General features: G+C 59.3%; 42 protein-coding genes, 1 tRNA gene and 1 pseudogene. 27 read left to right on the top strand and 17 right to left on the bottom strand.

Annotated features, from left to right (window positions below):
* The 11 genes and pseudogenes from tuf to ACTHND_RS05710 all read left to right on the top strand — a co-directional run.
* Positions 1–325: pseudogene (tuf, locus tag ACTHND_RS05760) on the top strand (elongation factor Tu); the annotation flags it as partial.
* A 209-nt stretch (positions 326–534) separates the two neighbouring features.
* Positions 535–885, top strand: coding sequence for a YbaN family protein (locus ACTHND_RS05755; protein ID WP_440176651.1), 351 nt, complete (start codon positions 535–537; stop codon positions 883–885).
* Positions 882–1,124, top strand: coding sequence for a putative signal transducing protein (locus ACTHND_RS05750; protein ID WP_440176649.1), 243 nt, complete (start codon positions 882–884; stop codon positions 1,122–1,124). Before ACTHND_RS05755 ends, ACTHND_RS05750 begins: the two co-directional genes overlap by 4 nt.
* A gap of 135 nt (positions 1,125–1,259) precedes the next feature.
* Positions 1,260–3,461, top strand: a complete 2,202-nt coding sequence (locus ACTHND_RS05745) for a DPP IV N-terminal domain-containing protein (protein WP_440176653.1) — start codon at positions 1,260–1,262, stop codon at positions 3,459–3,461.
* Between the two features lie 132 nt (positions 3,462–3,593).
* Entirely contained in the window at positions 3,594–4,424 is an 831-nt protein-coding gene (locus tag ACTHND_RS05740; protein WP_440176647.1) for a GIN domain-containing protein, read from the top strand.
* Between the two features lie 123 nt (positions 4,425–4,547).
* Positions 4,548–6,617 carry a DUF3857 domain-containing protein gene (locus tag ACTHND_RS05735; protein WP_440176645.1) on the top strand — a complete coding sequence of 690 codons (2,070 nt, stop codon included), beginning with the start codon at positions 4,548–4,550 and terminating at the stop codon, positions 6,615–6,617.
* Positions 6,618–6,727: 110 nt separating this feature from the next.
* The gene (locus tag ACTHND_RS05730) at positions 6,728–7,900 is read left to right on the top strand and encodes an endo-1,4-beta-xylanase (RefSeq protein ID WP_440176643.1); all 1,173 of its coding nucleotides are present in this window, start codon (positions 6,728–6,730) and stop codon (positions 7,898–7,900) included.
* 119 nt (positions 7,901–8,019) lie between these two features.
* Positions 8,020–8,095, top strand: a tRNA-Trp gene (locus ACTHND_RS05725).
* A gap of 100 nt (positions 8,096–8,195) precedes the next feature.
* A complete protein-coding gene (gene secE, locus ACTHND_RS05720) occupies positions 8,196–8,513 on the top strand; it encodes a preprotein translocase subunit SecE (protein WP_440176641.1) in 318 nt (105 codons plus the stop codon).
* 6 nt (positions 8,514–8,519) lie between these two features.
* Positions 8,520–9,095, top strand: coding sequence for a transcription termination/antitermination protein NusG (gene nusG / locus ACTHND_RS05715; RefSeq protein ID WP_090642685.1), 576 nt, complete (start codon positions 8,520–8,522; stop codon positions 9,093–9,095).
* A 107-nt stretch (positions 9,096–9,202) separates the two neighbouring features.
* Positions 9,203–11,212 carry a TonB-dependent receptor plug domain-containing protein gene (locus ACTHND_RS05710; RefSeq protein ID WP_440176638.1) on the top strand — a complete coding sequence of 670 codons (2,010 nt, stop codon included), beginning with the start codon at positions 9,203–9,205 and terminating at the stop codon, positions 11,210–11,212.
* On the opposite strand, the gene ACTHND_RS05705 is transcribed toward ACTHND_RS05710, so the two are convergent.
* The gene (locus ACTHND_RS05705; protein ID WP_440176636.1) at positions 11,209–13,428 is read right to left on the bottom strand and encodes a copper-transporting P-type ATPase; all 2,220 of its coding nucleotides are present in this window, start codon (positions 13,426–13,428) and stop codon (positions 11,209–11,211) included. The two genes, ACTHND_RS05710 and ACTHND_RS05705, sit on opposite strands and share 4 nt — an antisense overlap.
* A gap of 9 nt (positions 13,429–13,437) precedes the next feature.
* The gene (locus tag ACTHND_RS05700) at positions 13,438–13,710 is read right to left on the bottom strand and encodes a metal-sensitive transcriptional regulator (RefSeq protein WP_440176634.1); all 273 of its coding nucleotides are present in this window, start codon (positions 13,708–13,710) and stop codon (positions 13,438–13,440) included.
* A 223-nt stretch (positions 13,711–13,933) separates the two neighbouring features.
* Between ACTHND_RS05700 and rplK the strand changes: the two genes are divergently transcribed.
* Together rplK and rplA are read left to right on the top strand one after the other, a co-directional pair.
* Positions 13,934–14,362 (top strand): 50S ribosomal protein L11, encoded by a 429-nt coding sequence (gene rplK / locus ACTHND_RS05695; protein WP_090642689.1) that lies wholly within the window; start codon positions 13,934–13,936, stop codon positions 14,360–14,362.
* 1 nt (position 14,363) lies between these two features.
* Complete coding sequence (gene rplA, locus ACTHND_RS05690; RefSeq protein ID WP_440176632.1) at positions 14,364–15,050, top strand: 50S ribosomal protein L1; 687 nt, start codon at positions 14,364–14,366, stop codon at positions 15,048–15,050.
* Positions 15,051–15,215: 165 nt separating this feature from the next.
* Here the strand turns inward: rplA and ACTHND_RS05685 are convergent, their stop codons facing one another.
* Positions 15,216–15,815: a tRNA-(ms[2]io[6]A)-hydroxylase gene (locus tag ACTHND_RS05685; RefSeq protein WP_440176630.1), complete on the bottom strand. Its 600-nt coding sequence runs from the start codon at positions 15,813–15,815 to the stop codon at positions 15,216–15,218.
* Here ACTHND_RS05685 and ACTHND_RS05680 point away from each other — a divergent pair.
* Positions 15,720–15,950 (top strand): hypothetical protein, encoded by a 231-nt coding sequence (locus tag ACTHND_RS05680; RefSeq protein WP_440176628.1) that lies wholly within the window; start codon positions 15,720–15,722, stop codon positions 15,948–15,950. The genes ACTHND_RS05685 and ACTHND_RS05680 overlap by 96 nt on opposite strands.
* Before the next feature lie 246 nt (positions 15,951–16,196).
* Here ACTHND_RS05680 and ACTHND_RS05675 read toward each other — a convergent pair whose 3' ends face one another.
* Together ACTHND_RS05675 and ftrA are read right to left on the bottom strand one after the other, a co-directional pair.
* Positions 16,197–17,117: a hypothetical protein gene (locus ACTHND_RS05675; protein ID WP_440176626.1), complete on the bottom strand. Its 921-nt coding sequence runs from the start codon at positions 17,115–17,117 to the stop codon at positions 16,197–16,199.
* A gap of 92 nt (positions 17,118–17,209) precedes the next feature.
* Positions 17,210–18,184 (bottom strand): transcriptional regulator FtrA, encoded by a 975-nt coding sequence (gene ftrA / locus ACTHND_RS05670; protein ID WP_440176624.1) that lies wholly within the window; start codon positions 18,182–18,184, stop codon positions 17,210–17,212.
* Between the two features lie 400 nt (positions 18,185–18,584).
* On the opposite strand from ftrA, the gene rplJ reads away from it, so the two are divergent.
* From rplJ to rpoC, 4 genes are all read left to right on the top strand, one after another.
* Positions 18,585–19,097 carry a 50S ribosomal protein L10 gene (gene rplJ / locus ACTHND_RS05665; RefSeq protein ID WP_090642699.1) on the top strand — a complete coding sequence of 171 codons (513 nt, stop codon included), beginning with the start codon at positions 18,585–18,587 and terminating at the stop codon, positions 19,095–19,097.
* A gap of 51 nt (positions 19,098–19,148) precedes the next feature.
* The gene (gene rplL, locus ACTHND_RS05660) at positions 19,149–19,538 is read left to right on the top strand and encodes a 50S ribosomal protein L7/L12 (protein ID WP_440176621.1); all 390 of its coding nucleotides are present in this window, start codon (positions 19,149–19,151) and stop codon (positions 19,536–19,538) included.
* Between the two features lie 423 nt (positions 19,539–19,961).
* A complete protein-coding gene (gene rpoB, locus ACTHND_RS05655) occupies positions 19,962–24,035 on the top strand; it encodes a DNA-directed RNA polymerase subunit beta (RefSeq protein WP_440176619.1) in 4,074 nt (1,357 codons plus the stop codon).
* A 106-nt stretch (positions 24,036–24,141) separates the two neighbouring features.
* Positions 24,142–28,332, top strand: a complete 4,191-nt coding sequence (gene rpoC, locus ACTHND_RS05650; protein ID WP_440176617.1) for a DNA-directed RNA polymerase subunit beta' — start codon at positions 24,142–24,144, stop codon at positions 28,330–28,332.
* A 93-nt stretch (positions 28,333–28,425) separates the two neighbouring features.
* Here the strand turns inward: rpoC and ACTHND_RS05645 are convergent, their stop codons facing one another.
* Both ACTHND_RS05645 and ACTHND_RS05640 read right to left on the bottom strand, forming a co-directional pair.
* Positions 28,426–28,881, bottom strand: coding sequence for a hypothetical protein (locus ACTHND_RS05645; RefSeq protein ID WP_440176615.1), 456 nt, complete (start codon positions 28,879–28,881; stop codon positions 28,426–28,428).
* 137 nt (positions 28,882–29,018) lie between these two features.
* Complete coding sequence (locus tag ACTHND_RS05640; RefSeq protein ID WP_440176613.1) at positions 29,019–30,209, bottom strand: NAD(P)/FAD-dependent oxidoreductase; 1,191 nt, start codon at positions 30,207–30,209, stop codon at positions 29,019–29,021.
* A 92-nt stretch (positions 30,210–30,301) separates the two neighbouring features.
* On the opposite strand from ACTHND_RS05640, the gene ACTHND_RS05635 reads away from it, so the two are divergent.
* On the top strand, positions 30,302–30,610 hold the full coding sequence (locus ACTHND_RS05635; RefSeq protein ID WP_090642721.1) for an SCP2 sterol-binding domain-containing protein: 309 nt from the start codon (positions 30,302–30,304) through the stop codon (positions 30,608–30,610).
* Between the two features lie 48 nt (positions 30,611–30,658).
* On the opposite strand, the gene ACTHND_RS05630 is transcribed toward ACTHND_RS05635, so the two are convergent.
* The gene (locus tag ACTHND_RS05630) at positions 30,659–31,348 is read right to left on the bottom strand and encodes an MBL fold metallo-hydrolase (RefSeq protein WP_440176610.1); all 690 of its coding nucleotides are present in this window, start codon (positions 31,346–31,348) and stop codon (positions 30,659–30,661) included.
* A 155-nt stretch (positions 31,349–31,503) separates the two neighbouring features.
* Between ACTHND_RS05630 and ACTHND_RS05625 the strand changes: the two genes are divergently transcribed.
* From ACTHND_RS05625 to ACTHND_RS05615, 3 genes are all read left to right on the top strand, one after another.
* On the top strand, positions 31,504–33,087 hold the full coding sequence (locus ACTHND_RS05625; RefSeq protein ID WP_440176609.1) for an amino acid permease: 1,584 nt from the start codon (positions 31,504–31,506) through the stop codon (positions 33,085–33,087).
* Between the two features lie 63 nt (positions 33,088–33,150).
* Positions 33,151–35,613: an ATP-dependent helicase HrpB gene (gene hrpB, locus ACTHND_RS05620; RefSeq protein ID WP_440176608.1), complete on the top strand. Its 2,463-nt coding sequence runs from the start codon at positions 33,151–33,153 to the stop codon at positions 35,611–35,613.
* Positions 35,614–35,655: 42 nt separating this feature from the next.
* Positions 35,656–36,315, top strand: coding sequence for a glutathione S-transferase family protein (locus tag ACTHND_RS05615; protein WP_440176606.1), 660 nt, complete (start codon positions 35,656–35,658; stop codon positions 36,313–36,315).
* A gap of 327 nt (positions 36,316–36,642) precedes the next feature.
* Here ACTHND_RS05615 and ACTHND_RS05610 read toward each other — a convergent pair whose 3' ends face one another.
* The 5 genes from ACTHND_RS05610 to ACTHND_RS05590 form a co-directional block, all read right to left on the bottom strand.
* The gene (locus ACTHND_RS05610) at positions 36,643–36,807 is read right to left on the bottom strand and encodes a hypothetical protein (protein WP_440176604.1); all 165 of its coding nucleotides are present in this window, start codon (positions 36,805–36,807) and stop codon (positions 36,643–36,645) included.
* A 99-nt stretch (positions 36,808–36,906) separates the two neighbouring features.
* Positions 36,907–37,914, bottom strand: coding sequence for a bile acid:sodium symporter family protein (locus ACTHND_RS05605; protein ID WP_440176602.1), 1,008 nt, complete (start codon positions 37,912–37,914; stop codon positions 36,907–36,909).
* The gene (locus tag ACTHND_RS05600; protein WP_440176600.1) at positions 37,911–38,702 is read right to left on the bottom strand and encodes a TrmH family RNA methyltransferase; all 792 of its coding nucleotides are present in this window, start codon (positions 38,700–38,702) and stop codon (positions 37,911–37,913) included. Before ACTHND_RS05600 ends, ACTHND_RS05605 begins: the two co-directional genes overlap by 4 nt.
* The gene (locus tag ACTHND_RS05595) at positions 38,695–39,615 is read right to left on the bottom strand and encodes a class I SAM-dependent methyltransferase (RefSeq protein WP_440176598.1); all 921 of its coding nucleotides are present in this window, start codon (positions 39,613–39,615) and stop codon (positions 38,695–38,697) included. The genes ACTHND_RS05600 and ACTHND_RS05595 overlap by 8 nt, the downstream gene beginning before the upstream one ends.
* Entirely contained in the window at positions 39,566–41,176 is a 1,611-nt protein-coding gene (locus ACTHND_RS05590; protein WP_440176596.1) for a glycosyltransferase family 2 protein, read from the bottom strand. The genes ACTHND_RS05595 and ACTHND_RS05590 overlap by 50 nt, the downstream gene beginning before the upstream one ends.
* A 168-nt stretch (positions 41,177–41,344) precedes the next feature.
* On the opposite strand from ACTHND_RS05590, the gene ACTHND_RS05585 reads away from it, so the two are divergent.
* The 3 genes from ACTHND_RS05585 (at position 41,345) to ACTHND_RS05575 (ending at position 43,967) form a co-directional block, all read left to right on the top strand.
* Entirely contained in the window at positions 41,345–42,145 is an 801-nt protein-coding gene (locus ACTHND_RS05585) for an ABC transporter substrate-binding protein (RefSeq protein WP_440176594.1), read from the top strand.
* A complete protein-coding gene (locus ACTHND_RS05580) occupies positions 42,142–43,137 on the top strand; it encodes a FecCD family ABC transporter permease (protein ID WP_440176592.1) in 996 nt (331 codons plus the stop codon). The genes ACTHND_RS05585 and ACTHND_RS05580 overlap by 4 nt, the downstream gene beginning before the upstream one ends.
* A gap of 68 nt (positions 43,138–43,205) precedes the next feature.
* Entirely contained in the window at positions 43,206–43,967 is a 762-nt protein-coding gene (locus tag ACTHND_RS05575; RefSeq protein WP_440176590.1) for an ABC transporter ATP-binding protein, read from the top strand.
* Here ACTHND_RS05575 and ACTHND_RS05570 read toward each other — a convergent pair.
* Positions 43,964–46,384, bottom strand: a complete 2,421-nt coding sequence (locus ACTHND_RS05570) for a lytic transglycosylase domain-containing protein (RefSeq protein ID WP_440176588.1) — start codon at positions 46,382–46,384, stop codon at positions 43,964–43,966. The genes ACTHND_RS05575 and ACTHND_RS05570 overlap by 4 nt on opposite strands.
* Before the next feature lie 176 nt (positions 46,385–46,560).
* Between ACTHND_RS05570 and dapA the strand changes: the two genes are divergently transcribed.
* Both dapA and smpB read left to right on the top strand, forming a co-directional pair.
* Positions 46,561–47,469 (top strand): 4-hydroxy-tetrahydrodipicolinate synthase, encoded by a 909-nt coding sequence (dapA, locus tag ACTHND_RS05565; protein ID WP_440176586.1) that lies wholly within the window; start codon positions 46,561–46,563, stop codon positions 47,467–47,469.
* The gene (gene smpB / locus ACTHND_RS05560; RefSeq protein ID WP_440176584.1) at positions 47,469–47,939 is read left to right on the top strand and encodes an SsrA-binding protein SmpB; all 471 of its coding nucleotides are present in this window, start codon (positions 47,469–47,471) and stop codon (positions 47,937–47,939) included. The genes dapA and smpB overlap by 1 nt, the downstream gene beginning before the upstream one ends.
* Before the next feature lie 14 nt (positions 47,940–47,953).
* Here the strand turns inward: smpB and ACTHND_RS05555 are convergent, their stop codons facing one another.
* From ACTHND_RS05555 to ACTHND_RS05545, 3 genes are read right to left on the bottom strand one after another with little or no spacing between them, the layout of a single operon-like run.
* Entirely contained in the window at positions 47,954–48,220 is a 267-nt protein-coding gene (locus ACTHND_RS05555; RefSeq protein WP_440176582.1) for a hypothetical protein, read from the bottom strand.
* The gene (locus ACTHND_RS05550; protein WP_440176580.1) at positions 48,220–48,999 is read right to left on the bottom strand and encodes an SDR family oxidoreductase; all 780 of its coding nucleotides are present in this window, start codon (positions 48,997–48,999) and stop codon (positions 48,220–48,222) included. Before ACTHND_RS05550 ends, ACTHND_RS05555 begins: the two co-directional genes overlap by 1 nt.
* Positions 49,000–49,002: 3 nt before the next feature.
* On the bottom strand, positions 49,003–49,431 hold the full coding sequence (locus ACTHND_RS05545) for a VOC family protein (RefSeq protein ID WP_440176578.1): 429 nt from the start codon (positions 49,429–49,431) through the stop codon (positions 49,003–49,005).
* Positions 49,432–49,566 lie beyond the last annotated feature (135 nt).

Raw genomic sequence — 49,566 nt, 5'->3', positions numbered from 1 at the left:
TGAACGCGGTCAGGTTCTGTGCAAGCCGGGTTCGATCACCCCGCACACCAAGTTCGTTGCCGAAGCCTACATCCTGACGAAGGAAGAAGGCGGCCGTCACACCCCGTTCTTCACCAACTACCGTCCGCAGTTCTACTTCCGTACGACCGACGTGACCGGCATCGTGAAGCTGAAGGAAGGCGTGGAAATGATCATGCCGGGCGATAACGCCGAACTGGACGTCGAGCTGATCACTCCGATCGCCATGGAAGAGAAGCTGCGCTTCGCTATCCGTGAAGGCGGCCGTACCGTCGGCGCCGGCGTCGTGTCGAAGATCGTCGAGTAACCAGGGACTCGTCCCTGGACCCGGAAACGCTACGGTGGAGGTGGAAACATCTCCATCAAGCGGAAACGGTACGACAAAATACTGAACCCCGTCGGTGCAAACCGGCGGGGTTTTTAGTTTTGTGGGATGTCATTTAACTGCGGTCATGTTTCGGGATCAAAGGGGCCGTGCCCCTTTGCCTTTCCAAACTTTCACGCTATGCTCTGCACATGAGAATAGTTTTCATGCTGGCGGGATTGTTTTTTGTGGGTCTCGGAATTGTCGGGGCCTTCCTGCCGGTCATGCCGAGCACGGTATTCTTTATCGTCGCTGCCGTTTTCTTTGCCCGGTCCAATCCGGTCTGGGAAGCCAGGATCATGAATCATCCGAAGATCGGCCCGCCGATCCGTGCCTTTCGTGAGCGGGGCGCCATCGCCAGAAGCGCCAAGATCGCCGCGGTAACGGCCATGGCGATCAGTTCCGTCATTTCCGCTTTCCTGTTACATGGATGGTGGCGCTTTGCGCCGGCGGGCGTCTGCGTCCTGTGCGCCATATTTATTCTGACGAGACCGAGTGAATGAAAGAACTGATCCGCGCCAATAATCCGGCCCTGATTTCCTTTGTGGAATCGCTGCTCAAGGAGCTGGACATCCATTACTTCGTCGCAGATCAGGCCATCAGTGCAGCGGAAGGTTCCATCGGCATGTTCCCCAAACGTGTACTGGTCAGCGAAGAACACTTCGACAAGGCGCGCGATCTGCTGATCGATGCCGGTCTTGAAGATGAACTCCGCCCCCTTAAGCCAGGTATCTGGCCATAGTTGCAATCGCAACGGGCTTGACGGGCAGGCCGGCGCGGGGATAGCGTCGGCGCTTCCGTTTATGGGGAGTACGCCTTGATGAAATCCGCCCGTCTGTCCGCGATTCTTTTCGGATCGTTTCTGATGACCACCACGATGATGACGGGAGCCGCCATGGCCGATACGTCTGCCGCTGTTGCCCGGCAAATCGCCCTCACGCCGGAGCGTGCTTTTGCCGATCCGGCCCTGTCCGGACCGAGTGCCGTAGGCGTCAGGCTGTCGCCGGATGGCACGCTGCTGACCTTCCTCAAGCCGAAGGAAACGGACCACAATATCCAGGACTTGTGGGCTGTGCCGGTAAAGGGCGGTGAGCCCTATCTGCTGGTCGATGCCGACAGCCTGACCTCATCCGACAAGGCGCTTTCCGAGGCCGAGAAGTCGCGCCGCGAACGGATGCGCGTTTCGGCGCGTGGTGTGGTGGCTTATGAATGGTCCGAAAACAGCCAGTCTATCCTGCTGCCGCTCGATGGCGATGTCTATATGGTTGATCGCGCCACAAAAAAGGTGACGCGCCTGACCGATACCGCCGGCGACGAGGTCGATGCCAAGCTGACGCCGGATGGCAAGGGCATTTCGTATGTGCGTGACCAAACGCTCTACCTTAAGGATTTGACGTCGGGCACGGAAATCGCGCTGACGCCGAAGGGCGAGGGCACAACCACCTACGCCACGGCCGAATTTATCGCCGAGGAAGAACTGGACCGCCATACCGGTTACTGGTGGAGCCCGAAATCGACCCAGGTGGTCTATCAGAAGACGGACGAAAGCGGCGTCGATATCGCCCAGCGCGTTGAAATCGGCGGCGAGGGCATCAAGATCGTCGATCAGCGCTACCCCTTCGCCGGCAAGCCCAATGCCGTGGTCGAACTCTGTGTCAAGACGATCGGTGGCGGTGATGTGAAGGTCGATCTCGGCAGCAACCCAGATATCTACCTGGCGCGCGTCAACTGGGCCAAGGACGGCAAAAGCTTCTACGTTCAGCGCCTCAGCCGCGACCAGAAAACCCTGGACCTGCTTCAGATTGATCCGGCTACTGGCAGTTCAAAAGTGATCCTGTCGGAAACCTCTGACACCTGGGTCGAACTGCATGATGACTTCCGCCTGCTGGCCAATGGCAGCTTCATCTGGTCGTCCGAGCGCGACGGCAATAAGCATTTCTACTACTATGGTTCTGACGGCAAGCTGATCCGCCAGGTGACGCATGGCGACTGGCCGGTCGACAAACTGGCCGATCTTAACGAGAAGACTGGCGAACTGTATTTCACCGCCTCGAAGGATACGCCCATTGAACACGGCCTCTATAAGGTTAATTTCAAAAAGCCGGGCGAACCCGTTGCCCTGACGAAATCCGGCGGCTGGTGGTCGGCCGATGTCTCCGGCGGTGGCGCGGCGTTTATTGGCGGCTACTCCGATCCGCAAACCCCGCCGCAGACCGCGCTCTATGATGGCACCGGCAAGCGTCTGCGCTGGATCGAGGAAAACGGGCTCGACGCCAGCCATCCCTATGCGCCCTACAAAGATGAATATAGCGCGCCGGAATTCGGCGAACTGACCGCCGCCGATGGCGAAAAGCTGGAATACTCAATCCTTAAGCCCAAGGGCTTCGATCCGGCGAAAAAGTATCCGGTGATCGTCTCCATCTATGGCGGTCCGGCGGCCAAGACCGTGAAAAAGACCTGGGTCGCGCCGTCAACGCGTCTGTGGCAGGAAGCCGGCTATATTGTCTTCTCGCTCGATAACCGCGGCACCCCCGGACGTTCGGTCAAGTTCGGCCGTTCGATCTACAAGTCATTTGGCGGGCCGGATATCGACGACCAGATCATGGGCGCCAACTGGCTGAAAACCCTGCCCTATGTTGATGGTGATCATATCGGCATTATGGGCTGGTCGCAGGGCGGTTTCGTCACCCTGATGGCGCTGACGGCCAAGGATACGCCGTTTGCGGCCGGCAATGCCGGTGCGCCGCCGACCCAGTGGGAACTGTACGACACGGCCTATACTGAGCGCTACATGTCGACGCCGCAGGACAATCCGGACGGCTATGCCAAATCCGATGTGCTGAACCGTCTGGAAAATCTCAAGCCCGGTTCGCTGTTGCTGATGCAGGGCATGTCGGATGATAATGTCCAGTTGTCCAACTCGACGCGGGTGATGGCGGCCCTGCAAAAGACCGGCGTGCCGTTTGAACTGATGCTCTATCCGGGGGAGCGCCATGGCCTGAAAGGCAACGAACGCAACCTGCAAAAATTCCGGCTCCAGCTCGATTTCTTCAATCGCAAGCTCAAGCCGAACGGGTAACTGAAAGGGCCGGGGGAAAACCTCCGGTCCTTTTCTGTTTGATTACAAACGCTTCATGACAGCTAATTAAGTTGTCTGCGGCGTGCCTTGTGTCCAAAATGTGTTCAACACCCTTTCAAAGGACATCCGATCATGAAAACCTTCGCCCTGATTTCCGCCGTATCCATTTGTGCCCTCATGGCCGCCGACGCCGCCTCGGCCCATACCGAGGTTGAACTGAAGAATATCGCCGCCCGTGTGGTGGTCACGCCGGAAAACCGCCCTGATGTCGAACTGAAGGTTGCCTATGGCACTGCCAAGGTGCCGGTGATCATGGTCTCGACCAAAGGCAATACGCTGGTGGCCGATGGCAAGCTGCGCGGGCGTCATCTGAACTGCAAGGCCGGCGGTGTCGATATCGGCGGCATGGGCTCTGTGGCCAGCGCAGACCTGCCGACCGTGTATATCAAGGTGCCGATGGATGCCAGGGTCTCGGCCGGCGGCGCTACCTACGGCAAGCTGGGCGCCAGCCAGTCGCTGGAGTTTAGCGAAGGCGGCTGCGGCAACTGGCAGCTTGGCGATGTCGCCGGAAAGGCCGAGATCAATATCGGTGGTTCGGGCGATGTCTCCCTGACGCGCAGTGCCGATGCGGCGGTCAATATCGGCGGGTCCGGCAATTTCACCGCCACTTCGGTCAATGCCATCGAGGCCAATATTGGCGGCAATGGCGATATCCTCGTCAGTCAGGTCAGCGGCCCAGTCGAGGTCAATATCGGCGGTTCAGGTAATGTGAAGCTGGATAGCGGCACGGCATCGAAAATGGAGGTGAATATCGCCGGATCGGGTGATGTGCGCTTCGGAGGCGAAGCCAAGTCCCTGGAAGTGAATATCGTCGGTTCCGGCGATGTGCGCGTCAGGACGGTCTCCGGTAATATCAGCAAGTCCGTGATGGGTTCGGGCAACGTCATTGTTGGGGCATTTTAGCGCTCAGGCGCCGCGAGGCTCGCCGCATCAGCGGCGGCGGGCACTTGCCCTTGCCAAGGCTGAAGCCTTGGAAATTCTTTAAACTCAACTCCCACGGTTTAGACCTTTACAGGGTCAAGCCTTGTGTTAACGATTAACGGCCCGGTCAGCATCAAGCAGGCCGGGCCTGATTTATCGGCGTTTGTTGGGGTGGGAAACGTGTACGAGGAAGAGGTCAGGCGGCATATCCGTTTCGCGCCGGAACCCGACTGGGTGAAGGTGCAGGCATTTCGGCGGCCGCCCACGCTAGATCAATCCAAGGCGCCTTATGGCTTCTATACATGGCTGGTCGATGACCAGTCGAAGCTAGATATCCGGCCGTCGCGGTATAACCGCACGATCGAAGAAGTGGTCAATCTGTCGTCATTGAGCTACCTGGCCAATGTCACTCTGCCGTTCAATCCCTATTATGATGACCTGACCATCCACCATATCCGCATTCTGCGCGGCGACGAGGTGATCGAGGTCGATGTCCAGTCGCGCTACATTGTCATGCGCCGCGAACGCAGTTTCGAGCGCCTGGTGCTGGATGGGCGCTGGACCCTGGCCATCACCCTGCCGGACGTGCGGGTCGGGGACATCATAGATACCGCTATGACCCTGACCGGTGATCCGGCCTGTTTCCAGGGTGAGTTCTCGGTGCCGGTCATGTTGCAAAATGTCGTCTACTGGGACAGGCGTCATGCCCGCCTGCTGGTGCCGCCGGAGCGCCAGATGTACATGCAGCCGTTTCCGCTGGGCTGGATCGAACCAAAGGTCAGCAAGCTCGATGACGGTTACAGCGAAATCCTGTTCGCGGCCGATCACGTTCGTGAATGCGACTATGAGGACGATGCGCCGGGCTGGGTCATGCCGGTGCGCGGCGCCTATGCCTCCAGTATCGATAACTGGCCGCGGGTCGCCGACGTCATGCGCGCCGGCTTCGAGGGCGATGACGATTATCCGGAGGGACTGCTTGAAGTTATCCGGCAGATTGAAACCGACCACGAAGAGACGAAAGACCGCATCGTCGCCGCCGTGCGCTGGGTGCAGGAAAGCATCCGCTATTTCGCCTTTTCCTTCGGCGAGGGCGGCTTTGTGCCGCGTTCCCTGAAAGAGATATTCGCGGACCGTATCGGTGACTGCAAGGATGTCTCCAAGATGATCGCGGCCATGCTGACGAAGATGGGCGTGGAAAGCTGGCCGGCCCTTGTCGATACGAAGCGCGGCTTCGACCTGATCAATACCCAGCCGCGCCTGGGCTCCTTCAACCACTGCATTTCCATGTGCGTTCATGAGGGGCGGATGTACTGGTTCGAAGGCACGTCCGACGTGGCGCAGGGCGGCGACCTCGATCACATGGCGCAGAACGACCTCGGCTACGCCCTGATCCTCAAACCCGGCGGCGACCTGGTCCGCATGATGGAAAAGACTCCGGGCCTGGATTACGAGGTGCGGGAAGTCATCCACCTGCCCGATAATACGGGTGAGGAAACCCTGATCGAGATTGATTACATCTATCGTGGTGCGCGGGCCGATGGCGTGCGGCGCGAATTGCGCCACCAGAGTCTGACGAGCTATGTAGAGGACCGCTGCGCCTTGTTCAGCTATATCTATGGCATGAACATGTGCGCCATTCCGCAGATGGTCGATGATCGCCGGCTGAACGAGATCACCATCACCACCCTGGTGACGACCGATAATCCCTGGCATACCAATGGCGAAGCCAGGGTCTTCTTCAGCCCGGAATCAGGCTTTGATTATGTGCTGGAAGAGCCCGAAGGCCGTCGGCGGTTCCCTTTCGATATTGGCGATGTACGCGAAGGGCGGATCACCACCCTGATCAAAACAGCCCTGCCTCTGACCTGGCCGGACAAAGCCAAAATATGGGATTTCGGCGGCCTGCGTCTCAGCTTCACGCCGCGCCAGACGGCGGAAGGGTATGAGGCGGTGCGGGACTACACCGTCTTGCGGCCCTGGTTATCGGCCGATGAAAAGATGGCGCTCGACCGTGCCTATACGGAGATCGGTACCTATGACCGCATGAGCATCTGCGTGCCGCCGAAACCTGTGGCGACCTGGCGATCGGGTCTGCTGACGCGCGTGGCCATCTGGGCCGGCCTGCCGGTCGTGGGTCTGCTGGTCTGGCTGGTGAGCCATTTCGTTCATTCGTAAGATTTGATAGTCGGCTGCAAAGAACACTTGACGCCCTGATAGCGCTATCATTTAATGATTTTTAACATATAAAAATATCAGGGATGGAGCCAATGAAGCCAACGGGACAAATGAACCGTCGTGGGTTGCTGCTGAGTGTGGCCGCTTCCGGACTGGTCGCAGCCTGCGGAGGTGGCGGCAGTAGTTCGTCTTCCAGCTCTTCCAGTTCTTCTTCCTCGTCCTCCAGTTCTTCCAGCCTGCCGGACCCTGCGACCGCGCCGGCGCTAAAGACGCATTTCACCGGTCATTTCAAGATCGGTTTCGCGGTCGATCCGGGGCTGACCACGCAATCGCCTACACATGAACTACTGCTCAAGCACGCCAGCACGCTCACAGCGGAAAGCGTGATGAAGGCCAATCCGATCGGTGTCTCGGCTGGCGTTTATAATTTTACCGAAGCCGACAAGCTCATTGCTTTTGCTGAAGCCAACGGTATCGCGGTACGTGGTCACGCGCTGGTCTGGCACCAGACCTCGCCGTCCTGGTTTTTTGATGGCGACCGCAGCGATATGGCAACCTATAAGTCGCTGGTGCGGGGACGGCTGGAAACCTACATCACTGATGTGGTGACTCACTTCAAAGGCAAGGTTTATTGCTGGGATGTGGTCAATGAAGTAACCAGCGATGATGCCTCGGCCACTTACCGCAACTCCGACTGGTATCAGATTTTCGGGTCCGATTTCATAGATTATGCCTTCCGTGCGGCGCGTGCTGCGGATCCGTCCGTAAAGCTGTTCATCAACGAATATTCGACCGAGGACGCCGCCAAACGCGGACGCCTGATGACCATTGTCCAGGGAATGCTGGATCGGGGTGTGCCTGTCGATGGTGTGGGCCACCAGATGCACATAAACACCGGCTATCCCTCGGCGGCGCAGGTCGAGGCGGCCCTCAGCGATGTCGAGGGCAAAGGTCTGATCAATCACATCACGGAGATGGATGTCTCGGTCTACAATGATCCGGTCAGTTGCTTCAGCGGCACCGGCTGCGCCGCGCAGATTTCAACGGGCACCGCTGCTTTCAATACGGCGATGACCGCGCAGGCTTTAAAATACAGGGAATTGTTTGACGTCTTCACTGCGCACGCCAGTGTCGAATGCGTGACGCTTTGGGGTGTGGCCGATAATCATACCTGGCTGGACAACTTCCCGGTCACACGCAAGAATTATCCCTTGCTGTTCGATCAGGTGGGGGATCCGAAAGCCGCCTTCTGGGCCATTGTCGATCCGGCATTTGTCCCTTAAGTCATTTAAGCTGTGAAAAATCCTGAGATTGCCTGTTGCGCGCCGGTCGATCCACTGATAAACCGCACGCCTCCCATGGATATGTACGGATTCTGTTCCGGACTGTCCCTGAGAACTGCAGGGGTGTAGTTCAGCTGGTAGAGCGTCGGTCTCCAAAACCGGATGTCGTGGGTTCGAATCCCTCCGCCCCTGCCACTTTCTCTTTTCAAAGGCTTGAAACCTGGGTTTCTAGCCTCATTTTTGTTGTTCGGAAGCCGCGCTCCGCGGCGCTCACATTGAATAGGCGTTTTTGACGGTGAAGAAACCTGAGACGAAGACCAAGACCGTTGAGCCGGGCCGCAAGGTCGCCATTGGCAAGATAAACGTCGCGCAGGCGCCGGCAGGTGCGGCCGCCGTTGAAAAGGCGCCGAAAAAGCCGTTCAATCCGACGAAGTTCTTCAAGGAAGTCCAGATCGAAGCCAAGCGCATCACCTGGACTACCCGCAAGGAAGTCTGGATCACCACGGTCATGGTGCTGATCATGGTCGTCCTGGCCGGTGTCTTCTTCTTTGTGGTTGACGGCGGCATTGGCTTCCTGACCAACTACGTCACTAAAATCGGCCTGCAAGGATAAAATTATATGGCAACCGCTGCACATTCCGAAACGCCGGTTCTCTCCAACCCGAACCACAAGTGGTACATCGTTCACGCCTATTCCAATTTCGAGAAGAAGGTGGCAGAAGCCCTGCGTGATCAGGCGAAGTCGCAAGGTCTGGAAGACAAGTTTTCCGAAATTCTGGTTCCGACCGAGGAAGTGGTCGAGGTACGTCGTGGCCGCAAGTTCAATTCGGAACGTAAGTTTTTCCCCGGTTATGTTCTGGTGAAGATGGAGCTTTCGGACGAAGCCTACCACCTGGTCAAGAACACCCCGAAGGTCACCGGGTTCCTCGGTTCCGGCTCGAAGCCCATGCCGGTGTCGCAGAAGGAAGTCGATCGCATCCTCGGCAATTCGGCCGCCGCGGTCGAGCGTCCGATGCCCGTCCTGTCGTTCGATATCGGCGAGAAGGTCAAGATCGTTTCCGGCCATTTCGCGTCCTTCGATGGCGTTGTGGAATCGGTCGATCAGGAACATGCCCGCCTACGCGTCTCGGTGTCGATCTTTGGGCGCGCCACGCCGGTCGAACTGGAATATGCCCAGGTCGAGAAGACGGCTTAAATCACTAATGGCTAAAGGCTAGATGTCAAAAAGCGCTTCGGTAAGCCGGAGCGCTTTTTTGTGTCCGGTGTCTGTGTTATGCCGCGTTCGGCCATATGGGGAAAGGCATGAAGACGATCATTTGTGCCGTATCTGGCCTGGGCCTGATGGCTGCCGGTATGGCACATGGACAGGCCATGTCCGACTTGCCCGCCGAGATTGAGGTTGTGGTGACCGGGCATGAGGTTGAAACACCTGACCACCTGACCTACGACATCACTCAGGATGCCGAAGCGCACAGCGGCGTCATTGCCGATATATTGCGCAAACTGCCCTCAGTCACGCTTTCTCCGAATGGCGCTGTAACGCTGCGGGGCGGCGCCGTAACGATCCTGGTTGATGGCAAGGCGCCGCCGGAAGGCAATGCGGTGATCCGAAATCTGCCATCGGGGACGGTTGAACGCATCGAAATCATGGCCACGCCTTCGTCGCAATTTGCCCCGGCAGGGACGGGCGGCATCATTAACCTCATTACCCACCGGCGAAGTCATATGAAGCGCTCCGGTGAGGTGCCCACTCAGATCAACACGCTGGGGCAGGGGAATGTTTCACTTTCCTCCACGCTGGAAACCGATCGCTGGACAGTGAACAGCCAGTTCTATGCTGATCATTTTCTTGATCGCAGCGTGCTTTATCTCCACCAGGAAGCGCTCAACGAAAACGCGGACGGCTATGACATCACTGACCGTGAAGATCACGCGCGAGCCGTTTCCGCCTCGGTAAATGGCCGGCTCAGCGTGGCCTGGAAGCTGTCAGACCACGCCGGGCTGACCTTCAAGGGAGAGGCGGGCCGCTATGACTCTGTCAGCCGCGGCATGACCTATTATCGCGGGTTGGATGACTTCGATGAGCGTTCCGATATCCGAAGCACTAACCGGCACAGCGATGTTCAGGTGCTCTATGACTACACCGGTGACAGTCATGGCGAATATCTCTCCCTGACGGCCGAACATTTGCAAAACCGGAGCCGAACGGCTTCGGCCTATGACCAGGTGGGCGGATATCCTTATGATACCCTGTTTTACAGCGAAGGCGCAACGGATCGGGCGCAGGGGGATTATGAGCGCCGGTTCGGATCTGGCCGGCTGACCTTTGGTGCGTCGCTCGATCGAGTGGGCCTGAACCTGCAATCCGGTTCGGAAAGTGCCGAACTGGCGATCGGGCTGGCGGATTATTTCGACGGTTTTTCAGCCAGCCGCACACTTACGGCCCTCTATGCCACCTGGCAGATGCCGGTGGGGCGCTGGACGGTTCTGAGCGGCCTGCGGGCAGAAAGGGAGCAGTTGCGGTTGGTGGATACGGGGAAGTCCGATGTCCTGGTCTGGTATCCATCCTTTCATGCCGGCCGGGATCTGACCGACAAGACGCGATTGAAAATCGACTACAGCCGGCGCGTGCTGCGTCCCGACCTCGGTGAATTCGATCCCGGCATCCGCTACTTCGGCGCCTTCAAGGCGTTTTCAGGGAATCCGGAACTAAAGCCGCAGACAACGGAGTCATACGAGATAGGCTATGCCTATGATGAAAAGGACTTCGGTGCTGACGCGACCTTATATTACCGCGAAACGCGCGGCAGCTTCACGGGCTATGCCGAACTGACGGATAACGGCCTGCTGCTGACCAGTCGCATCAATTCCGGCCGCAGCCGGTCCGGCGGACTCGAACTGACCTGGCGCGGCCCCTTGTCGAAGCGCCTGAGCTATTCTGCCAATGGCAATCTGTCCTACACGGAATTCCCGTTTGCGGATGGCGGCACACGCAGCCGGTTCGGCTGGTCCGGCAATGTGCTGCTCGAATATGATGCCGACAATGGCGACCAATATCAGCTCAATGCGACGGGGTACAGCCGGGCCCTGACTCTGCAAGGCTATACCCGCGGCGTTTGCCGCCTTGACGCCAGTTACCAGCACCCCTTGGATGACAAACTGTCGCTTGTGGTCAGCGCAACCGATATTTTCAACACGTCACGGTTCAGCACGGTCGTGGATACACGGGCGCTGAAGACCGTATCAACAGGCAGGCCGAACCTGCGGGCGCTGAAAATCGCGCTGACCTATCGCTTCGGCAGTGGTACTTAAAGCTTTGCCGCGCGTATGCGCAGGGCATTGGCGATGACGGATACCGAACTGAGCGACATGGCCGCCGACGCAATGACCGGCGACAACAACAGGCCAAATGCCGGATAGAGCAGGCCGGCTGCCACCGGCACGCCAATGGTGTTGTAGGCAAAGGCAAAGACCAGGTTCTGCTTGATATTACGCATCACCACCCGGCTCAGGGCACGTGACTTGACGATGCCGCCCAGGTCGCCCCGGATCAGGGTGATGCCGGCGCTTTCCATGGCAATGTCGGTGCCGTTGCCCATGGCGATGCCAACTGTGGCGGCGGCGAGGGCAGGGGCATCATTGACGCCGTCGCCGGCCATGGCCACCTTGCGGCCCTCGCGGATCAGATCCTCGATCACATCGACCTTCTGGTCGGGCAGGACATCGGCGCGCACGTCCGTCAGACCCAGTGACGCCGCCACCGCCTGGGCTGTGGCTGCGTTATCGCCGGTCAGCATGATCACATTCAGGCCGTCCGCCGCCAGAGCCTTCAGGGCGGCAGGCGTGGTGGTCTTGACCGGATCGGCGACGACGATGATGCCAGCGGGCGCGCCATCGAGTGTGAGGCAGACAACCGTCTGGCCCTGATCGCGGTAAGGCTGAGCCAGCGCGGTCAGTTCCGGCGTCTCTCCGAGCAGGGCGGCATTGCCGAGTGCGATGGCCGTGCCGTCAGCCGTGCCGGTGACACCTTTGCCGTTCAGAACCTTGAAGTCACTGACAACATGAGCTGGCAGATTTCTGGCCTTTGCCTCCCTGACAATGGCGTCGGCGATCGGGTGTTCGCTGAGCGCTTCGACAGCCGTCGCCAGGGCCAGTACGCGGTCCTCGTCGATCGCGCCGATCGTTCTGACAGCGATCAGGCGCGGTCTGCCCTCGGTCAGGGTGCCCGTCTTGTCGAATACCAGGGTGTCTACGCCCTCCAAGGCTTCCAGAACGGCGGCGTCACGTACCAGTATGCCTTCGCGGGCGGCGCGGCCGGTGCCGGCCATGATCGACATGGGCGTGGCCAGGCCCAGGGCGCACGGACAGGCGATGATAAGCACGGCGATGGCGTTCATCAGGGCGTGGCCGAGACGTGGCTCCGGTCCCCACAGCATCCAGCCGGCAAAGGCCAGCACGGCGCACAGGACGACGGCCGGCACGAACCAGCCAGACACCGTATCGGCGACGCGCTGGATGGGCGCGCGTGATCGCTGCGCCTGGCCGACACGGGCGACGATCTGCGCCAGAAGGGTGTCGTTACCGATGCGAGTGGCTTTCATCGTCAGGCTGCCGGCCTGATTGACCGTGGCGCCGGTCACCTTGTCACCCGGCTGTTTGCTGACAGGCATGGCCTCGCCGGTGAGCATGGATTCATCGACATGGCTGGCACCATCGATCACCTCGCCATCGGTCGGCACCTTTTCGCCGGGACGGATGCGCAGGGTGTCCCCGACCTGCACCTGTTCAAGCGGGATCGTCTCTTCCTCTCCGTCGCGCAGGCGATGGGCCGTGGCTGGTGCCAGTTTCAGCAGGGCGCGAATGGCGTCGCCGGTCTGGGCGCGCGCCTTCAGTTCGAGCGCCTGGCCGACCAGCACCAGGGTGGTGATGATGGCGGCGGCTTCAAAATAGACGTCGGGCGTCATGCCGGTCATATGCGGAAAGGCATTCGGCACCAGCACCGCCACGACGGAGTAGCCCCAGGCCACCAGAACGCCCAGGGCGATCAGGGTGAACATGTTGAGGTGGCGAGTCGTCAGGGATTGCCAGCCGCGCACCAGGAAGGGCCAGCCACCCCACAGAGCCACGGGCGTGGACAGGATAAGCTGTATCCAGACAGACAGGCGATCCGGCACCAGGGATGACAGGCCCAGATGAGCGCCCATGGCCAGTATGGCGACCGGGACGGACAGGAGGACGGAAATCCACAGGCGACGGGTCATATCGGCCAGTTCCGGATTGGCGGTGTCCTCCAGGGTAATGACTTCCGGCTCCAGCGCCATGCCGCAGATCGGGCACGATCCGGGGCCTTCCTGGCGGATCTGCGGATGCATCGGGCAGGTATAGATGACGGCCTCACCCGCCTTCGGCGCAGGGGCGGGCGTTACCGGCGCTGTATGGCCGTGGCAGCAGGACTTGGCTTCATGACCGTTGTCAAAAGGGGCATTTGAATCTGGGGCATGTGAATGATGATGAGCGTGTTCGGGCATGGTATCCGCCTATTCGTACTTCTTGAGCAGAATCATGATCTCGGCGATCTGTGCCGCCTGCTGCGTTTCGTTTTCGCTGGCGGAACGCTTGAGGCAGGATTGCATGTGCGTTTCCAGTACGGCCAGCTCGATGGATTTAAGGGCGCTGCGGGCGGCGCGAAGCTGGGTCAGGATATCGATGCAGTAGCGTCCGTCCGCGACCATGCGCTTGATGGCTTCTATCTGTCCGGCGGCGCGGTTGAGCGCGGGCAGTTGGGCGGAATGGGAGGGGTGATGCGCCATCTTGACATCCTTATACCTAGGTAGGGTATGTGGTGGATATACCCCTAATGGGTATAAGTCAATGCGGCATTGTATCGGTTTTAAACCGGCTAAGCCTTGCCAAGTCATGACAAAGCGGTTATAGCGCGCGCTCTTCGTTGCACGACGAGGGTAAATCCGTGGGAGCAGAGATGCGCACCACGGCTCACAATACGCTCCCCGGAGCGTTATATGGAGATATCCAATGGCTAAGAAAATCCTGGGCTATATCAAGCTCCAGGTGAAGGCCGGCTCTGCCACGCCTTCGCCCCCCATCGGCCCGGCACTGGGTCAACGCGGCGTCAACATCATGGGTTTCTGTAAGGAATTCAACGCCCGCACTGAAAATGTCGAGAAGGGCACGCCGCTTCCGACCATCATCACGGTCTATCAGGACAAGTCGTTCACCTTCGTGACGAAAACTCCGCCGGCGACCTTCTTCATTAAGCAGGCGCTGAACCTGAAGTCCGGCTCCAAGCTGCCGGGCCGTGATTCCGCCGGCAAGATCACGCGCGCTCAGCTGCGCGATATCGCCGAAAAGAAGATGAAGGATCTGAGCGCCCACGATCTCGATCAGGCGACCAAGATCATCGAAGGTTCCGCCCGTTCCATGGGCCTGCAGGTGGTGGACTAATATGACCAAGATCGCAAAGCGTATTAAGGCGTGGGAAAACGACGCCAACAAGCTCTACGGCCTGACCGAAGCCCTGAACGTCGTCAAGGCGAACGCCAAGGCCAAGTTCGACGAATCCGTAGAAATCGCCGTCAACCTGGGCGTTGACCCGCGTCACGCCGACCAGCAGGTCCGTGGCGTTGTCAACCTGCCGTCCGGCACCGGCAAGGACGTCCGCGTCGCCGTGTTCGCCAAGGACAAGAAGGCTGAAGAAGCTCTCGCCGCCGGCGCTGAAGTCGTTGGCGCCGAAGACCTGGTCGAAAAGATCATGGGCGGCTTCATGGATTTCGACCGCGTCATCGCGTCTCCGGACATGATGGCCCTGGTCGGTCGCCTCGGTAAGGTGCTGGGTCCGCGCGGCCTGATGCCGAACCCGAAGGTCGGCACCGTCACCCCGAACGTCGCCCAGGCCGTCAAGGACGCCAAGGGCGGTGCGGTCGAGTTCCGCGTCGAAAAGGCCGGTATCGTTCACGTCGGCGTTGGCAAGGTCTCCTTCACGACCGAAGCCCTCGAACTGAACGTCAAGGCTCTGGTTGATGCGCTCGTCAAGGCGCGTCCGTCCGGCGCCAAGGGCCTCTATGTCAAGAAGATCGCTCTGTCTTCGACCATGGGGCCGGGCGTGAAGGTCGATACGGCCTCCGCTTCCTAATAAAACTCTACTGCGGCAGGCTGCAAATGGCCGTCTTTCTGCGATGCGATGCTCACGTACTTAAGTACGCTGCGCTTCGCTTCTCGAAAACCAGCCATTTTCGCCCGGCCACAGCGAGTTTTTGGACATAAGAATTAAGCCGCACCAGAGATGGAGCGGCTTTTTTTATGCCGGCGGGCCTGAGTGAAAACGGAATTCGGTATCGGGCTCGGCAATCAGCGCCTGTTCGGTTTCGCGGATAATCGGAATACGGCGGGCAATGTCATCCGCATCACCATAAAGGGCCGCCAGTTTTAGATAACCGGTGAAATGACGCGCCTCGCTTTTTAGCAGGCCGAAATAGAACTTTCCCAGTTCTTCATCCAGATGCGGCGCGATGGCGCCGAAGCGTTCGCACGACCGCGCCTCGATAAAAGCGCTGATCAGCAGGATATCGATCATCATGCCGGGCTCGGTGCGGCGACACAGGCGGCGCAGGCCCATAGCGTAGCGTGACGGGGTGAGGGGGCGTAGCGCAATGCCGCGCCGCTTCATGATCTTCATCACCTGCTCATGATGCGCCAGTTCCTCGCGCGCCAGGCGGGCCATGGCCATGGCCAGGGCATCGCTTTCCTGGTACTTGGCCATCAGGTTGATGGCGTTGCTGGCGGCCTTGTATTCGCAGTTCTTGTGGTCGAGCAGCAGCAGGTCCTGGTTCTGCAGCGCCGCCCCGACCCAGGCGGACGGTGTGGTAGTGCCCAGAAAACTATGGATATCATTCAGCATGGAAACTCCTTGCGCATCTTTTGGCAAGGCGGCGTTTTGAAATCAAGTCGTCCGTTCCGACGGCGTCGTCAAGTTGTAACAAATGTAAATAATGGCAGCCAAGAAATTTGCATGTTTATGCAAAATACCTCATGAAAACATTACCTATTGTTCACTCGACTTCATGTGCCGTTGCGGTATTTTCAGGCTTGTGGGATTCGGCATATTAGTGTTATGCGAGCCGCGAGATTTCAAGGCGACTTAATACTGCTTTTGCCTCATTTATTTCCTGCCATTATTTGGCGGATGACAGGTTTATCTGAGTGAACTTCCTCTCCGGGTTGCCGCAGCTCCGGTAATGTGGGGGAAGATGTAGGCGCATCTTCCCCTTTTATATTGTCTTCAGGAGGCGAGGCGCTCTGCCTCGGCGTCCGGATCGGGCAGGACGCCCAGTTCAATCAGGTCCGGTTCGCCGGCGGTCTTGATAATGTCGTAGATAACCTGCTTCTCTTCGGCGCTGAAATAGGCGTCGCCCCGGCCGCCGACGCCCTTGTTGAAACGCACGGCCTCCTTGTCCTGCATGGCCAGTTGCAAGGCCGCCTGCGCCTGTTCGCGGCTGTAGGTGTGGGCGGGGTCGACATGCTGGATGATGGCCATAAGCAGGTCGACCGGACGCTCCACGAGATCTTCGTAACGCATCCACAGGGGCGGACGCGCGCCCTTTTCGATGCAGGCTTTTGAATAACGCAGCCAGCTACCATAATGACGCGCGTACCACAGCGGCGCGAAATGAACCAGGCCATGCCGGCGTTCTTCGGGTGTCATTTCCGAAAACGGCTTGCCGTTCTCGGTCAGGAAATCCCAGTCGGGATAGCCGCCGGTCGCCAGGTTCTTCTCCTGGTGGTTGGCCCAGGAAACGAGCGTGTCGAAAATATTGCGCGTGGCAATCAGGACCGGGATATCGAAGGCTTCGACGATCTCCGTGGTGGCCTGTGTGGCCACCGTGTGCAGGTGCATGACGGCCGCGCGCGGCGTGGTGTCGGTCAGGACGTGCTGGTTGAAGATCAGCGGAAAATAGGGTTCGCGGTTGGGGCCGACGGCGACATAGGAACCGCGCGACAGGTGCGCCTGATAGTGGAAGCTGAGCAGATGGATCAGCGCCACGCGCATATATGTGCCGCCGACTTTCAGCGGATAGGCCAGAATGGTCTGGATGTTTTTGGTTTTCGTGGCGGTGATCATACCGCGCATTTCAGCCGTGATCTCGCCGGTATGGACCGGCATGGTACTCATGATTTTGTAAATGGCTTCATATGCGGACATGACGTCTCCTGAACTCGCGGCGTACTCGCTGATGAAACGCATCAGACGCGATTCGGAGTTAGAATTTCATTAACCACGTTGGTGGCGCCGGCTCATGCGGACATTCGTCCGAACGTTTGCCGGTAGGCGGTGGGGGTGGTGCCCATCTGTTCGCGGAAGTGGTGGCGCAGATTGGTCGGTGTGCCGAAGCCAGTATGTTCGGCAATGCGCTCAATGCTGATGTCGCTGGTCTCCAGATGATCGCGGGCTTCGCACAGCCTTACGTTCAGCAGCCATTTGGCCGGTGTCATGCCCGTTGCTTCGCTGAAGCGGCGTAGAAAGGTGCGTTCGCTCATGCCGGCACGCCGGGCCAGGTCCGGGATGCGATGCTCCTGATGGAGGTGCTTGCGCATATGATCGAGTAGGGGGCCGAGGCGATCGCTTTCATAGCTGACCGGCACGCTTCGCTCGATAAATTGCGCCTGGCCGCCATCCCGGTGCGGCGGCACGACCAGGCGGCGCGCCACGGTATTGGCAGAGGCCGGACCGAAATCACGACGGATCAGATGCAGGCACAGGTCGATACCGGCGGCACTACCGGCCGAGGTCAGGATCTGGCCCTCGTCGACATAAAGCACATCGGGCACGATTTCGATCTCCGGATAGGCGGCCTTGACGTGATCGGTATATTTCCAGTGCGTGGTGGCGCGTTTGCCGGCCAGCAGGCCGCTGGCGGCAAGGACATAGACGCCGGAACAGATGGTCAGGATACGGGCGCCGCGTCTGTGGGATGTGAGCAGGATCTTGGTCAGTTCAACCGGAACGGGGCGGTCGATCGGCCAGCCCGGAATGATGACTGTGCCGGCATCCGCGAAAATCTCCAATCCGGTATCAGCTATTACATGCAGACCGGCCGTAGTGCGCACAGGGCTGCCTTCGAGACTTGCGATTTGAAAGCTGTACCAGTTCGGGCCCATTTCCGGACGGTCCAGGCCAAACAGCTCTACCGCAATACTGAACTCGAATAGCGGCATTCCGTCAAAGGCGAGGAGGGCGACTTTACGATTAAAGGGCTGTGGTTTTGGCATGATTTATACGACAGTGGGAATTTGCGCCATATTCAAGCCGTCCGGTATCATCCGAGAAAACACGATCCGACCTCTTGATTTATCAACGCTTTGCCTGTAATGAGCGCGCCTCGGCCTGGAGAACCTATGTTCTTCGTGTCGTTCTGTCAGAGACCTTCGGGGATCAGGGGCCGCCTGATCCATAATATCCGGGAGCCCCCGGATGCCGAAATTAGACGGGACGCGAAACGCCATCAAAGTTTACCTGTCTTTCCTTAAATGTGAAAGGTCCGGTGCCTTTGGGTGATCAGCATCTCATCTCGACAGCGATCGTAACGTTTCCGGCTTCTGGAAGCGCCAAAATCATTTGTTAGTTTTGAACGGATTGTCCGTTTGAAGCATCACCCCATGGAGGCCAGCAATGGACCGCGCAAAAAAGGCCGAGTCGATCGAAGAGCTCAAGAGCGTCTTCGCCGAATCCGGCTCCGTGGTTGTTACCCAGTATTCGGGTATGACCTTTGTGGAAATGTCTGAACTTCGCAACCGTCTTCGTAAAGAAGGCGCGGTGCTGAAGGTGTTTAAGAACCGTCTGGCTCAAAAGGCTCTGAACGGCTCGGTCGGCGAAAAGGGCGATGCCCTCTTCAAGGGCCCGGTCGCTCTGGTCTATTCGGCCGATCCGGTTACCGCTGCGAAAATCTCTTCCCAGTACGCCAAGGAAAATGACAAGCTCAAGATCATTGGCGGCATCATGGGGACGGACGTTCTCAACGAAGCAGGCGTCAAGGCCTTGGCCACCCTGCCTTCGCTGGACGAACTGCGCGGCAAGCTCATCGGCCTCCTGCAAGCCCCGGCGACCAAGATCGCTGGTGTTCTGCAGGCCCCGGCCGGCGCTGTGGCCCGCGTTATTGCGGCCCACGCCGAGAAAGCGGCTTAAGCAACCTCATTCATTATCACATCAACACATCTCATCTTTTAAGGAAATCACATGTCTAAGTTGGAAAAGCTGGTCGAAGACCTGTCCGCCCTGTCCGTCCTGGAAGCCGCTGAGCTCTCCAAGCTGCTCGAAGAAAAGTGGGGCGTCTCCGCTGCCGCTCCGGTCGCCGTTGCCGCTGCCGCTCCGGCCGCCGGTGGCGCTGCCGCTGCTGATGCTGGCGAAGAGCAAACCGAGTTCACCGTTGTCATCGTTGACGGCGGCGACAAGAAGATCAACGTGATCAAGGAAATCCGCGGCATCCGCGCCGATCTCGGCCTGAAGGAAGCCAAGGACCTCGTTGAAGGTGCTCCGGCGACCGTCAAGGAAAACGTCTCGAAGCAGGAAGCTGCCGACATCAAGAAGAAGCTGGAAGACGCCGGCGCCAAGGTCGAAGTTAAGTAATTTCGCCTTCAGAAAATCTTCTGAAAAATTCAGGCCCGGTCGCTCGCGTCCGGGCCTGTTTTGTTATTCGCATTGGCGCCTCCATGACCATTCAAAAAATGGTCTTGACAAATTTGAAAAATATTAAATTCACCCTCTTTACGAACGGGGATAAGTGAGCTATGTGACGCTCCCCCTCAAGGCGTATTGCGTCTGATTCCGGGGCCCGAATGCCGGCCTTATGCTCTTTCTGCCGGCGAAGGGATTGATCCCTGAGGATCAAATATACAGCGTCTTTGGTGTCAAAGCCAAAAAAGAGCAGGCGCAAGGCAAATCTTTCGGCCCGGAAGCGGCCAAAACCCTAACCTTCGCGCGCAGTTCCACTGCATAAATTCGATCTCATAAGCGTTTTATACGCCCACCTAACCTGTGTCAGGAAAAACGATGGCCTTATCGTTCACCCAGAAGAAGCGGATTCGCAAGTCTTTCGGCCGTATCCCCGAAGCTATCCGTATGCCCAACCTCATCGAGGTGCAGCGCTCGTCCTATGAGCAGTTCCTGCAGCGCGATGTCCGTCCGGCCAACCGTATCGATGACGGCCTGGAAGCGGTGTTCAAGTCCGTCTTCCCGGTGAAGGATTTCAACGAGCGCGCCACGCTGGAATATGTGTCGTATGAGTTCGAAGAGCCCAAGTATGATGTTGAGGAGTGCATTCAGCGCGATATCACCTCTGCCGCGCCGGTGAAGGTCAAGCTGCGCCTGATCGTCTTTGAAATGGACGAGGAAACCGGCGCCCGTTCGGTGAAGGACATCAAGGAGCAGGACGTCTATATGGGCGATATCCCGCTCATGACCGACAAGGGCACCTTCGTCGTCAACGGCACCGAGCGCGTCATCGTCTCGCAGATGCACCGCTCGCCGGGTGTCTTCTTCGACCATGACAAGGGCAAGACGCACTCTTCGGGCAAGCTCCTCTTCGGTGCCCGCGTTATTCCGTATCGCGGTTCGTGGCTCGATTTCGAGTTCGACGCCAAGGACATCGTCTATGTCCGTATCGACCGCCGCCGCAAGCTGCCGGCGACCTCCTTCCTCTACGCCCTGGGCATGGACGGCGAAGAAATCCTGACCACCTTCTATGACGTGGTGCCTTACGAGAAGCGCGAAGCCGGCTGGGTCACGCCGTATAAGTTCGAGCGCTGGCGCGGTGTGAAGCCGGAATTCGACCTGATCGACGCCGACAGCGGCGAAGTGGTCGCGCCGGCCGGCACCAAGATTTCCGCCCGTACCGCCAAGAAGCTGGGCGATACCGTCAAGTCTCTGCTGCTCAGCCAGGACGCCCTGGTCGGCCGTTACCTGGCGCGTGACGCCGTCAATTTCACGACCGGTGAAATCTACGCCGAAGCCGGTGACGAGCTCGACGCTGCTGCCGTAAGCGTCCTGGAAGAGCAAGGCTTCACGACTGTAGACGTGCTTGATATCGACCACGTCACCGTTGGGCCGTACATGCGCTCCACCCTGCGCGTCGACAAGAACTCAAGCCGCGAAGACGCGCTGTTCGACATCTATCGTGTCATGCGTCCGGGCGAGCCGCCCACGATCGAAGCCGCCGAAGCGATGTTCAACTCGCTGTTCTTCGAGCTGGAGCGCTATGACCTGTCTAGTGTTGGCCGTGTGAAGATGAACATGCGTCTGGAGCAGGAAGTCGCTGACTCGGAGCGTGTGCTGCGGAAGGACGACATCCTGAAGATCCTCAAGATCCTCGTTGGCCTGCGTGATGGCCGCGGTGAAATCGATGACATCGACAACCTCGGTAACCGTCGTGTCCGTTCGGTCGGCGAACTGCTGGAAAACCAGTATCGCGTCGGTTTGCTGCGCATGGAACGCGCCATCAAGGAACGTATGTCGTCGGTCGATATCGACACCGTCATGCCGCATGACCTGATTAACGCCAAGCCGGCCGCGGCTGCTGTGCGTGAATTCTTCGGCTCGTCGCAGTTGTCGCAGTTCATGGACCAGACCAACCCGCTGTCGGAAATCACCCACAAGCGTCGTCTGTCAGCCCTGGGGCCAGGCGGTCTGACGCGTGAGCGCGCCGGCTTTGAAGTCCGCGACGTTCACCCGACCCACTATGGCCGTATCTGCCCGATTGAAACGCCGGAAGGCCCGAACATCGGCCTGATCAACTCCCTGGCCACCCATGCGCGCGTCAACAAGTACGGCTTCATCGAAAGCCCATACCGTAAGGTGATCGACGGCAAGGCTCAGGAAGAGGTCGTCTATATGTCGGCCATGGAAGAGTCGAAGCACGTCATCGCTCAGGCCAACATCAACATGAAGAACGGCGAGATTGCCGATGATCTGGTCCAGGGCCGCGTCAACGGTGAGCCGGGTCTGCAACAGGCTACGACCGTCGATTATATGGACGTGTCGCCGAAGCAGGTCGTCTCGGTCGCCGCCGCGCTCATTCCGTTCCTTGAAAACGACGACGCCAACCGCGCGCTGATGGGCTCGAACATGCAGCGTCAGGCCGTGCCGCTCGTCAAGGCCGATGCGCCGTTCGTCGGCACAGGCATGGAAGAAGTCGTGGCCCGCGATTCCGGCGCCACCGTGGCGGCCCGCCGCACCGGTGTGGTCGAGCAGATCGACGGCACGCGTATCGTTATCCGCGCCACCGAGGAACAGGATCCGAACAAGCCGGGCGTCGATATCTATCGCCTGTCGAAGTTCCAGCGCTCCAACCAGAACACCTGTATCAACCAGCGCCCGCTGGTCCGTGTCGGTGACAAGGTTTCGGCCGGTGACATCATCGCTGATGGTCCGTCGACTGACCTGGGTGACCTGGCCCTCGGCCGTAACGTTCGCGTGGCCTTCATGCCGTGGAACGGCTACAACTTCGAAGACTCGATCCTGATCTCCGAGCGCATCGTGCGTGATGACATCTTCACCTCTATCCACCTGGAAGAGTTCGAGGTCATGGCCCGCGATACGAAGCTTGGGCCGGAAGAAATCACCCGCGACATCCCGAACGTCGGTGAAGAAGCCCTGCGCAATCTCGACGAAGCGGGCATTGTCTCCATCGGTGCCGAAGTCCAGCCGGGCGATATCCTGGTCGGCAAGGTGACCCCGAAGGGCGAAAGCCCGATGACGCCGGAAGAAAAGCTCCTGCGCGCCATCTTCGGTGAAAAGGCCTCCGACGTCCGCGACACCTCCCTGCGCCTGCCGCCGGGTGTTGCCGGTACGATCGTCGAAGTTCGCGTCTTCAACCGTCACGGCGTTGAAAAGGACGAACGCGCCCAGGCCATCGAGCGCGCCGAAATCGAACGTCTCGGCAAGGACCGCGACGACGAACTGTCGATCCTGGAACGCAATATCTATGGCCGTCTCAAGGAACTGCTGCTCGGCAAGATCGCCGTGTCGGGTCCGAAGGGCATGGGCCGCGGTGAAGTGACCGAGGAAAAGCTGGCCGAGGTCTCGAAGGGCCTGTGGTGGCAAGTGGCGCTCGAAGACGAGAAGGTCATGTCGGAGCAGGAAGCCATGAAGCGCCAGTTCGAGGATGCCCGCAAGCGTCTCGACCGCCGCTTAGAGGACAAGGTCGAGAAGCTGCAGCGCGGTGACGAACTGCCGCCGGGCGTCATGAAGATGGTCAAGGTGTTCGTGGCGGTGAAGCGCAAGCTGCAGCCGGGCGACAAGATGGCCGGCCGTCACGGCAACAAGGGGGTTATCTCCAAGATTCTCCCGGTCGAAGACATGCCGTTCCTGGCTGATGGCGAGCACGTTGATATCGTTCTGAACCCGCTGGGCGTGCCTTCGCGCATGAACGTCGGCCAGATCTTTGAAACCCACCTCGGCTGGGCCTGTCACAATATTGGCCTGCAAATCGCAGCCCTGCTGGAAGACTGGCAGAACGGTGGCCAGAAGCAGGCCCTGATCGATCACCTGCGGGGCGTCTATGGTCCGGATCAGGAACTCCCCGAGTCGGAAGAGGAACTGATCGATCTGGCGAAGAACCTGTCGCGCGGCGTGCCGATTGCGACCCCGGTCTTCGACGGCGCCCACATCAACGATATCGAGGACATGCTCGAATTCGCCGGTCTCGATCGTTCCGGCCAGTCGATCCTGTACGATGGCCAGACGGGCGAGCGCTTCAAGCGCCCGGTCACTGTCGGCATCATCTACATGCTGAAGCTGCACCACCTGGTTGACGACAAGATCCACGCCCGCTCCATCGGGCCATACTCGCTCGTTACCCAGCAGCCGCTGGGCGGCAAGGCGCAGTTCGGTGGGCAGCGCTTCGGGGAAATGGAAGTCTGGGCTCTGGAAGCCTATGGCGCCGCCTACACCCTGCAGGAAATGCTCACCGTCAAGTCGGACGACGTGGCGGGCCGCACCAAGGTTTACGAGGCCATCGTCCGTGGCGACGACAGCTTCGAAGCCGGTATCCCGGAAAGCTTCAACGTTCTGATCAAGGAAATGCGTTCGCTTGGTCTGAATGTCGAGCTTGAGAATGGACAAGGGTAAGTAATCAAGGCGAGGGGGCCAAGGAACGTAACTTGGCCCCTTCGACCCCATAACTTAGCCGCATTAAAATTTCTTTCGGGCGTCAGCCCAAAATTGGAGTACTGGCATGAACCAGGAAGTCCTGAATATCTTTAACCCGGTCCAGGTCGCCCCGACCTTCGACCAGATCCGCATCACGCTCGCTTCGCCGGAAAAGATTCTGTCGTGGTCGTTCGGCGAGATCAAGAAGCCGGAAACCATCAACTACCGCACGTTCAAGCCAGAACGTGACGGCCTGTTCTGCGCCCGTATCTTTGGCCCGACCAAGGATTACGAATGCCTGTGCGGCAAGTACAAGCGCATGAAGTACAAGGGCATCATCTGCGAAAAGTGCGGTGTCGAAGTCACCCTGAGCCGCGTCCGCCGTGAGCGCATGGGCCATATCGAACTGGCCTCGCCGGTCGCCCACATCTGGTTCCTGAAGTCGCTGCCGTCGCGTATCGCCATGATCCTCGACATGGCGTTGAAGGACGTGGAACGCGTTCTGTACTTTGAAAACTACATCGTCACCGAGCCTGGCCTGACATCTCTGAAGCTCCACCAGCTCCTCAGCGAAGACGAATATTATCGCTGCCAGGAAGAATTCGGTGATGACAGCTTCACCGCTGAAATCGGCGCCGAGGCCGTCCGCAACATGCTGATGGCGATGAATCTCAATGAAATCGCCGACAAGCTGCGCGCCGACCTGGTTGACCAGACCTCGGAAATGAAGGCCAAGAAGTATTCGAAGCGCCTCAAGCTCATCGAATCCTTCATGGAATCCGGCAACCGTCCGGAATGGATGATCCTGACCGTCGTGCCGGTCATCCCGCCGGAACTGCGCCCGCTGGTGCCGCTCGATGGTGGCCGCTTCGCCACCTCCGACCTCAACGACCTCTATCGCCGCGTCATCAACCGGAACAATCGTCTGAAGCGCCTGATGGAACTGCGCGCCCCCGACATCATCATCCGCAACGAAAAGCGTATGTTGCAGGAATCGGTCGACGCCCTGTTCGACAACGGCCGCCGCGGCCGCGTCATCACCGGCGCCAACAAGCGTCCGCTGAAGTCGCTGGCCGACATGCTGAAGGGCAAGCAGGGCCGCTTCCGCCAGAACCTGCTCGGCAAGCGCGTCGACTATTCCGGCCGTTCGGTCATCACCGTCGGTCCGGAACTGAAGCTGCACGAGTGCGGCATTCCGAAGAAGATGGCGCTGGAACTGTTCAAGCCGTTCATCTATGCCCGCCTCGATGCCAAGGGCCTTTCCGGCACCGTGAAGCAATCGAAGCGCATGGTCGAGCGTGAGCAGCCGCAGGTGTGGGATATCCTCGAAGAGGTCATCCGCGAGCACCCGGTCATGCTCAACCGCGCCCCGACGCTCCACCGTCTCGGCATCCAGGCATTCGAGCCCAAGCTGATCGAAGGCAAGGCCATCCAGCTTCACCCGCTCGTCTGTTCGGCCTTCAACGCCGACTTCGACGGTGACCAGATGGCCGTCCACGTCCCGCTCTCGCTGGAAGCCCAGCTTGAAGCCCGCGTGCTGATGATGTCGACCAACAACATCCTGTCGCCCGCCAACGGTCGACCGATCATCGTGCCGTCGCAGGATATCGTGCTCGGCCTCTATTACCTGTCGCTCGTCAAGGACGGCGAAAAGGGTGAGGGCATGATCTTCGGTGACCTGAACGAAATCCAGCAGGCGCTGGATAACGGTTCGGTCTCGATGGCCGCCAAGATCAAGTGCCGTTTCACCCAGAAGGACGAAGACGGCGTCATCCGTACCAAGGTTGTCGATACGACGCCGGGCCGCATGAAGATCGCTGCCCTGCTGCCGTACAACGAAAACATTGGCCTCAAGGTGCTCGACAAGACCTTGACCAAGAAGGAAATCGGCAACCTGATCGACATCGTCTACCGCCATTGCGGCCAGAAGGCGACCGTGATCTTCGCCGACCAGATGATGGCCCTGGGCTTCAAGGAAGCGGCCCGCGCCGGTATCTCCTTCGGCAAGGACGACATCGTTATCCCGGATACCAAGAAGGGCATTGTCGATGAAACCCGCCACTTGGTCGAGGAATACGAGCAGCAATACGCCGATGGCCTGATCACCAAGGGTGAGAAGTACAACAAGGTCGTTGATGCCTGGTCCAAGGCGACCGATCGCGTTTCCGACGAAATGATGAAGGAAATCAGCCGCAAGCACCTGGACGCTGATGGTCGTGAAAAAGAGATCAACTCGATCTACATGATGGCCAACTCCGGCGCCCGTGGCTCTCAGGCCCAGATGAAGCAACTCGGCGGTATGCGCGGCCTGATGGCCAAGCCCTCCGGCGAGATCATCGAAACGCCGATCATCTCGAACTTCAAGGAAGGTCTGTCGGTTCTGGAATACTTCAACTCGACGCACGGCGCCCGTAAGGGGCTCGCGGATACCGCGCTGAAGACCGCCAACTCGGGTTACCTGACGCGCCGTCTCGTTGATGTCGCCCAGGACTGCATCATCATGGAAACCGATTGCGGCACCACCAAGGGCATCACCATGAAGGCGGTGGTCGAAGGCGGTGATGTTCTGGTCTCGCTCGGACAGCGTGTTCTCGGCCGTACCACGGCTGAAGACATCAAGGACGTGGCGACCCAGGAAGTCGTGGTCGAGGCCGATACCTATATCGACGAAGACGTGGTCGACGTGATCGAAGCCTCCGGCGTACAAGCCGTCAAGGTCCGTTCGGTCCTGACCTGTGAAGCCGAGCTCGGCACCTGTGCCGCCTGCTATGGCCGTGATCTGGCCCGCGGCACCCGCGTCAACATGGGTGAAGCGGTCGGCGTCATCGCCGCCCAGTCGATCGGTGAACCCGGCACCCAGCTCACCATGCGTACCTTCCACATTGGCGGTACCGCCTCGGTTGCCGAACAGTCGTTCTACGAAACGACCTCGGACGGTGTGATCAAGCTGTCGGCCGCCCCGACCGTCAAGGGCTCCCATGGCGACCTGATCTCCATGTCGCGTAACCTGATCATCACGGTTCACCATGATGGCAAGGACCGCGAAACCTACAAGGTGCCCTATGGTTCGCGTCTGCGCGTCACCGAAGGCGCCACGGTCAAGAAGGGACAGCGCCTGGTCGAGTGGGATCCGTACACCACTCCGATCATCACCGAAGTTGGCGGCAAGATCCGCTTCGAAGACCTCAATGACGGCCAGACTGTCCGCGAGGAAACCGACGAAGCGACCGGCATCTCGAACCGCGTGGTTGTCGACTATCGCGCCACCACCAAGGGTGCGGAAGTTCGTCCCGGCATGGGCATTACTGACGAGGCCGGCGCCTACAAGAAATTGGCTAATGGCGGGGATTCCCGTTACCAGCTTCCGGTCGGGGCTATTCTCTCGGTCGGTAACGGCGATGAGGTCAAGCCGGGCGATATCCTCGCCCGTATCCCGACCGAAGGCGCCAAGACCCGCGACATCACCGGTGGTCTGCCCCGCGTCGCCGAACTCTTCGAAGCCCGTCGTCCGAAAGACTGCGCCGTCATCGCCGAAATGGATGGCCGCGTCGAATTCGGCCGCGACTACAAGAACAAGCGCCGTATCAAGATCACGCCGGAAGGCGAAGGCGAGGCCGTCGAATTCCTGATCCCGAAGGGTAAGCATATCTCCGTCCATGACGGCGACTATATCCAGAAGGGCGACTACATCATCGACGGCAACCCCGATCCGCACGATCTGCTGCGCATTCAGGGCGTCGAGGCACTGGCTGAGTATCTGGTCAACGAAGTGCAGGAAGTCTACCGTCTGCAAGGCGTGCCGATCAACGACAAGCACATCGAAGTCATCGTGCGCCAGATGTTGCAGAAGGTCGAAATCCTTGAACCGGGCGATACCGGCCTGATTAAGGGCGACCATCTCGACAAGGCGGAAGTCGACCTTGAAAACGCCAAGGCTGAAAAGCGTGGCGGCCGTGCGGCCCTCACGCAGCCGATCCTGCTCGGCATCACCAAGGCAAGCTTGCAAACCAAGTCGTTCATCTCGGCGGCTTCGTTCCAGGAAACGACCCGCGTCCTTACCGAAGCTTCGGTTCAGGGCAAGATCGATACCCTGGACGGCCTGAAGGAAAACGTCATTGTGGGCCGTCTGATCCCGGCCGGTACCGGCGCTTACCTGCGCCAGCTCCAGCGCGTGGCCATGAAGCGCGACGAGCAATTGTCGCATCAGCGCGAAGAGGCCATGGAGCCTCTGCCCGCCGAAGTGCTGCTGGAAGGTCCTGTCGACGCCGGCGAATAAGGGGGCAAGCCCCCTTAACCCGGAATCGGGCCTGTGGCTTCCGCAGGCGACTAAAGAAAAAGCCCCTGAGCCGTGCGGTTCAGGGGCTTTTTCTTATTTGGTGAAGGTGATGGTCCGCCAGTTGTTTATTTCGACAAACTTCCGGTATTTTTCATAGCCGGCCACCGCCGCTTCGCCTTTTTCCTTGCTGAAGACGGCATAGATTTCTTTCTCGATCGCCTGGTCGCGTGCCTGGTCGGGTTCCATGGCCGCTGCATTGACATAATGCGTGGCGATGATGACATTCGGCGCGCCGGCATTATACCCGTCCTTGACCATGAAGATGTAGTTGTCGATCAGACCGTGTTTTTTCATGATTTCCAGGGCGGGCACCTGGGAGGCTTTCAGGCCGACCAGATAATCATCGACATGGTTGGGATCGACCTCGACGACGGTCTCGCTCCAGATGCCTGTATCGGGCGTGTAGTCCTTGTACATATCAGCGGATGCCGCCGTTGCAGAGACGAGCAGTAGGGCGGCGCTAATGGCCGGCAAATACTTGATAAACATGGGATAGCCCCTTCAGTAGGGCGCAAAGGCACACATGCGCGGTGAATGTATGGAAGCATACTGACGCAAACGTACTTACCTCTAATAACATGGTTCTTTGTGGCGCGCTATCAGCGGTTTCAGCGCCTTCGGCAGGTTCATGCCACCTGTCCGGCTGCCCAGCCGGATGACCAGGCCCACTGGAAGTTATACCCGCCAAGCCAGCCGGTGACATCGACGCATTCGCCGATAAAATACAGGCCGGGGCAAAGCTGGCTCTCCATGGTTTGTGAGGAGAGGGCGCGGGTGTCGATGCCGCCCAGGGTGACTTCGGCCGTACGGTAGCCTTCAGTGCCGTCTGGAATAAAGGTCCAGCGATTGACGGCATCTGCCAGGGTTTGCAGAGCGGCATTGCTGAGGTCTGCCATGCGGGGTTCCGGCGGAAGGTCGTGCCACTCCAGGAGGCGATCGGACAAGCGTCGCGGCAGGATGTCTGCCGCAACATTGCCAAGCGTCTGTTTCGGGCGATCCTTGCGCCGCTCCAGAAGATAGTCGAGGACATTCATGCCTGGCAGCAGGTCGATCTCGATGGCCTCGCCGGGCTTCCAGTAACTGGAAATTTGCAGGACCGCCGGCCCGGAAAGGCCCCGATGAGTGAACAGAAAACCATCGGTAAAGCTGGCCTTGCCGCAGGTGACCCTGGCCGTAAGCGATACGCCGGAAAGCCCTTCAATCGCCACCAGCTTGTCGCCGCCCAGCGTAAAAGGCACCAGGCCGGCGCGGGTTTCGGTAATATCGTGGCCGAACTGCCGGGCAATATCATAGGCAAAGCCGGTGGCACCCATCTTGGGAATGGACAGGCCGCCCGTGGCGATCACCAGCTTGTCAGCCATCAGGACGCCGTTCGACGTATCGATTTCGAACCCATCTCCAGTCTTCAGCACGCCTTCAACCGATATGCCGAGATAGAGTTCGCCACCGGCCTCCGCCAGATCATCCAGCAACATATCGATAATATCGCTGGCCGAGGTTTCGCAGAAAAGCTGGCCTTCAGTTTTTTCAAAATAAGGAATGCCGCGTTTGACGACGCGATCGAGAAAATCCCAGGACGTAAAACGCTTGAGAGCCGAGATGCAGAAGTGTGGATTTTGCGACAGGAAATTCTTCGGCGTGGCCTGCAGATGGGTGAAATTGCACCTGCCGCCGCCGGAAATACGGATCTTTTCGGCCGGCTTTTTGGCATGATCGATCACGGCCACGCGTCGTCCGCGCCGGGCGGCTTCTATACCGCACATCAGGCCGGCGGCGCCTGCGCCTACAATCACCACATCGAATTTTGCTGCTGTCACTTTTTTCTCATAACTTGACTTAAGGTCTGGCTTGCCGGGATCGAAACTTAACCTTAAGGTCACCCGGCTTTCAGCAGATAAAGGAGTCGGCCATGTCCGATCTTGAAACCATTACACAAAAAATCAGCGCCGCCGTCGGGGAAAATTCCGGCCTGGGCAAAATCATCAAGGTCGACTTCGGTGACGCCGGCAAGATCCTCATCAACGGCGCGGCTGTGCCCAACACCGTGACCAATGATGATGGTGAGGCCGATACCACCATTCAGATCGCCATCGATGACCTGATCGCCATGTCCAAGGGCACGCTGGACCCGATGATGGCATTCATGATGGGCAAGATGAAAATCCAGGGCGACATGAGCGTTGCCCAGAAACTCGCGCCACTGCTCAAGGGCGCCTGATAGTTATGGGGTCAAGGGGGCGGCGCCCCCTTGCCTTGGCCCTTGGCCTTATCCAGGCCCCTGCGTATTCGGCCCGGCCTTGCCGATAACACGATCCGCCACGAAGGGATTGCTCCGCCGCTCGATATCGAAGCTCGACATCGGCCCATGCCCAGGCACAAAACGCACATCGCCCAGCGGCCAGAGTTTCTGCGTGATCGAATGGATCAGGTCGGCATGGTTGCCGCGCGGAAAGTCCGTCCGCCCGATCGAGCCCTTGAACAAAACGTCGCCCACCTGTGCGAACTGTGACGGCGCATGATAAAAGATAACATGGCCTGGCGTATGGCCAGGGCAGTGAATAACCTGCCAGGTCGTCTCACCTAAAGTCACCGTATCGCCGTCATGCAGCCAGCGGTCGGTCGTGAAACTGCGCATGTCGGGTATGCCGTAGCGCTGGCCCATGGACGGAATATTGTCGATCCAGAACTGGTCGTCCTCATGCGGGCCTTCGATGGGGGCGCCTGTGCGCTCTTGCAATTCTGCGGCACCGCCGGCATGATCGGCATGGCCGTGGGTGATCCAGATTTTCTCCACTGTCAGACCGCGCCTTTTGATCTCATCCAGGATCGGATCGAGATCCCCGCCGGGATCGATGATAGCGGCCTTGTTTGTTTTCGTACACCAGACCACCGTACAATTCTGCTGCAACGGCGTGACGGGGGCGACAAACAGGCGGATGGGTGGCTCGGTGTTCATGACTCATGAAATAGGCGAAACGCGCCCTTAAGGCTACCCACCGGTTAAGATAGTTGCAGATTTAATTTTTGTGTGTAGGCTTCATGACAAGGCAGGTACTGGGGTGGTCCTTGGAATGACTAGTCGCCTGTTAAAACACATAAAAAAGGTGAAAAATGAATCCTTTGCGAATTAAGTCGCTGGACGCGATCCTGGCGACAGCAGAGAAAAAGTCGCTGCATCGATCCCTGGGGCCTGTCCAACTGACCTTGCTGGGCATCGGTGCAGTGATCGGCACCGGTATTTTCGTGCTGACGGCTGCGGCGGCACAAAAGGCCGGTCCGGGCATGATGATTTCCTTCATCATTGCTGGCGCCGTCTGCGCCGTCGCCGCACTTTGTTATTCCGAACTGGCTTCCATGGTGCCGGTCGCGGGTTCTGCCTATACCTATTCCTACGCAGTCATGGGCGAAATGGTGGCCTGGCTGGTCGGCTGGGCGCTTATACTGGAATATGCCTTGGGGGCGTCCGCCGTCGCGGTCGGTTGGTCCGGTCATATCGTCGGGTTTCTCGATGACATCGGGATACACATACCCCATGCCCTAACCGTGGGGCCGCCGATTTCGATTGGTTTTATCAAGGGCGGTGAAATCGGCGGTGTGCTCAACCTGCCGGCGGTTATCATCACGGGTATTGTCACGCTTCTGCTGGTCATCGGCACGAAGGAAAGCGCCACGGCCAATGCAGTCCTGGTGGCCATCAAGATCGCGGCCCTGCTGCTGTTCATCGTCCTGACCTTGCCGCTGGTCACCGGTCATATGGAGAATTTCAGTCCATTCACGCCGCGCGGCTGGGGTAATCCGCTTGATGGCACCGGAACAGGCGTGCTTGGCGCTGCCGCCTCCATCTTCTTCGCCTATGTTGGCTTCGATGCGGTATCAACCGCCGCCGAGGAAACCCGCAATCCGCAGCGAAACGTGCCTATCGGCCTGATCGCTTCGCTGGGTATCTGCACCGTTTTCTACATACTGGTTGCGACGGGCGTAATCGGTTCATTCGGCGCCCAGCCGCTGACCGATCCGGCGACTGGCCAATATTTCGCTGACGGCTCGACCGAGCTTTACGCCAGCGCCGCCTGTCAGGCCGCTCACGCCCCGCTGGTCTGCTCGAAGGAAGCCCTGGCTCACGTCCTGCGTGAGGTGAACAGCAATCCATTGTTCGGCAATCTGATCGGCCTGGCCGCAACGATTGCCCTGCCGTCGGTCGTTCTGCTGATGATGTTCGGCCAGACGCGCGTCTTCTTCGTCATGGCGCGTGACGGACTGCTTCCGAAGGGCCTGTCGGCCGTTCACACCACCTTCAAGACACCGTGGGTGATCACCCTGGTCACCGGCGTCGTCGTGGCCATTGCCGCGGCTTTCCTGCCGGTTGGTTCCCTGGCGGACTATTCCAACGCCGGTACGCTGTTCGCCTTCGCGGCTGTTTCGCTGGGCGTCATGATCCTGCGCTTTACCGACAAGACACGCAATCGTCCGTTCAAGACCCCGCTGCTGTGGATCATCGCCCCGCTGTCGATCTTCGGCTGCGTGCTGCTGTTCGTCAGTCTGGGCACGGAATCCAAACAGGTCTTCTTCGGCTGGACCGCGATTGGCCTCGTTCTTTACTTCGCCTACGGCTTCTGGCACTCGAACGTCCGCAAGGGCATCATCGAGGACCATGAAAACGATGCGGATTTGCCGCCGCCTCCGGGCACGACCTGATCCTGAAGAAGGCGCCCTAACGGGCGCCTTTTTTATTGCGTGAAGACCTGCTAGGTGCGTGACATGCTTCCTGTTGAAGAAATATATGTACCGCTGAAATCCTGGCTGGCGGAAAAGACCACGGCCCTGATCATCGCGCCACCCGGCGCCGGCAAGACGACCGGTATACCGCTGGCTTTGCTGGATTCACCTTGGTTGGCGGGCCAGAAAATCATCCTGCTGGAGCCGCGGCGGCTGGCCGCCCGTGCGGCCGCCGCCCGCATGGCCGAGACCCTGGGCGAGGCGGTGGGGCAAACGGTCGGTTTTCGGGTGCGTGGTGAAAGCAAGGTCAGCGGAAAGACGCGCATAGAAGTCGTCACGGAAGGCATTTTCTCGCGTTTGATCCTGGATGATCCATCGCTGGACGGCATTGGCTGTGTCATTTTCGACGAATTCCACGAGCGCAGCCTGGATGCCGATCTCGGCCTGGCCTTTGCCCGCGATGCGCAAGTCCTGCTGCGCGATGACCTGCGCCTGCTGGTCATGTCGGCGACGCTCGATGGCGACCGTGTGCTCAGCCTGCTGCCGGACGCCGGGCGGTTTGAGTCACAGGGCCGCACTTTCCCGATCGAGACGCATTATCTCGGCCGAAATCAATCATTGATTATGGAGCAGGATGTCGCCCGCCATGTGGCGCGGCTATCCGCCAAGCTCACGCCTGAACAGGCCGAGACAATGCTGGTCTTCCTGCCGGGGCAGGGCGAAATTCACCGCGTTGGGCGATTCCTCGACGAGATCGGTTTGCCGCCTCATATTGATCTCTGCAAACTTTACGGCGCCATGGATTTCAGGGACCAGGCCCATACCCTGGCGCGCAATGCGCCAGGACGGCCGAAGATCGTCCTGGCCACGGCGATTGCCGAAACCTCCCTGACGCTCGATCGCGTGTCAATGGTTGTCGATTGTGGTCTATCACGTTTGGGACGCTTTGATCCGGCGCGCGGTGTCACGCGCTTCGTCACCGAGCGAGTCTCCAGGGCTTCGGCCGACCAGCGTCGCGGCCGCGCCGGCCGGACCCAGGCGGGCGACGCCTATCGCCTGTGGGATGCCGAACAGGACCGTTCCCTGATCCCTTTCGCCAAGCCGGAAATTCTGGAAACCGACCTGTCGCAACTGGCACTTTCGCTGCGGCTATGGGGTGCCAAATCGACGGAGAGCCTCGCCCTGCTCGACCATCCGCCAAAAGCGGCGATGGATGAAGCCGTGAAGCTTCTTCAGGCCCTGGGCGCATTGGACAGTCATGGGGATCTGACGCCACACGGCAAGGCTGTGGCGCAGTTGCCGATGGCGCCACGCCTGGCCCATATGCTGATCCGGGCGGCCGAAAACGGCGCAGCGGAGCAGGGCGCCAACCTGGCCGTCCTGCTGTCCGAAAACGGCCTGGGCGGCAAATCGACCGATCTCGATACCCGCATGGAGGCGTTGTCACGCGATAAATCGCCGAAGATTACTCAGGCCCGCAGCCTGGCGCAAAACTGGGCCCGGCAGGCGCAGGCCCTGACCAAAGCGACGGGTAAGGCTGGTGGGCGTATCCTGTCGCATCATTTGCTGGCGGAATGTTTCCCCGAACGTATTGCAAAAGGGCGCGGTAAGGCCGGCGAGTTCGTTATGTCCAACGGGCGCGGCGTCTATGTCGATGAGCATGACCGGCTGGCACGCGCGCCTTATCTGGCGGTTGGTGATCTGGGCGGCGGCGCAGGCCGCGACCGTATCCTGCTGGCCGCACCTTTAAGCGAAGGCGAAATCCTCAGCCTGTTCGATGACCGGCTGGAACGCGGCACGGTTCTGCAAAAGGTCAATGGCCGGTTCCGCGCCTTCGATCAGGTTCGGCTGGGGAGTCTGGTGCTCTCCACCAAACCGCGCGACACCATACCGCCGGAATTGCTGCTTCAGGCGGAAGCTGAAGAGATCAGGCAAAAAGGATTGAAAGCACTGAATATTCCGGAGAGCGTGCAGGGATTTCGTGCGCGTGTCGCCTTCCTGCACAGCCAGGATGACACCTGGCCGGACCTGTCGGATGACGCGCTTCTCTCCGGGCTTGCGAATTGGCTCGAGCCTTATGCCGCCGGCAAGTCCTTGCTATCGCTCAATGGCAGTGTCATTTCACAGGCCCTGCATGGCCTACTTGATTATGACCAGCAGCGCGCGCTGGATAAGCTTGCGCCGGAAACGCTTAAGATGCCGACCGGGTCGAATATTCGCATCGATTACGAAGCCGAAGGCGGCCCACGCCTGGAGGTACGGGTGCAAGAACTGTACGGAACAACCGTACATCCGGTTATCGGCCCGAACCGGACGCCGATTACGCTTTCCCTGACTTCGCCGGCGCACCGGCCGATCCAGATCACAAAAGACCTGCCAGCCTTCTGGGATGGTTCCTGGGCCGAGGTGCGGAGTGAAATGAAGGGGCGTTATCCGCGTCACGTCTGGCCGGAAAATCCACGGGAAGCCGATCCAACCACCCGCGCGAAACCGCGGGGTACCTGATCTTTTCCGGTTCCGGTGCGTATAAGCCAATAAGGAGCCGCCATGATCACCGTCCATCATCTCGATAATTCCCGCTCGCAACGCATTCTGTGGCTGCTGGAAGAACTGGGCCTGCCTTACGAGATCAAGGCTTACAAACGCGGCAAGGATATGCTGGCGCCACCGGAACTGAAGGCGGTACATCCGCTCGGCAAGGCGCCGGTTATCAGCGATGGGGCTTTAGTGGTGGCGGAGACGGGCGCCATTATGGACTATATCCTGACGACCTATGGTCATGGTCAGTTGATGCCGATGATCGGCACGGAAGCGCGGTTTCAATATACCTACTGGATGCATCATGCCGAAGGGACGGCCATGACGCCTTTGCTGCTGAAACTGGTGTCGGGTGCGATCAGAAGTCAGGCGCCGTGGCTGATTAAGCCTGTTGCCAGTCGTATAGCTGATGGCATCGATGCCGCACTGGTGACGTCGAACCTGAACACAAATATCGATTTCTGGGAAAATACCCTGGCCAGGTCAACCTGGTTCGCCGGCGACGAGTTCAGTGCGGCGGATATTATAATGAGTTTCCCCCTGGAGGCAGCCACCAGCCGAGCCGGGGCCGGGGCAAGACCACATATCAGTGCCTGGCTGGGGAAAATCCACGCCCGTCCGGCTTATCAGAAGGCGCTGGCACGGGGCGGGCCGTATACCTATGCCTGATCAGAGGGTGATGCAGCCGGCGAAAGCCAGGCCAATAAAGGGCAGAACGACGAGCTTGAGAATCAGCTTTTTCATGTTGGGTGCTCTCCTGAAGTAATACTCAGGCTAAGGTGCGGAAGACCGCTTGTAAATGCGTAAGGCACCGTTTTTAGCAGTGCCTTACGCGATCGGGCATATTCCGGCCGGTTCTTTAACGGCTGGATGAATAGGTCAGATGGTCGGCGCCGCTGCGATCTATGATGATGCAGCCGGAGAGGCTGGCCGCGAGAGTGGCGACGCAGGCGAGTTTGATGGCGATGGATTTCATGGTTTTCCCCAGGGTTGGATTTAGAAGGATTGTGAACCGCTGACCGTTGCCGCCGGCTTTTCGTCGGCCGGTGCGGGTCCATTGTCGGTGTGATAGGTGTGGTCCGGCGATACATACATGATGCAGCCGGTAAGGCTTGTTACCAGTGCGACCGCGCAGGCCAGTCTGATGATGAGATGTTTCATGGCGGTGTCTTTCGTCGAGACGCCGGATGCGCCCCCTTGAATTTAAATCTAGGTTTCGATCTATGAACGGTAAATGAACCGTTTCCACCTTAATTCTATTTAATATTCAGGCGGTAATCGCCTTTCTTGCGCCTGTGCCTCTTTTGCCCAGCGGCTGGCGAGCGGCGTACAGATCAGCAATTGCAGCGGATGATAGATCATGATCGGCAGCAGGATCAGTCCCAGGCCAGACGCATGACCGGCGAAGATGAGCGAGGCCATCGGTACGCCGGTTGCCAGACTCTTTTTGGTGCCGCAGAAAACCACGGCTGAGCGGAAGGCGGGGGCTATGCCGCCAAGATCGCATAGTTTCCATAGAAGCAGCAGCACGCCAAAGAACAGGACGAGTGTGGCGGCAATGACGGACAGCAGGGTCGCCAGGCTGGTGGACCCCCAGATATTGAGCGCAAAGGAGTCACAGAACGAGGTGTAGACGAGCAATAATATGGTGCCGCGGTCAGCCATCTGGGCCAGCTTCTTGTGGCGATGCAGCCAGGCGCCGATCCAGCGGCGCAAAACCTGGCCAATGATCATCGGCAGGACCATCCATTTGAACAGGTCGATAAAAACGCCCACGACATCAAGATGATGTCCGGAGGTTTTCAACAGAAGACTCATCCACAGCGGCGTGACCACAATACCGATCAGACTGGAAATCGTGGCGTTGAAGACCGCCACGGGCACATTGCCGCGTGCCGCCGAGGTCATGGCGACAGAGGAGGAGACGGTCGATGGCAGGGCGCAGAGGTAAAAGAAACCCAGTTGCAGATCCGGGCTGATCCAGCGGCCGGCAAGGGCAAGAAAGACGAGGCCGATGACAGGAAAGAGCACAAAGGTCGACGTCTGGATGATGAGGTGCAAGCGCCAGCGCAGGACGCCGTCCTTCAGGGCATGGAAGGACAGCATGGCGCCGTTCAGGAAGAAGATAAGAGCGATACCGAGCCTGGTCAGCAGTTCCGGATGCAGCAGGCCGCCATGCGCACCCGGCGCCGGAAACAGGGCCGCCAGAATGATGGCAATGACCATGCCCGTCAGGAAGCCGTCAAATTTCAGACTGCCAAGTTTCAAAGCCCGGCTGCCGCATAGATCATTATGCCGGTGGCGACCGACAGGTTGAGGCTATCGGCACGGCCCTTCATCGGAATCTTGACATTGGTATCGCAGATGGCGGCGATTTCGGGCGTCAGGCCGGATTGCTCCGTGCCCATGACGATCAGGGTCGGCCGCGTATAGGGCGCCGTGCGGTGGTTGTGCGTGGCGGTGAGCAGGGTGCCGACCACCGAACCGGTCCAGCGCCTGCGATCGGCCAGGAAGTCATCACGGCTGCATTTGACGATCGGCAGGGCGAAGACCGAGCCCATGGTGGCGCGCACGGTTTCGACCGAAAACGGATCGACGCAGTCGCCGATCAGGATGACGCCGCCTATGCCGGCTGCGTCGGCGGTGCGGATGATGGTGCCGAGATTGCCGGGGTCGCGTACCTGTTCCAGCGCTACCCAGACATCATTTGATTGCGGATCGATATCGGCCAGTGTCTTGATGACCTGGGCAAACACCGCGACCACCATCTGCGGGTTGTCCTTACGCGAAATCTTCTCAAGAATTTCACGCGTTACTTCCAGAACCTCACCTTTTGCCTTCAGGGTCTCATCGACGGCGCGACGCAGCAGGGGGTGCTGGTCGGCATCCTTACCATAGACCAGAATTTGCGGGGCAAATCCCTGGTCGAGCGCATCGATAATGATCTTCAGGCCCTCGGCCAGAAACTGTCCGGTGGCCTCGCGTTCCTTGCGCATGTGCAGGGCGCGGATATCCTTGACAGTCTGGTTTGTGAGAGACGTAATCTGCTTAATCACGCATCCACCTCGCAAAGAAGCTGAGACCGATTTCACGAGGAGCAGTATTAGCGGGTTTCATCCCCTTGGGCGGTTTTATGTCCTCTATCAGGGTCAGTTCGCCGTAATCGACTCGTCCGCCCTTGGATGGTCCAACAGCTTCGGCCACCAGATGCGCAAGGGCCGGACCGGAAACGCGCGCGGCATAGGCATTGAGCAACAGGAAAGACGCTTCATCACTCAAGAGCTGGGCGCACAGATGCACCATTTCCGGCAGATCCTCGAACAGCCGCCAGACCTCTCCGGTGGGGCCGCGTCCGTATTTCGGCGGGTCAAGGATGATGCCTTCATACTTCGAGCCCCGCTTGACTTCGCGCTGGACGTATTTCCGCGCGTCCTCGCAGATCCAGCGGATTGGCGCTTCGCCCAGGCCCGAAAGGGCGGCATTCTCGCGCGCCCAGGCGACGGCCTTCTTAGAGGCATCCACATGGGTGACGCGGGCCCCGGCTGCCGCGGCCACCAGGCTGGCGACGCCGGTATAGCCGAACAGGTTCAGTATGCGCGGGCTGTCGAGTTTTGCCACGGCTTCTTTTTGCCAGGCCCAGTTGGCGGCCTGCTCCGGGAAGAAGGCAAGGTGGCGGAAATTGGTGAAGCGGCCGTGGAATTTCACTGTGTCCCAGCCCAGCGTCCATTGGTCGGCGGGTTTGCGTGAAAACCGCCAGTTGCCTTCGTCGTCCTCGCCTTGTGGATCGAAAATGGCGTCGGCCTTGTCCCAGAACTGCGGGTATTTCGGCGTCCACCAGCATTGCGGCTCGGGGCGAATGACAAGGTAATCGCCATAGCGCTCCAGTTTCCGGCCGTCGCCGGAATCGACGAGGGCGTAATCAGCCCAGGCTTTGGTGCGTAAGGTTGTCGGAGTATCGGTGATGATCATGCTCAAGGCCATAAGCGCATGGCCCGTCTTCGTAAAGGGGCTGGACGGCAAAAGTTGCGGGTGCGTGATCGGTCTTGTCCCAGTGAAAGGGCCGGGTTGCCAGTTGCCACAGGGCAAAGCCAGCGGCGACCGATTGCAGGCACCAGTAGGCCGGGGCGCCGCATATGTCGGCCCACGTCAATCTCAGGCCGGCGCGGCGTGCGGCGAGAGCGATCGTGATCATGCCGCTCAAGGTTCCGAACAGGAACAGGGACAGATCAAACGGTGACAGAATATGAAGGGGATGCGCGGGATCGCCGATGCGCTGCAATTCCGTCAGCAATAGGGACATGATCACCATCAGGCTGAAAGGCGCGTAGCAGACGGCGGCCGCGACGCTTAAGCCCACGCCGAGGAACAGGCCCAGCCATGTACGCGGCTTTAGAGGCGTGTTGAGGCGCGTATGGACCAGCAGGGTCTGCATATAGCCCTTGATCCAGCGGGTCCGTTGCGGAATCCATGCCTGGCTGAGAGCGGGCGGTGTCTCGATGGTGGGGGAGGTAATCAGGCCGGTCCGGTAGCCCAGTTGCACAAGGCGCAGGCCGAGATCGGCGTCCTCGGTGACATTGAAAGCGTCCCAGCCACCGACGGTGCGCAGCACGTCCGCCTTGAAATGATTGCTGGTGCCGCCCAGCGGGAAGGGCAGGTGCAGGGCATTGAGCGCCGGCAGCAGGACATCGAACTGCACGGCATATTCGGCGGCGAACTGACGGGGTATGAAACCCGTTCCGCCCTTTGGCCGCAAGGGAGCCTGAAGGCAGGCCAATGCCGGATCACCCCTCGCAAACGCCCTGGCAGCTTCCCGGAGTTGGTCTGGTTGCGGTTGATCCTCGGCATCATAGATCACGATGAGATCGCCCCTGGCCTGTTCAAGTGCGTGGTTGAGCGCGCGTGGCTTGGTGCGGGGAAAGCCGGGCGGAACGGCGATGACCCGCATATAGTCCGGGAGGCTGTGAACACGGAATGCTGTCAGGGTATCTTCGTCATCCGCTTCCAGGGCAAACAGGATTTCGATTCGATCGCGGGGATAGTCGAGCGCCTGCATGGCGCCTAGAAGCTGCGGGATAATGCCGGCTTCCTTGTAAAGGGCGACAATGACGCTGTAGGCCGGCAGGTTTTCATTGACCGCCTCGGTCAGGGGATCGGCCGGTAGGTTGGTGGCGGGAAAGATCAGGCAGGCGATCAGGCGCAGCAGGGCATTGCCCATAAAGCAGGCCCAGCCTGTCCAGTAAAGGCCGCCAAGCAGGCCGGAGACTGACCACAGGCACAGTCCGCAAAATGACAGGCCGACGATGACAAACAGGCACAGTTGCTGCCAGGAAAGCCCTGAACGCGCGGAAAAAGATGCCTTGAGAGAGGAGATAGCCGCATGACTGCGCCAGGGGGATGACGACCGCGAAAAAACCTGCTTTAAAGCCGCCTGGGAAGATCTGGACTGTGACGTCGTGGTATCCGAGTCCGCGCACAACCACTTTTCGGTAAATGTGCGCAACAGCGCATCACTGCTTCGATATGGTTTCATTTTGAAACGCCCCCCGAATGAAGCATAGAGCGCAGTTTTTTGCATGGAATAAACCAATTGGAAGTAGGTGGGTTGCGGAAAAAATACAACCAAAGATTGATTTTTTGGGCCGTCTTCGGGGTAAGTCTTTGCCTGTGCGCCCTTGCCGCAACGATATGGGCGAGCCGGTTGCCGCCCCGAACGGCGCCGACGGCGGGGACGCAGCCGCTGAAAGTCATTTCGCTCGACGGCTGTGCCGACCAATATGTGCTGGCCCTGGTACCGCGCAATCAGATACTCGGCCTGTCTGATCGGGCGCGCCTGCCGGATTCCTATTTCCGCGAACGCGCGTCGACCGTGCGCCGTATCCAGCCGCGTCTGGAAACCATACTGGCGCTCAAGCCAGACATAGTGGTGCGCACCTGGGGCGGGGACTTGGACCTGATCAAGGCGCTTGAAAAGCACCACGTCCGTATCGTCAATATCAATGACATCACAAATTACGACCAGGCCAAGCCGGAACTGTTCCGTGTCGCGGCCGAGCTGGGGCAGGACGCCGGCGCGGGTATAGAGGCCCGCAGGTTCGATCAGGCCATGGCCGCCATCCGGCCGGTAGGGCAGGGGCGAACCGCGCTGTACTATACGCCCGGCGGTTACAGCGCCGGTCCGGATACCATGGTCGGCGATATGCTGCAAAGGTTGGGTTTCAAACTGGAGACTCAGAATAAGGGGTTCTTCTACCTGTCGCCCGAGGTTCTTCTCAGCATGAAGCCCGATATATTCGCCCTGGCCTTTTATGACGACCGATACGCCATGCGCCGCGTGCCGGGGCGCAATCCGCTGGTCCGTGCGAAAATCGCGGCGTCGCCCAATTTCACCTTGCCGCGGCAATCGGTAAGTTGTTCGGGGTGGTATACGGCCTATGATCTCAGCGAACTGTCGAAATCACCGCTGACCGGCAGCGGCGGGCTTAAGGCGGTGCCGCAATGATGCTTTCACTCCGTAGTCTATCAATGGCGCTTGGCGTGGCTATCGTCATTCTCCTGATTGTACTTATGCTCTTCGGCGATGTGGCCATGAGTGGTGACATGTGGTTCGACGCATTCTTCCGCTGGAACTCATTGCCGGCGGAAATCATCTGGGGCATCCGTTTGCCGCGCAATCTGGCAGGTGTCGGTGTTGGGGCCATGCTGGGTATGAGCGGCGCGCTGATGCAGGGGCTGCTGCGCAATCCGCTGGCGGAACCGGGCCTGCTCGGCGTTTCCGCCGGTTCGGGTCTGGGGGCGGCACTGGCGATTGTGTTCGGTCTGGGTTTGACGCCTTTTGCCGTTGAAGGGTTCGCCCTGGCAGGCGCGGTTCTGGTCGCCGTCATTTTGCTGGTTTTCGTTCAGCGTTTCCCGCAACGTCAATCATTGATTTTGTTGGGCGTCGGTCTTTCCAGCCTGTGCGGCGCCCTGATGGCCCTGGTTTTCAACCTGTCACCGTCACCGGTCACCACCTCCGAGATGCTGAGCTGGATGATGGGCTCTGTGCAGAATCGTAGCTGGTACGATGTCCTGATGTGCCTCATCGGCCTGGCGATTGTGTGCGGTTTGTCGCTTCGCCTAGGCAAAGGATTACGCTTCCTGACCCTGGGCGAGGAAACCGCGCGTTCCATGGGAATCGACATGACGCGCCTGACGCAGGTCATCGTCATCGGTTCGTCATTGCTGGCAGGGCTTTCGGTATCGGTGGCGGGCGTGATCGGTTTTGTCGGTCTGGCGGCGCCGCACTTCGTTCGCGCCTTTGGCATCAAGGATCCGTATACGCTTATCTGGCCATCGGCCCTGACCGGCGGATTGATGGTGCTGGTTTCGGACGGCCTTATCCGTCTGCTGCCGCCCACGGCCGACGTCCATCTCGGAGTCCTGACCTCGTTGGTCGGCGCCCCGCTTTTCGCCATACTGGCCTATAAGAGCGCCAGAAGCTGGATGCAGGACTGATTTACTTGGCGCGCTTTTCACTTTTTGGTTTTGGCCAGAAAAGTGCGGACACTTTATGGAAAGCGCTTATGCCGAACCTCATTATCCAGTCTGTCAGCATAAAACTCGGCCGTGACACGGTGGTCCATGAGGTGTCGGCCGAACTGGCGCCAGGCAGGCTCTATATAATGGTCGGGCCGAATGGCGCCGGCAAGACGACCCTGCTTAAGGCCATGGCCAGTCTTGTTTCCCTACAGTCGGGCATGATCAGCTACAATGGCCTTGACCTCGCCTTGCAGTGGCCGGGCGTGCGCGCCGAGCATATCGCCTACCTGCCGCAGGAGCGCAGCATCGCCTGGGATTTGAGCTGTGTCGATGTGGCTGCCCTGGGCGCGCAGCATCTGGCGCCGGAACTGGCCCGGCAGAAGGCATTTGCCGAACTTCAGTCCCTCGGTCTGCAAGAGGTCGCCGACCGCGGCGTCTTCAAGCTTTCAGGTGGTCAGCGGGCGCGGGTGTTGCTGGCCAGGGTGCTGGTAAGTCAGGCGGACGTTCTGCTGCTGGATGAACCCCTGATCGCGCTTGATCCCGCTTGGCAGAGGCAGGTGCTGATCCGGCTGAAACAGCGCGCTGAAGCTGGCCAAACCGTCATTCTCAGCCTGCATGACCTGCATCTGGCGGCGCAATTTGCCGATACGGTGATGCTGATGGATAAAGGGCGGCTCGTGAAGATAGATGGGCCGGAAAAGATATTTATTCCCAACCTGTTGTCGGATATTTTTAATCTGAAAGGCGAGTTGGTTGGCGATGAGGGGCAGAAGACTCTCCGGCTGGAGAGTCTGCCGCTCCTTTAATCGCGCTTCTTTTTGGTCGACTTTTTCTTTTTCGCCGGTTCTGCCTTTTTCTTCTTAGCCGCTTTGGTTGCTGTGACCTTTTTCTTGAGTACGGCCTGCGGTTTGACGACCGGATTAGGCACGGGCGCCATCGTGGTCGGGGCAGGGGCCATTGTCGTTCCGGTCAGTTGTGCCGCGGCGGCGGCATTGGTTGTTACACCCTTGTTGTAATCGGCATAACTGATCGGGGCATCGGGCGAGGCGACATCGCTGAATTCCGGCCCGGTAAACCGACCGATTGGGCCGGGGAAGCCGCGCTGCACGTCGGCCATGGCGGTCAGGGGCGCTGTACCGCCATTCAGGCGGGCGCGATAGACACGCATGTTTTCCGTGACGCGCATCATATAGTTGCGCGTTTCGGTGAAGGGGTGGCACTCGATGAAGGACAAAGGATCAGCGGTGGCGCCGCGCGGATCGCCACAGGTATCTATCCAGGTCTGCATCCGGCTGGGACCGGCATTATAGCCGGCGGCGGCCATGATATAGGAGCCGTCGAACTTATCGACCAGTTCGCCCAGGTGATACTTGCCGAGTGTCATATTGTACTCAGGCTCATAAAGCGCGGCATCGCCACTGTAGCCGATGCCCAGACGTCGGGCGACGGCCCTTCCGGTGGAGGGGATCAACTGCATCATGCCGCGTGCATTGGCCCCCGAACGGACGCTGGGGTCGAAGCTCGATTCCTGACGCGTGATGGCCAGCACGAAGGCGGGTTCCGGGCCGGACACGTTTGGCACACTGCGCACCGGATAGGCGCGTTCCGGCAGATAGAAGCCGCGTTGCATCGCTACGCGCGCCACCTTCATGGCCATCAGTTGCGAATCATACTGCCCGACCAGGTCAACCAGCAGGGCCTCCTCCTCGGCATTGGGCATGACATCGTCAAGATGCAGCACCAGGGCGCGGAACAGGTCCAGTTCGCCGGCCTGACCGAGCAGACGCGCGGCCTTGATCATCTCGCGGCCCTCGAAACGGGCGCGATCGGCGGCAGTTGGTACGGGATCCTTGCCGAGGGTAATCGTCTTGATGCCGGCCTTTTCCGCCGCCATCTGGCCATAGAAGGCATAGATATACTGCCCACCCTGTTCGTAATAGCGCTGTGCCAGTGTGGCGTCGGCATCGATGCCATTGAGCGCCGGATGGTTGCGCGCCTCATAGGCACGGCCCAGCCAGTAGTTGGCACGGCCCTGCGTGATCGGCGATGTGCCGGCGGTAGCCAGGGCCTGGAAATGGGGAATGGCTGAATCTGTGTCGTTCAGTTTCACCAGTGCCATCCAGCCGGCGAAGAACTCCGCTTCGGCCATGCTTTCGCCGGGATCGAAACCGGCATTATTCATGGCATCATAGGCGGCACGGTAATTGCGGGCCTTGAGGGCGGCTTTGAAATAGCCAAGGCGCAGGGAATAAAGCTGACTGGCCGCTTCCGGGCTGGCCGATGCCTGGGGCAGGTCGGGCAATAACTGGAAGCCGAGCGTCTCCAGTCCTTTGCCGTTCAGATATTTGGCGCGGGCAAAGGCGAGCGCCGGATTATGCGGGTCGCCGGCCAGCGCCGCTTGATAGAGCCCGTCCGAAGCCGCCGAACCGGTACGCATGGCGATCACGGCATTGGCGACATCGGCGTCATGCTGGCCGACATAGGCGGTCATGTCGCGGATCGCTTGCGAATTGGCGTTCTGGTAGTTGATTTCCAGACAAAGCAGACGCGCCTTGTGGTCGTCCTGATTGAGGTAGGTGCCGAAAGCCTGGTAGAAATTCGCCTGGGCGAGCGAATCAAACACTTTCGTCCGCCACCAGCTTTTCGCCAGCGCGCGGGCCTCGTCGGTGCGGGCCAGATTGCCATAGGCCGAAATCAGGGCTGTGGCGCCCTCAGTGGTCTGCGGCGGCGCGCCCTTGAACCAGTCGACAATCTGTTGCGCCGTCATGCCCGACAGGCCGATCAGCTTTTCCGCGGCGATCTGGCGCTTGGATTCACGCGGCCAGCCCCACAGGTCACGGCGGGCGGCGTCAAGCGCGGCGAAGCTGTAGATGTTGCCGTCATTATTGATGATGGTCCAGGTAACGATCTTGCGCGCCACCGGATTGGTCAGCCCCGCCGCCAGCGAATCGGCCTGGGCGAAATTGCGCGACTTGACTGCGGAAAGCGCCTGCTCCAGCAGGTCCATGTCATTGCCGCTAAGGCCGGAAGGAATGTAGGGCCGCGCTGTATCTGTCGGCATGGGCATGGTGGCCTGGGGGACGCCGTTCACTTCCGGCGCCGGATCATCCTGGGCGGCCACGGGTTGCAGCGTGCCCAGGGTGAGGGCGCTGACGCCCGCGATCAGGAGGGCCTTGCGGAAAAGAGGATTGAGCTTACGTATCTGGCGGTCAGTCGGGGTCATAATAATCCTGTCATTGGGCCAAAAGCGGTATGGCCGAACTATAGGCGATAGTTTCTTTTTAGAAAGCCATTGCGGCGAATGCTTTGTGTATCTATGGCTATTTTTATATATTCCCAAGCCACAGATGGCCGAAAAGCCACAACTTTCCGTGTTTGCGGTGAGACGAGAGTAGACGAATGACCGATACATCTGCCCAGCCCCTGTTTCGCGGTGTGATTACCGCCCTGGTGACGCCGTTCCGTAACGGCGAGGTGGATTATGCGGCGTTCGAGAAACTGATCGAGCTTCAGATCGCCGCCGGCGTGCATGGCGTCGTGCCGGTCGGCACTACGGGCGAAACCTCGACGCTTTCCATGGAAGAGCACCGTAAGGTCGTCGAACTATGCGTGCGCAAGGTGGCGGGGCGCATCAAGGTCATCGCCGGCGCCGGCTCGAACAACACCGCCGAGACCCTGGAACTGGCGCATCACGCCAAGGCCGTGGGTGCCGATGCCGTTCTGGTGGTGGCGCCCTATTACAACAAGCCGTCGCAGGAAGGTTTGTATCAGCATTTCAAAGCGTTGAACGATGCGGTTCAGATTCCGGTTCTGCTATATAATGTTCCCGGCCGGACGGTTGTGGATATGAGCAACGACACCATTGCCCGTCTGGCCAAGCTGCCGAATATTGTCGGCATCAAGGATGCCACGGGCGATCTGGAACGCATCAGCCAGCAGCGCCTGCTGATTGAGGGCGACTTCTCATATATCTCCGGTGATGACCCGACCCTGCTCGGTTACATGGCTCATGGCGGTCACGGCGTCATCTCGGTGACCTCGAACGTGGCACCGGCCCAGGTCGTGGCCATGTATGAAGCCGCGGCGCAAGGGGCCTTTGATACCGCCCGCCAGTGGCAGGACAAGCTGATCACCTTGCACAAGGTACTCTTTGCCGATTCGTCACCTTCGCCGACCAAGTATGCCATGAGCCGCCTCGGCATCTGCACCGATGAGGTGCGTCTGCCGATCGTCGCCTGTTCGCAGGGTGTGCGGCCGCAGGTTGACGAGGCGATGGCGCTGGCGGGGCTTGAGGTGGAGCCGGCCTGATGGCGGAACTGACCACCAGCAAGACGATCGCCGATAACCGGCGGGCGCGTTTCGACTATTTCCTGGAGCAGAATACCGAGGCGGGCATTGCGCTTACCGGCACCGAGGTGAAATCCCTGCGCTCCGGCCGGGCCAATATCGCCGAATCCTATGTCAGCATCGAAAATGGCGACGAACTGTGCCTGATCAACGCTGATATCCCGCCCTATGGCCACGCCAACCGCTTCAACCACGAACCGCGTCGGCCGCGCAAGCTGCTGCTTCATCGCAAGGAAATCCACCGGTTCATGATCGCTATCCAGCGCGAGGGCATGACCATCATCCCGACCCGGCTCTATTTCAACGAAAAGGGCATGGTGAAGCTGGAAATCGCCCTGGCCAAGGGCAAGAAGAACCATGACAAGCGCGAAGCCACGGCTGAACGCGACTGGGCGCGGGATAAGGCCCGGCTTATGCGGGACAAGGGGTGAAGGCTAAAGGCAGCCTATTGTATTTGATCTTGGACGGTCGTTAGCGACTGTTCCAGGAAATATCGTAAACCTTTGACTGTGCTAAATCCGAAATCGCCAATGTCCATATTCACTAGATTATCGCCTCGGTTCAAAAGCTTCTGAAGATCGACTTCCAGTTCCTTTCGCTCATCCGATGTTAGTGCAGAAATATTGTCCGCGATTGCATCTTCCAGCGTGCCGTGAATTTCAAAAATGTCCTGATGGAAAAGCCCGCAATATCTAAGAAAGGCTTGAGACATCACAGCACACCCGGAAAAGCGCCGCCATCGATCAGCAGGCTTTGGCCGGTGATATAACCCGCCTGGGCCGAGCAGAGAAAGGCGCAAGCCGCGCCAAATTCATCCGGATCGCCAAAGCGTCTGGCCGGAATGGTCTGCCGGCGTTCCTCGCGGATGATCTCGATATCGATTCCGCGCTGTTCGGCAGTGCGTTTCTGGCCCGATTGCAGCCGATGAGTGTCGAATGCCCCCGGCAACAGGAAGTTGATGGTCACATTGGCGTGGGCCACGCTGCGCGCCACACCGGCCAGGAATCCGGTCAGGCCCAGTCGGGCGCCGCTCGACAAATCCAGCCCGCTCAGCGGCATCTTCACCGAACCCGACGTGATATTGACGATGCGGCCGAAGCGCTGTTTGACCATGCCATCGATCACCCGCTGCACCAGTTCGATCGGCGTTACCATATTGCTGGTTACGCCTTCCAGCATGGCGGTGCGGTCGATCTGGCGAAAATCACGATAGGGCGGGCCGCCGTTGTTATTGACCAGTATATCGACCTGCGGCACGGCGGCGATCAGGGCGTCTTGTGTCTCAGCCAGACTGATATCGCCGGCAACTGGGACGACCCGCGCGCCCGTCAGTTCGCGTATCTCCGCCGCCGTGCGCGCCAGTTTTTCGCCATCGCGGCCATTGATAACTACCGTGCAGCCGGCGTGCGCCAGTTTGAGAGCGCAAGCCTTGCCCAGCCCATCGCTTGAGGCGCAGACAATGGCGTAACGCCCCTCTAACCCCAGATCCATGAATTATACCTTATGCTCCGAAAGCGACAGCAGATTGCCGTCGGGGTCTTTAAACCACGCCACCTTGTCACCGCTCGGCGCCGTCCAGACGCCATGCGGCGTTTGCGCGGTACCCAGCCAGTCATAGAGTTCGAATTTGATATCGAGCGCGGTGAGGGCGAATACCTTGTCATCGATATTGGTCACCTGAAAACCGAAAACGGTATAGGGCGCGACATGTAGCTGCGGTGGTTTGGTCAGACGGATCAGGGTCGATCCGGAACGCAGAACCAGGGCATAGTCATCCCGGCTGAAAACGGTCAGGCCCAGAATGCCTTCATAAAAGGCGCGGGCCTGATCGAAATCGCTGACGGCCAGAAATCCCATCGGCGTGGCATCGCGCAGGGGCAACGGGCCAGCCGGTGCGGATTTGGTCAGGTTAAGCCCGAGCATGGCATGGACTCCGCAAAATCATACCGCGTCAGCATGACGGCATCCGGCATAAAAAATCAAACCGGAAGCTAAAGCACTTTCCGAAAAGTGTGACGCACTTTTCGGATTAAAAGAGCGCGTAAAAACTAAAACGCG

The sequence above is a fragment of the Asticcacaulis sp. genome (genome assembly GCF_051954415.1).
Taxonomy (GTDB): domain Bacteria; phylum Pseudomonadota; class Alphaproteobacteria; order Caulobacterales; family Caulobacteraceae; genus Asticcacaulis.
Note: the sequence above shows the minus strand (reverse complement) of the source record. Positions and strands in the feature narration are given on the sequence as shown.

What these genes read in the sequence shown, in the direction of transcription:
- ACTHND_RS05755 (WP_440176651.1), top strand. Translation starts at nt 535, where the DNA reads ATGAGAATAGTTTTCATGCTGGCGGGATTGTTTTTTGTGGGTCTCGGA.
- ACTHND_RS05750 (WP_440176649.1), top strand. Translation starts at nt 882, where the DNA reads ATGAAAGAACTGATCCGCGCCAATAATCCGGCCCTGATTTCCTTTGTG.
- ACTHND_RS05745 (WP_440176653.1), top strand. Translation starts at nt 1,260, where the DNA reads ATGATGACGGGAGCCGCCATGGCCGATACGTCTGCCGCTGTTGCCCGG.
- ACTHND_RS05740 (WP_440176647.1), top strand. Translation starts at nt 3,594, where the DNA reads ATGAAAACCTTCGCCCTGATTTCCGCCGTATCCATTTGTGCCCTCATG.
- ACTHND_RS05730 (WP_440176643.1), top strand. Translation starts at nt 6,728, where the DNA reads ATGAACCGTCGTGGGTTGCTGCTGAGTGTGGCCGCTTCCGGACTGGTC.
- nusG (WP_090642685.1), top strand. Translation starts at nt 8,520, where the DNA reads ATGGCAACCGCTGCACATTCCGAAACGCCGGTTCTCTCCAACCCGAAC.
- ACTHND_RS05710 (WP_440176638.1), top strand. Translation starts at nt 9,203, where the DNA reads ATGAAGACGATCATTTGTGCCGTATCTGGCCTGGGCCTGATGGCTGCC.
- ACTHND_RS05705 (WP_440176636.1), bottom strand. Translation starts at nt 13,428, where the DNA reads ATGCCCGAACACGCTCATCATCATTCACATGCCCCAGATTCAAATGCC.
- ACTHND_RS05700 (WP_440176634.1), bottom strand. Translation starts at nt 13,710, where the DNA reads ATGGCGCATCACCCCTCCCATTCCGCCCAACTGCCCGCGCTCAACCGC.
- rplK (WP_090642689.1), top strand. Translation starts at nt 13,934, where the DNA reads ATGGCTAAGAAAATCCTGGGCTATATCAAGCTCCAGGTGAAGGCCGGC.
- rplA (WP_440176632.1), top strand. Translation starts at nt 14,364, where the DNA reads ATGACCAAGATCGCAAAGCGTATTAAGGCGTGGGAAAACGACGCCAAC.
- ACTHND_RS05685 (WP_440176630.1), bottom strand. Translation starts at nt 15,815, where the DNA reads ATGCTGAATGATATCCATAGTTTTCTGGGCACTACCACACCGTCCGCC.
- ACTHND_RS05675 (WP_440176626.1), bottom strand. Translation starts at nt 17,117, where the DNA reads ATGTCCGCATATGAAGCCATTTACAAAATCATGAGTACCATGCCGGTC.
- ftrA (WP_440176624.1), bottom strand. Translation starts at nt 18,184, where the DNA reads ATGCCAAAACCACAGCCCTTTAATCGTAAAGTCGCCCTCCTCGCCTTT.
- rplJ (WP_090642699.1), top strand. Translation starts at nt 18,585, where the DNA reads ATGGACCGCGCAAAAAAGGCCGAGTCGATCGAAGAGCTCAAGAGCGTC.
- rplL (WP_440176621.1), top strand. Translation starts at nt 19,149, where the DNA reads ATGTCTAAGTTGGAAAAGCTGGTCGAAGACCTGTCCGCCCTGTCCGTC.
- rpoB (WP_440176619.1), top strand. Translation starts at nt 19,962, where the DNA reads ATGGCCTTATCGTTCACCCAGAAGAAGCGGATTCGCAAGTCTTTCGGC.
- rpoC (WP_440176617.1), top strand. Translation starts at nt 24,142, where the DNA reads ATGAACCAGGAAGTCCTGAATATCTTTAACCCGGTCCAGGTCGCCCCG.
- ACTHND_RS05645 (WP_440176615.1), bottom strand. Translation starts at nt 28,881, where the DNA reads ATGTTTATCAAGTATTTGCCGGCCATTAGCGCCGCCCTACTGCTCGTC.
- ACTHND_RS05635 (WP_090642721.1), top strand. Translation starts at nt 30,302, where the DNA reads ATGTCCGATCTTGAAACCATTACACAAAAAATCAGCGCCGCCGTCGGG.
- ACTHND_RS05630 (WP_440176610.1), bottom strand. Translation starts at nt 31,348, where the DNA reads ATGAACACCGAGCCACCCATCCGCCTGTTTGTCGCCCCCGTCACGCCG.
- ACTHND_RS05625 (WP_440176609.1), top strand. Translation starts at nt 31,504, where the DNA reads ATGAATCCTTTGCGAATTAAGTCGCTGGACGCGATCCTGGCGACAGCA.
- hrpB (WP_440176608.1), top strand. Translation starts at nt 33,151, where the DNA reads ATGCTTCCTGTTGAAGAAATATATGTACCGCTGAAATCCTGGCTGGCG.
- ACTHND_RS05615 (WP_440176606.1), top strand. Translation starts at nt 35,656, where the DNA reads ATGATCACCGTCCATCATCTCGATAATTCCCGCTCGCAACGCATTCTG.
- ACTHND_RS05610 (WP_440176604.1), bottom strand. Translation starts at nt 36,807, where the DNA reads ATGAAACATCTCATCATCAGACTGGCCTGCGCGGTCGCACTGGTAACA.
- ACTHND_RS05595 (WP_440176598.1), bottom strand. Translation starts at nt 39,615, where the DNA reads ATGATCATCACCGATACTCCGACAACCTTACGCACCAAAGCCTGGGCT.
- ACTHND_RS05590 (WP_440176596.1), bottom strand. Translation starts at nt 41,176, where the DNA reads ATGAAACCATATCGAAGCAGTGATGCGCTGTTGCGCACATTTACCGAA.
- ACTHND_RS05580 (WP_440176592.1), top strand. Translation starts at nt 42,142, where the DNA reads ATGATGCTTTCACTCCGTAGTCTATCAATGGCGCTTGGCGTGGCTATC.
- ACTHND_RS05575 (WP_440176590.1), top strand. Translation starts at nt 43,206, where the DNA reads ATGCCGAACCTCATTATCCAGTCTGTCAGCATAAAACTCGGCCGTGAC.
- ACTHND_RS05570 (WP_440176588.1), bottom strand. Translation starts at nt 46,384, where the DNA reads ATGACCCCGACTGACCGCCAGATACGTAAGCTCAATCCTCTTTTCCGC.
- dapA (WP_440176586.1), top strand. Translation starts at nt 46,561, where the DNA reads ATGACCGATACATCTGCCCAGCCCCTGTTTCGCGGTGTGATTACCGCC.
- smpB (WP_440176584.1), top strand. Translation starts at nt 47,469, where the DNA reads ATGGCGGAACTGACCACCAGCAAGACGATCGCCGATAACCGGCGGGCG.
- ACTHND_RS05555 (WP_440176582.1), bottom strand. Translation starts at nt 48,220, where the DNA reads ATGTCTCAAGCCTTTCTTAGATATTGCGGGCTTTTCCATCAGGACATT.
- ACTHND_RS05550 (WP_440176580.1), bottom strand. Translation starts at nt 48,999, where the DNA reads ATGGATCTGGGGTTAGAGGGGCGTTACGCCATTGTCTGCGCCTCAAGC.
- ACTHND_RS05545 (WP_440176578.1), bottom strand. Translation starts at nt 49,431, where the DNA reads ATGCTCGGGCTTAACCTGACCAAATCCGCACCGGCTGGCCCGTTGCCC.